The sequence below is a fragment of the Pseudoalteromonas sp. SWYJZ19 genome (assembly GCF_015864375.1).
GTDB classification, from domain to species: domain Bacteria; phylum Pseudomonadota; class Gammaproteobacteria; order Enterobacterales; family Alteromonadaceae; genus Pseudoalteromonas; species Pseudoalteromonas arctica.
The window spans coordinates 115,343-173,013 of record NZ_JADYXI010000007.1 but is presented as its reverse complement, the minus strand read 5'-3'; the positions used below and the strand labels follow the sequence as shown (position 1 = coordinate 173,013).

52 protein-coding genes (1 of these 52 cut by a window edge) are annotated in these 57,671 nt (G+C 39.6%); 30 read left to right on the top strand and 22 right to left on the bottom strand.

Going from position 1 to position 57,671, the window contains the following annotated elements; all coding sequences use genetic code 11:
- Positions 1-165 precede the first annotated feature (165 nt).
- On the top strand, positions 166-1,137 hold the full coding sequence (gene ispB / locus I6F45_RS09570; RefSeq protein WP_007586099.1) for an octaprenyl diphosphate synthase: 972 nt from the start codon (positions 166-168) through the stop codon (positions 1,135-1,137).
- Between the two features lie 86 nt (positions 1,138-1,223).
- Here the strand turns inward: ispB and mdh are convergent, their stop codons facing one another.
- Positions 1,224-2,156, bottom strand: coding sequence for a malate dehydrogenase (gene mdh, locus I6F45_RS09565; protein WP_007586102.1), 933 nt, complete (start codon positions 2,154-2,156; stop codon positions 1,224-1,226).
- 225 nt (positions 2,157-2,381) lie between these two features.
- On the opposite strand from mdh, the gene argR reads away from it, so the two are divergent.
- A complete protein-coding gene (gene argR, locus I6F45_RS09560; RefSeq protein WP_002957753.1) occupies positions 2,382-2,849 on the top strand; it encodes a transcriptional regulator ArgR in 468 nt (155 codons plus the stop codon).
- A gap of 7 nt (positions 2,850-2,856) precedes the next feature.
- On the opposite strand, the gene I6F45_RS09555 is transcribed toward argR, so the two are convergent.
- The 4 genes from I6F45_RS09555 to I6F45_RS09540 are packed head-to-tail and all read right to left on the bottom strand — an operon-like array spanning position 2,857 to position 7,490.
- Positions 2,857-3,756: a Dyp-type peroxidase gene (locus tag I6F45_RS09555; RefSeq protein WP_165741245.1), complete on the bottom strand. Its 900-nt coding sequence runs from the start codon at positions 3,754-3,756 to the stop codon at positions 2,857-2,859.
- A gap of 48 nt (positions 3,757-3,804) precedes the next feature.
- The gene (locus tag I6F45_RS09550; RefSeq protein ID WP_197160339.1) at positions 3,805-4,854 is read right to left on the bottom strand and encodes an ABC transporter ATP-binding protein; all 1,050 of its coding nucleotides are present in this window, start codon (positions 4,852-4,854) and stop codon (positions 3,805-3,807) included.
- The gene (locus I6F45_RS09545; RefSeq protein ID WP_165727150.1) at positions 4,855-6,486 is read right to left on the bottom strand and encodes an ABC transporter permease; all 1,632 of its coding nucleotides are present in this window, start codon (positions 6,484-6,486) and stop codon (positions 4,855-4,857) included. It lies immediately after the preceding gene.
- A complete protein-coding gene (locus tag I6F45_RS09540) occupies positions 6,486-7,490 on the bottom strand; it encodes a Fe(3+) ABC transporter substrate-binding protein (RefSeq protein ID WP_197160337.1) in 1,005 nt (334 codons plus the stop codon). Before I6F45_RS09540 ends, I6F45_RS09545 begins: the two co-directional genes overlap by 1 nt.
- Positions 7,491-8,423: 933 nt before the next feature.
- Here I6F45_RS09540 and I6F45_RS09535 point away from each other — a divergent pair.
- Entirely contained in the window at positions 8,424-8,939 is a 516-nt protein-coding gene (locus I6F45_RS09535; RefSeq protein WP_165727149.1) for a hypothetical protein, read from the top strand.
- A gap of 10 nt (positions 8,940-8,949) precedes the next feature.
- Here I6F45_RS09535 and I6F45_RS09530 read toward each other — a convergent pair whose 3' ends face one another.
- The 7 genes from I6F45_RS09530 to ampD all read right to left on the bottom strand — a co-directional run bounded on the left by I6F45_RS09530 (position 8,950) and on the right by ampD (position 18,763).
- Positions 8,950-9,630, bottom strand: coding sequence for a tRNA-uridine aminocarboxypropyltransferase (locus tag I6F45_RS09530; RefSeq protein WP_165742233.1), 681 nt, complete (start codon positions 9,628-9,630; stop codon positions 8,950-8,952).
- Between the two features lie 324 nt (positions 9,631-9,954).
- Positions 9,955-11,379 carry a dihydrolipoyl dehydrogenase gene (gene lpdA, locus I6F45_RS09525; RefSeq protein ID WP_007586124.1) on the bottom strand — a complete coding sequence of 475 codons (1,425 nt, stop codon included), beginning with the start codon at positions 11,377-11,379 and terminating at the stop codon, positions 9,955-9,957.
- A 175-nt stretch (positions 11,380-11,554) separates the two neighbouring features.
- Entirely contained in the window at positions 11,555-13,474 is a 1,920-nt protein-coding gene (gene aceF, locus I6F45_RS09520) for a pyruvate dehydrogenase complex dihydrolipoyllysine-residue acetyltransferase (RefSeq protein ID WP_197160335.1), read from the bottom strand.
- A 10-nt stretch (positions 13,475-13,484) separates the two neighbouring features.
- Positions 13,485-16,151, bottom strand: a complete 2,667-nt coding sequence (aceE, locus tag I6F45_RS09515; protein ID WP_010553346.1) for a pyruvate dehydrogenase (acetyl-transferring), homodimeric type — start codon at positions 16,149-16,151, stop codon at positions 13,485-13,487.
- Positions 16,152-16,241: 90 nt separating this feature from the next.
- Positions 16,242-16,991: a pyruvate dehydrogenase complex transcriptional repressor PdhR gene (gene pdhR / locus I6F45_RS09510; protein WP_007586129.1), complete on the bottom strand. Its 750-nt coding sequence runs from the start codon at positions 16,989-16,991 to the stop codon at positions 16,242-16,244.
- A 352-nt stretch (positions 16,992-17,343) separates the two neighbouring features.
- Entirely contained in the window at positions 17,344-18,195 is an 852-nt protein-coding gene (ampE, locus tag I6F45_RS09505; protein WP_197160333.1) for a beta-lactamase regulator AmpE, read from the bottom strand.
- 13 nt (positions 18,196-18,208) lie between these two features.
- Entirely contained in the window at positions 18,209-18,763 is a 555-nt protein-coding gene (gene ampD / locus I6F45_RS09500; RefSeq protein ID WP_197160332.1) for a 1,6-anhydro-N-acetylmuramyl-L-alanine amidase AmpD, read from the bottom strand.
- Positions 18,764-19,000: 237 nt separating this feature from the next.
- Between ampD and nadC the strand changes: the two genes are divergently transcribed.
- From nadC to yacG, 8 genes are all read left to right on the top strand, one after another.
- Entirely contained in the window at positions 19,001-19,852 is an 852-nt protein-coding gene (gene nadC, locus I6F45_RS09495; protein WP_197160331.1) for a carboxylating nicotinate-nucleotide diphosphorylase, read from the top strand.
- A 483-nt stretch (positions 19,853-20,335) separates the two neighbouring features.
- Positions 20,336-20,752 (top strand): pilin, encoded by a 417-nt coding sequence (locus I6F45_RS09490; protein ID WP_165722163.1) that lies wholly within the window; start codon positions 20,336-20,338, stop codon positions 20,750-20,752.
- Positions 20,753-20,815: 63 nt separating this feature from the next.
- Positions 20,816-22,159, top strand: a complete 1,344-nt coding sequence (locus I6F45_RS09485) for an O-antigen ligase family protein (protein WP_197160328.1) — start codon at positions 20,816-20,818, stop codon at positions 22,157-22,159.
- Between the two features lie 87 nt (positions 22,160-22,246).
- Positions 22,247-23,476, top strand: coding sequence for a type II secretion system F family protein (locus I6F45_RS09480; protein WP_165722165.1), 1,230 nt, complete (start codon positions 22,247-22,249; stop codon positions 23,474-23,476).
- 163 nt (positions 23,477-23,639) lie between these two features.
- Positions 23,640-24,533, top strand: coding sequence for a prepilin peptidase (locus I6F45_RS09475; protein ID WP_197160358.1), 894 nt, complete (start codon positions 23,640-23,642; stop codon positions 24,531-24,533).
- 1 nt (position 24,534) lies between these two features.
- Entirely contained in the window at positions 24,535-25,176 is a 642-nt protein-coding gene (gene coaE / locus I6F45_RS09470; protein WP_197160326.1) for a dephospho-CoA kinase, read from the top strand.
- A 126-nt stretch (positions 25,177-25,302) separates the two neighbouring features.
- Positions 25,303-26,979 (top strand): type IV-A pilus assembly ATPase PilB, encoded by a 1,677-nt coding sequence (gene pilB, locus I6F45_RS09465; protein WP_197160317.1) that lies wholly within the window; start codon positions 25,303-25,305, stop codon positions 26,977-26,979.
- A gap of 114 nt (positions 26,980-27,093) precedes the next feature.
- Positions 27,094-27,324, top strand: a complete 231-nt coding sequence (gene yacG, locus I6F45_RS09460) for a DNA gyrase inhibitor YacG (RefSeq protein WP_007586146.1) — start codon at positions 27,094-27,096, stop codon at positions 27,322-27,324.
- Positions 27,325-27,558: 234 nt separating this feature from the next.
- Here yacG and I6F45_RS09455 read toward each other — a convergent pair whose 3' ends face one another.
- A complete protein-coding gene (locus I6F45_RS09455; RefSeq protein ID WP_165727139.1) occupies positions 27,559-28,047 on the bottom strand; it encodes a periplasmic heavy metal sensor in 489 nt (162 codons plus the stop codon).
- Positions 28,048-28,212: 165 nt separating this feature from the next.
- Here I6F45_RS09455 and I6F45_RS09450 point away from each other — a divergent pair, with 165 nt between their 5' ends.
- Genes I6F45_RS09450 through I6F45_RS09440 form a run of 3 tightly spaced genes read left to right on the top strand, consistent with a single transcriptional unit; the run spans position 28,213 to position 31,246 of the window.
- Entirely contained in the window at positions 28,213-28,902 is a 690-nt protein-coding gene (locus I6F45_RS09450) for a response regulator (protein WP_007586150.1), read from the top strand.
- Positions 28,880-30,295 (top strand): ATP-binding protein, encoded by a 1,416-nt coding sequence (locus tag I6F45_RS09445; protein WP_024590618.1) that lies wholly within the window; start codon positions 28,880-28,882, stop codon positions 30,293-30,295. Before I6F45_RS09450 ends, I6F45_RS09445 begins: the two co-directional genes overlap by 23 nt.
- A gap of 3 nt (positions 30,296-30,298) precedes the next feature.
- Complete coding sequence (locus I6F45_RS09440) at positions 30,299-31,246, top strand: alpha/beta fold hydrolase (protein ID WP_197160315.1); 948 nt, start codon at positions 30,299-30,301, stop codon at positions 31,244-31,246.
- Here I6F45_RS09440 and I6F45_RS09435 read toward each other — a convergent pair.
- The gene (locus tag I6F45_RS09435) at positions 31,206-32,072 is read right to left on the bottom strand and encodes a cation diffusion facilitator family transporter (RefSeq protein ID WP_197160357.1); all 867 of its coding nucleotides are present in this window, start codon (positions 32,070-32,072) and stop codon (positions 31,206-31,208) included. The two genes, I6F45_RS09440 and I6F45_RS09435, sit on opposite strands and share 41 nt — an antisense overlap.
- Before the next feature lie 160 nt (positions 32,073-32,232).
- Here I6F45_RS09435 and trmL point away from each other — a divergent pair, with 160 nt between their 5' ends.
- Entirely contained in the window at positions 32,233-32,697 is a 465-nt protein-coding gene (gene trmL / locus I6F45_RS09430) for a tRNA (uridine(34)/cytosine(34)/5-carboxymethylaminomethyluridine(34)-2'-O)-methyltransferase TrmL (RefSeq protein ID WP_007582820.1), read from the top strand.
- 77 nt (positions 32,698-32,774) lie between these two features.
- Here the strand turns inward: trmL and gpsA are convergent, their stop codons facing one another.
- The 4 genes from gpsA to I6F45_RS09410 are packed head-to-tail and all read right to left on the bottom strand — an operon-like array spanning position 32,775 to position 35,026.
- A complete protein-coding gene (gpsA, locus tag I6F45_RS09425) occupies positions 32,775-33,782 on the bottom strand; it encodes an NAD(P)H-dependent glycerol-3-phosphate dehydrogenase (RefSeq protein ID WP_197140909.1) in 1,008 nt (335 codons plus the stop codon).
- Positions 33,783-33,785: 3 nt separating this feature from the next.
- Positions 33,786-34,271: a protein-export chaperone SecB gene (gene secB, locus I6F45_RS09420; RefSeq protein WP_166420933.1), complete on the bottom strand. Its 486-nt coding sequence runs from the start codon at positions 34,269-34,271 to the stop codon at positions 33,786-33,788.
- A 34-nt stretch (positions 34,272-34,305) separates the two neighbouring features.
- On the bottom strand, positions 34,306-34,563 hold the full coding sequence (gene grxC, locus I6F45_RS09415) for a glutaredoxin 3 (protein WP_165740928.1): 258 nt from the start codon (positions 34,561-34,563) through the stop codon (positions 34,306-34,308).
- 31 nt (positions 34,564-34,594) lie between these two features.
- Positions 34,595-35,026 carry a rhodanese-like domain-containing protein gene (locus tag I6F45_RS09410; protein WP_002957784.1) on the bottom strand — a complete coding sequence of 144 codons (432 nt, stop codon included), beginning with the start codon at positions 35,024-35,026 and terminating at the stop codon, positions 34,595-34,597.
- Between the two features lie 338 nt (positions 35,027-35,364).
- Between I6F45_RS09410 and gpmM the strand changes: the two genes are divergently transcribed.
- From gpmM to I6F45_RS09390, 4 genes are read left to right on the top strand one after another with little or no spacing between them, the layout of a single operon-like run.
- Positions 35,365-36,909, top strand: coding sequence for a 2,3-bisphosphoglycerate-independent phosphoglycerate mutase (gpmM, locus tag I6F45_RS09405; RefSeq protein WP_197140912.1), 1,545 nt, complete (start codon positions 35,365-35,367; stop codon positions 36,907-36,909).
- A gap of 3 nt (positions 36,910-36,912) precedes the next feature.
- Positions 36,913-38,052 (top strand): murein hydrolase activator EnvC family protein, encoded by a 1,140-nt coding sequence (locus I6F45_RS09400; RefSeq protein ID WP_197160312.1) that lies wholly within the window; start codon positions 36,913-36,915, stop codon positions 38,050-38,052.
- Positions 38,053-38,087: 35 nt separating this feature from the next.
- Complete coding sequence (locus tag I6F45_RS09395) at positions 38,088-39,353, top strand: S41 family peptidase (protein ID WP_197160310.1); 1,266 nt, start codon at positions 38,088-38,090, stop codon at positions 39,351-39,353.
- Between the two features lie 50 nt (positions 39,354-39,403).
- Entirely contained in the window at positions 39,404-40,165 is a 762-nt protein-coding gene (locus I6F45_RS09390; protein ID WP_165722450.1) for a divergent polysaccharide deacetylase family protein, read from the top strand.
- 608 nt (positions 40,166-40,773) lie between these two features.
- Here I6F45_RS09390 and rpoH read toward each other — a convergent pair.
- The 4 genes from rpoH to ftsY form a co-directional block, all read right to left on the bottom strand.
- Positions 40,774-41,637, bottom strand: a complete 864-nt coding sequence (gene rpoH / locus I6F45_RS09385) for an RNA polymerase sigma factor RpoH (protein ID WP_007582838.1) — start codon at positions 41,635-41,637, stop codon at positions 40,774-40,776.
- Between the two features lie 314 nt (positions 41,638-41,951).
- On the bottom strand, positions 41,952-42,938 hold the full coding sequence (ftsX, locus tag I6F45_RS09380) for a permease-like cell division protein FtsX (protein ID WP_165727133.1): 987 nt from the start codon (positions 42,936-42,938) through the stop codon (positions 41,952-41,954).
- Complete coding sequence (gene ftsE / locus I6F45_RS09375) at positions 42,935-43,612, bottom strand: cell division ATP-binding protein FtsE (protein ID WP_007582842.1); 678 nt, start codon at positions 43,610-43,612, stop codon at positions 42,935-42,937. Before ftsE ends, ftsX begins: the two co-directional genes overlap by 4 nt.
- A gap of 87 nt (positions 43,613-43,699) precedes the next feature.
- Entirely contained in the window at positions 43,700-45,631 is a 1,932-nt protein-coding gene (gene ftsY / locus I6F45_RS09370) for a signal recognition particle-docking protein FtsY (protein WP_197160308.1), read from the bottom strand.
- 207 nt (positions 45,632-45,838) lie between these two features.
- Here ftsY and rsmD point away from each other — a divergent pair, with 207 nt between their 5' ends.
- The 11 genes from rsmD to purD form a co-directional block, all read left to right on the top strand.
- Complete coding sequence (gene rsmD / locus I6F45_RS09365; RefSeq protein WP_166376409.1) at positions 45,839-46,444, top strand: 16S rRNA (guanine(966)-N(2))-methyltransferase RsmD; 606 nt, start codon at positions 45,839-45,841, stop codon at positions 46,442-46,444.
- 145 nt (positions 46,445-46,589) lie between these two features.
- On the top strand, positions 46,590-46,805 hold the full coding sequence (gene rpsU, locus I6F45_RS09360; protein ID WP_002957797.1) for a 30S ribosomal protein S21: 216 nt from the start codon (positions 46,590-46,592) through the stop codon (positions 46,803-46,805).
- Between the two features lie 19 nt (positions 46,806-46,824).
- Positions 46,825-47,271 (top strand): GatB/YqeY domain-containing protein, encoded by a 447-nt coding sequence (locus I6F45_RS09355; RefSeq protein ID WP_024590610.1) that lies wholly within the window; start codon positions 46,825-46,827, stop codon positions 47,269-47,271.
- A 244-nt stretch (positions 47,272-47,515) separates the two neighbouring features.
- Entirely contained in the window at positions 47,516-49,267 is a 1,752-nt protein-coding gene (gene dnaG, locus I6F45_RS09350) for a DNA primase (protein WP_007586534.1), read from the top strand.
- A gap of 390 nt (positions 49,268-49,657) precedes the next feature.
- Positions 49,658-51,505: an RNA polymerase sigma factor RpoD gene (gene rpoD, locus I6F45_RS09345; protein WP_007586533.1), complete on the top strand. Its 1,848-nt coding sequence runs from the start codon at positions 49,658-49,660 to the stop codon at positions 51,503-51,505.
- A 67-nt stretch (positions 51,506-51,572) separates the two neighbouring features.
- Positions 51,573-52,454, top strand: coding sequence for a 50S ribosomal protein L11 methyltransferase (gene prmA, locus I6F45_RS09340; RefSeq protein ID WP_024590609.1), 882 nt, complete (start codon positions 51,573-51,575; stop codon positions 52,452-52,454).
- Positions 52,455-52,735: 281 nt separating this feature from the next.
- Positions 52,736-53,707: a tRNA dihydrouridine synthase DusB gene (gene dusB, locus I6F45_RS09335; RefSeq protein WP_010553368.1), complete on the top strand. Its 972-nt coding sequence runs from the start codon at positions 52,736-52,738 to the stop codon at positions 53,705-53,707.
- Between the two features lie 19 nt (positions 53,708-53,726).
- Positions 53,727-54,017 (top strand): DNA-binding transcriptional regulator Fis, encoded by a 291-nt coding sequence (fis, locus tag I6F45_RS09330; protein ID WP_002957804.1) that lies wholly within the window; start codon positions 53,727-53,729, stop codon positions 54,015-54,017.
- A 191-nt stretch (positions 54,018-54,208) separates the two neighbouring features.
- Positions 54,209-55,795: a bifunctional phosphoribosylaminoimidazolecarboxamide formyltransferase/IMP cyclohydrolase gene (gene purH / locus I6F45_RS09325; protein ID WP_007586526.1), complete on the top strand. Its 1,587-nt coding sequence runs from the start codon at positions 54,209-54,211 to the stop codon at positions 55,793-55,795.
- Between the two features lie 106 nt (positions 55,796-55,901).
- Positions 55,902-56,723, top strand: a complete 822-nt coding sequence (locus tag I6F45_RS09320) for a class I SAM-dependent methyltransferase (RefSeq protein WP_007586523.1) — start codon at positions 55,902-55,904, stop codon at positions 56,721-56,723.
- A 15-nt stretch (positions 56,724-56,738) separates the two neighbouring features.
- Positions 56,739-57,671, top strand: partial view of a phosphoribosylamine--glycine ligase gene (gene purD, locus I6F45_RS09315; protein WP_197111581.1) — the 5' portion only. Its footprint extends 351 nt past the window's final position; 933 of the gene's 1,284 nt are visible here — the first part of the coding sequence; it begins with the start codon at positions 56,739-56,741; its stop codon lies off the right edge, out of view.

The following is a 57,671-nucleotide window of genomic DNA, read 5'->3' as shown; positions in this document are numbered from 1 at the left end:
ATAAACTGTATATTGATTATCAATTAATCAGTTATCTTGGCTAATTCAGTCTAAATTAAGTACTTTAATAGTGTTTTTTCAATCAATCGTCACAAAATATCGAGCTAGTGCATTTTTTGTTGTACAATCTGCGCCGTTCACACATAAAAATTGGCTCGGAGATCAATGGATATAAAAGCTATCCAGGCGTTAATCGAAAGCGATATGAATGACGTCAATCAACTTATACATGCGCAAATGCGCTCAGATGTGGCGTTAGTTAATCAGCTTGGTTTATATATAGTTAGCAGTGGCGGCAAACGCGTTCGTCCAATGCTCGCGATTTTAGCAGCCAAAGCGCTCGGTTATCAGGGTAAAGATCACATAACACTTGCAACAATTGTTGAGTTTATTCATACAGCAACGCTATTGCATGATGATGTTGTAGATGAATCAAACTTACGACGTGGCACACCTACAGCAAATGCTGAATTTGGTAATGCTGCTAGCGTATTGGTTGGTGACTTTATTTACACTCGTTCATTTCAGCTTATGGTTGGCCTTGGAAAAATGCAGGTTATGCAAGTACTTGCCGATGCAACAAACATTATTGCTGAAGGTGAAGTATTGCAGTTAATGAACTGCAACGACCCAGATACGACCGAAGCCAGTTATATGCAGGTTATTTACTCTAAAACAGCTAAGTTGTTTGAAGCAGCGACAGGCCTTGCTGCCATTATTACTGAGCAAGACCAAACTACTCTCGATGCACTAAACCTATATGGTATGCATTTAGGTACTGCGTTTCAGCTAGTAGATGATGTACTCGATTACAATGCAGATGCTGAGCAGTTGGGTAAAAACATTGGTGATGATTTAGCTGAAGGCAAACCAACGCTTCCACTTATTTATGCTATGCAACATGGTAGTGAGCAGCAAACGCAGCTTATTCGTGATGCGATAGAGCACAGTAATGGTATGGAGCATTTAGAAGACATTCTATCGGCACTAAAGCAAACTAATGCGCTTGAATTTACAATGCAAAAAGCAGAGCTTGAAGCTGACAAAGCTATTGCGTGTTTAGACTTTTTAGCTGAGTCTGACTATAAGCAAGCACTCATAAGCCTTGCTCGTATTGCGGTTGACCGCGACCACTAGTTTTAACTAGTTACACAGTGTGAAATTAATTCTGAGCAATAAAAAAGCCTGCAAATGCAGGCTTTTTTATTATTCTACTTTGGCTATTACGCCATGAAATCAACACCTTCTTTGATGTCTTTTTTCAGTGTTTCAAGCATGTCATTTTTTGCTTTTGTTTCAAATGCGCTTAGTTCGCCGTAAGAAAGAATTTCTTCTACGCCGTTTTTACCTAAACGTACTGGATGTGCAAAGTACTCTGCATCGCCATTTTCAACAGCAACGTAAGCGTAATCTACAACTTCTTCACCCTGTAGGCCTTTAACTAAAGACATACAAAAACGAGCTGCAGCAGCACCCATAGATAGCGTAGCTGAACCACCGCCTGCTTTAGCATTTACAACTTCAGTACCCGCATTTTGGATACGTGGAGTAAGTGCAGCAACTTCTTCATCTGTGAAAGAAACACCTTCAACTTGAGAAAGTAGAGGCAGAATAGTTGTGCCTGAGTGACCACCAATTACTGGTACTTTAACAGTTGCTACGTCTACGCCTTTAAGTTCAGCAACAAATGCTTCTGAACGAATAACGTCAAGCGTAGTAATACCGAATACGCGTTTAGCGTCGTAAGTACCTGCTTTTTTGAATACTTCAGCAACGATTGGAACTGTGCCATTTACTGGGTTAGTAATAATACCTACTAACGCTTTAGGACAGCTAGCAACAATGCCTTCTGCTAAAGTTTTGATGATACCAGCATTTACATTAAATAAATCAGCACGATCCATACCTGGTTTACGTGGCATACCCGCAGGGATAAGAACGATGTCAGAGCCTTCAAGCGCTTTGTTTAATTCGTCTGCGCCAAAGCCTGCTACTTTAACATCTGTTGGGATGTGAGAAAGGTCAACCGCAACACCTGGTACTACTGGTGCAACATCATAAAGTGATAATTCAGAGCCAGCTGGTAAGCCTGTTTTTAATAGTAAAGACAACGCTTGGCCGATACCGCCTGCAGCACCTAATACAGCAACTTTCATTGGAATTCTCCGTAATTTGAGGTAGGAAACATTTGTGGCTCTTAAGATAATGAAATTAGCGACTAAAAACAAATTTATCCTGTCTATTTCAAGTATATTTTCGACCATAGTCGTAAACTTTTGTGATTTAACGCATCAAACTGGCAAGTTAACTAAACAACTGCTGCATAATTATTCATTTTTGTGTAGAATTTGCGGCATAAATAACAAAAACGAATAAAGACTATGCAACCACAAGATAAACAAGAAGCACTGGTAAAAGCATTTAAATCACTATTAAAAGAAGAAAATTTTGGCTCTCAAGGCGAAATAGTTGATGCATTAAAAGATCAAGGCTTTGACAATATAAGCCAAAGTAAAGTATCGCGCATGCTAAGTAAATTTGGTGCTGTACGCACACGTAACGCCAAACAAGAAATGGTTTACTGCTTACCAGCTGAAATGGGTGTACCTACGGCTAAAAGCCCATTACGCCAATTAGTAATCGACATTATGCACAACGAAATGATGATCATTATTCGTACCAGTCCAGGTGCTGCTCAGCTTATTGCGCGTTTATTAGATTCATTAGGTAAAGCAGATGGCGTACTAGGAACAATTGCAGGCGACGATACTATTTTTATCGCTCCTGCTAAAATATCTGAAATAGATGTAACACTTGAACGTGTTCGCATTTTATTTGATACGGTTTAATAGCAAACTAAATTTGTTTTAAAAACCCGACTGAAGGCGCAAAGAAAGCAGAACCCATATCGGCTTGAGTAAAATCAAGCCAGTGGTCGTAACACTCCCCTTCCCCTAAACGACTATTAAGTACTTTTTCAAATGCGGTGCCCGTACAAGCGCATGTAATTGATAACATTCCCTGCTCATACACATCGCCATAAGGCATGCTCTGATTTAATAGTAGCGGTTGTCCGTCTTCGTCTTTTAGCTCGCTACGTGACGCATGGCTGGTTTCAATCGCGGGGGTAATTAGCGTGTTATCAAGGCGCGTACGCCCCATTATTTGTTCTTGCTCACTCAATGATAAGTGCTGCCACATAGTTAAGTCATGCTTATAACGCTGTACATGAATATAACTCCCCTGATCTTCAAAATTGCCAGGGTTACTAATTAAAGCCGTAGCGCGCTTTTTTCTTCCATGTGCGGTGTCGCCACCATAAATAAAACCATTAAAATCACGACCATCTAAAAAGCGAAAATTACGAATTTGCTCCACCAGCTCAACATCGGGAGCAAATAGTTTTAAAATTTGCAGCGCAAATAAATGGTTAACGTCTTCACGGTCAGAGCGAATTTGCACAAATAAATCGCACGGTTGTACGCTCATTTGATGATCGCTATGGTTTATATTAGGAAAGCTCTGTAATTCGCTTGGGATGTATTCAGGGAGGATATGCGGCCAATATTGCGCACCAATAGCAACCATGCAAGAGAGCATTGATTCTGAAAATTGATCGCTAAATTCTTCTTCAATAGCGCTTACTTGTTTTAACTTTGCGCGAAGTGATTCATCTTGACCATCAAACACATTAAAAAATAAGTGCAAACCGTGTAAGTTTGCTTCAGCACAAATCCCTGATTGCGCTTGCGCCATTGTTATTCCTTAGTTTTACAGATAAAAACACAGCGAATAACAAATTAATTACGATTCGAAAAAATTCACCGTGTGAGGTTTTATTTTTATTATAACCTGTTCATTATTTTCAAATGACTGGCCATATTGTGCAGCAACTTCAATTTCTTGTTTATCAATAACAAGTGAATAAACATACGCCGAACCAATAAAGCGACGACTTATGATTGTAGCTCGCTTGCTGAATTTGTCACTTTGGTTATCTGCCACTAATTCTATTTGATGGGGACGTACATATATAAGCCCTACGCTTACGTCATGCTTACTCTCAACATAAGATTCGACTAAACCAAATGGTGTTTTGTATTCAGTTGCTGTTAATACTTCTGCGCTCAAGTATATGCCTTGACCCAGAAACTCTGCAACCTCCTTTGAACATGGATCTGCAAAAAGCTGCTCAGGCGTGCCTTGTTGCTCAATTTTACCGCGATGCATAATGGCAAGTGTATCTGAAAAGGCAAACGCCTCTTCTTTTGAGTGTGTAACAAACACAGCAGATACTTGAGTTGCTTTAATAATTCGACGTATATCGGCAATTAATTCAAAGCGTACTTGTGTATCAATATTTGAAAAAGGCTCATCAAGTAGCAATAAACTAGGCTTATAAGCTAATGCACGAGCAATAGCTACACGCTGCTGTTGGCCACCCGATAACTGATGCGGGAACCTGTCGGCACAGCCAATTAAATGTACCAGCTTAAGCATTTCATCTACGCGTTGCTGCTTTTGAGCTTTACTCATTTTACTAAGCCCAAATGCGATATTATTTGCCACCGTCAAATGCGGAAACAACGCATAGTCTTGAAACATCATGCCGATGTTACGGTGCTCAGGCGAGACAAACGATTGCTCATCACTCACTAATTTACCGTCTATAAAAATAGACCCTTGCTTAGCTTCAATTAAACCTGCAATCGCTTTTAACGTGGTTGTTTTACCGCAGCCGCTTGCACCAAGTAAGCATACTATTTCATCTTTACCCACTGTTAAATCTAAATCGTGAATAACCTGTGTACCGTTATAGTGATAGCTCACGCCTTGTAAAATTAAACTACTCATTTAACTACGCTGCTCCATAGAACGATTAATAAAATACAAAGGAATAAACCCAACAATAACAATAAATAATGCCGATATAGAAGCAAGCTCTAACTGCTCGTCACTCACATACTGAAATACATGAGTAGCTAAGCTTTCAAAATTAAACGGCCTGAGCAATAGCGCAGCCGGCAGTTCTTTCATGCACTCAATAAATACCAATAAAGCAGCAGTAAGCAATCCTCTTCGCAGTAAAGGTAGGTGCACTAAACGCAGTGTTTGTCCTTGGCTTTTACCCATTGATTGGCTTGCCATATCAAGTGATGGGCTAATACGTAAAAAACTCGACTCAATTGCTCCGTGTGCAATGGCGTAAAACCTAACAATATAAGCAATAATAATAGTAAGAATGCTACCTGTAAGCAGTAAGCCAATATCTAAATTATACGGCTCGAGCGCTGTGTTAATGGTGTTCTCTAATAATGTAAGTGGTAACAAAACCGCAATAGCGAGTACTGTGCCAGGCAACGCATATCCTGTGCTTGCTAAACGCCCAGGAATAAGCGGATACGTTTGCTTTGCCACACGCTGATAAAAAACGACAAAAATACTCAACGTAATCGTTATTAGGCTCACAACCCCAGCCACTTTTAAACTTTGCCAAGCGTAACTAAAAAACTCTACATTCCATGCTTTATCAAAGTAGGTAATGGCGTAATTTATAAGTACTGCAATAGGGATTACAAACGCGATAAATAAAATAAAGCTGCAAAATGCCGTTGCGAGCCAAGCTGACTTTCCTTTTAATACATAGAGAGATTCACTATTTACACTTGATTGGCGCTCAAATACCGCTTGGTTACGACGACTAAAGCGCTCTGCCATTAATGCTAAAAATAACAGTAATAACATCACACCCGATATTTTAGCTGCCGCTGTAAGTGAGTAATAACCAAACCACGTATCGTATACGGCAGTCGTTAATGTACTTACGGCAAAATAACTCACTGTTGCAAAGTCAGCCATGGTTTCCATACTTATAAGCGCAAGAGCCGCCACAATAGCCCCGCGAGAGAGTACTAAGCTTACTTTAAAGAAACTTTGCCAAGGAGATAATCCCATTAACTGGCTAGCTTGTACTAATTTGAATGACTGCTCGCGAAGAGCCGTTTTAAAAATCAAAAATAAATACGGATAAAGCACCAAGGCAATCATAACGATGGCCCCGGGTAATGTACGTATATCAAAAAACCAATAGTCATTAGGCGATTGCCAGCCAAACCATTCTCTCAGCGCTATTTGCACCGGGCCCGCATAATCTAATAAATCAGTGTATACATAGGCAATAATATAGGTGGGCATAGCAAGGGGCAGCATAAGTGCCCATTCAAACTGTTTTTTACCCGGGAAACTACAGTAAGCCGTTAGCCACCCAAGTGGCAAAGCTATGGCGCAGCTAAGGACGCAAACACCTAAAACAAGCAATACGGTATTGGTTATGTAATCCCAAAGCACGGTATCCCACAGGTGGGAAAACACCTCAGAGCTACCTTGTAGAGATTCAAAAAGAAGAAAAAACAACGGGGCCGATAGAATTAAGCCAGTCGACCACGCAAAGAGCTGCCATTTAGACAGCTTAAATTTATTAGTCATTAAAGATCGAACTTCACCTCATCAATTAGCTTAAGCGCTAACGGACGATATTTACTAATCTCATCAAGTGGCAAGCTGTCTTCTTTAAAACTCCCCCAAGAGGCAACCAAACTTGATAGTTCAACACCCGACTTAACTGGATACTCCATATTTAATGAGGCATACATGTTTTGTGCTTTGCTGTCGGTCATATATTCTATGAGCTTTAATGCATTTTCAGGGTTTTTAGCATATTTGGTAATAACCGCACCCGAAACATTTATGTGTGAGCCACGATTAGTTTGATTTGGAAAGTTAATATTTACGGCCTCTGCCCAACCTTTTTGCTCTTTATCTTCTAGCATTTTACCAAGATAGTAACTATTACCTAATGCCAAGTTACATAAACCTTCTTTAACTGCTTTAACTTGAGCACGATCGTTACCTTGAGGTTTACGTGCTAAATTAGCCTTAACACCTTCAAGCCACTCTTTGGTTTGCGCTTCACCATGGTGTGCAATCATAGAAGCCACTAAACCTAAGTTATATGGATGTTTGCCTGATCGCGTACAAATTTGTCCTTTGTATTTAGGATCTGCTAAATCTTCATAAGTGAGCTTAGGTAACTCACCAACTCGCTCTTTTGATGAATACACATTACGCACTCGCTTAGTGAGCGCGACCCATTGGCCATCACCGTCACGAAAAGCTGCAGGCACGTTATTATTTACACTGTCACTTTTTATAGTTTGTGTTAATTTTAAATCTTCTAATTGAATAAGCGCACTAAAATTAGAGGTTAATACTAAATCGGCTTTACTGTGTTTACCTTCGCGTTTAACACGCTCAATTAACCCTTTTTTAGCAAAAACAACATTGGTTTTTATTCCCGTTTGTTTTGTAAAATCTTCTAAAATTGGCTGAATCAAAAACGGCTGACGAAAAGAATAGATATTAACAACGTCACTTGCAAAGGCTGGTGCCGATGCTGCTAATCCTAAAAAAAGTGTAAATACTGTCTTCATTATTTCACCTAAATAATTGTTATTATCATCGAATTCTACCGCGCTCATTCAAAAAGTGCACACTTTAAATAAATGTAAATATGTAAATAACGCCCAAAAAGGAAATGCAGTGTAAGAGATGTCTCACGGATGTGACAGCTAATGAGTAAAAATCAAGATAAAAAACACACAAAAACCTCCTAAGCAACTGTATTTATTGAACATTTACATTATTGCTATTGCATAAATACTAATTGAATGTAGTTTTATCCCTATTTTAGTTGCTCTATTGCACTATAATTTACGCATCAACCAAGCAATGACGCTTATTGAGTAAAAGGAAATGGACTGCTTACTCAACCAATGATTAGGTTACCAGGACAACACGGATTTTAGGACAGGCTCAGGATGAGTATCACAACGCGATGTTGTAAAAAGGACAGCGTCAGGAAGATGCGAAAAGGATAACAACACGGCTAAGTTGTTTAACAGGATGTTTAAGGAATAAATGGACAGGCCTTTAAGGCAACACAATGGATTGGTTAAAATAGGGATACACTAGGAAGTGTAATTAAGGATTTGGTAATAGTATTTACCCTACAGGATGTTTAGGAATTTAAGGATACAGGCCCGGATGGTCTACATTACATAGAACTAAAAAGTAATATAGTAATAAACATGGATTAGTAAAAATTGGAGTTGATTAAGTTCAATTGCAGGATGCAGAAAATTAGAAGATTCCGCAAGCGCGCCTAGAGATAGAGCGCGCTTTTCTTTGCCTAAAATTTGGGTTTAGTAAAGCTCTAAGCAACTACCACTAACTTTTGCAGGGTAATACTGCATCCCAGCTAATCAATATTAATACCTTCAAATACTTTATTAATATTTTAAATTTCGCTAAGTTTTTCATTAATTGCGCCGATAACTAAGTAACGCAAGGATCATAAATACTCAATGGATATGAATTTTAAAACGCCGCAAAGCAATACCTTTTTATGTAAAGTATCAGACGCAAGTACAGCAAAACCAATTGGCGTTTTTAGTGCCCAAACTCCCAACGAAAATCCGTATAAAGCTTTATTTAGCCCCAAAGGTTATAACTTTTTAAATATGCCAATGAGTGAGTTTAAAAACATACTTAACGTAATTATCCAGTTAGAAAGCGATATTTCTATTAGTAAATGGGGTGAGGGTTCTCGACCTGATGAATTTAGTTATCAGCTTAATAGAATATCTAACGCTATTGCGACTACTCACTTTAAAGGAAAAACCGATATTAGCTGTTACTTTTTAAAGCGAGTCGAAGAGGCTAAGGATATGATTGGTGAGGACTGCACCTCGTTTATTCAGGCTCACAATAGCGTAAGCCAATTATATAATACGGTTTTACAATTAACATCTGAAGAAGGCTTCAGAGCAATTCAAAATAAAGCACTTGCTCACTTAAAAGAGCAGCAAGCTTTCGCTTAACTGCGTAAAACTACTCTTCTAGCGGTCGGCCTTTATTGCGCTTACCAAGCAAATACGCATCACGAAACTTAATAAAATGCTGTTCTAATTTAGAAGATGCATCCATTTCTCCCGCAAGCGCTAGCACCATAATAGCCACTTCAGCAGTGCCTAGTTGATGCGCATGAGGGGCAACACGTAATCGGTAATCAGATAGTTTATCAGCAGTAACAGAAAGTACAGGCAAGTTATCTAAGTATGGGCTTTTGCGAATCATTTTTTTAGCTTCACGCCAGGTACCATCTAAAAATATAAATAGCGGTTTTTTACCCTCTTCAATACTTATTTCGGTAATGGCCCTGCCCTCTTCTACATCTTCAGCAGGGAATACTACCATTGGCTGATATTGTGAATCATTTATTAAAGCTAAAAGAGCGGGGTTAGGGTCTGTTCTATCCCATCTAAATGCGTGGTTATCTGGCACTATTTCAGCAATTAAGCGCCCAGTATTAGAAGGTTTAAAACTTTCATTGTGATACATTAATAAGCACACAGCTGCTTTACAATCTGCATGCTCAACACCTTTACAAATACAGTAGTGCTTAGCTATTAAGCATTGCTCACAGCGATCTAATTTACCGCCTCGAGCATTAAACTCTCGACGGGATTCACTTATTTGTTGAGCGCGTAATGCTAAAACTGAGTTTTTCACTGTATTTACCTTCAATTAATTAAGCGCGCATTGTAACGACTTATCGCTATTTAATCTTATATTTATAGTCATACCAACCTGCATAAATCTTTGATCAATTTAACGAATTAAATTGCACTATAACGTCGTTAAAAATTTTTTATTTAGAACAACTAGATACAAAAACTTTTGCCTAGTTCTAGCGTAATTTTCTTAACGTTAAATAGACCCCATATATAAGCAGATTGGTATCATTGAATTAATTCAACATCTCTTAAATTAAAAACCAGGCATAAAAAAACCCAACCAAAGTTGGGTTTTTCAAACAAATGCTAAAAAGTTAAATTACTTCTTTTTAACTGCTTTTTTGTTTGGTAAGTCAGTGATCGAACCTTCAAAAATTTCAGCTGCAAGGCCGATTGATTCATTCAATGTAGGGTGAGCATGAATAGTAAGCGCTAAGTCTTCACCATCAGCACCCATTTCAATACCTAAACCGATTTCGCCAAGCATTTCGCCCGCGTTAATACCGATCATAGCACCACCGATTATACGGCCACTTTCTTTATCAAAAATAAGTTTAGTAGAACCTTCAGTACGAGATGATGCAATAGCACGACCAGAAGCTGCCCACGGGAATACCGCAGTTTCAATTTTTAGGCCTTGCTCTTTTGCTTCTTTCTCAGTAACACCTACCCAAGCGATTTCTGGGTCAGTATACGCAATCGAAGGAATACATTTAGGGTCGAAGAAATGCTTCTGACCAGAAATAACTTCTGCAGCAACATGACCTTCATGAACCGCTTTATGCGCAAGCATAGGCTGGCCAACTAAGTCACCAATTGCAAAAATATGGCTTACGTTAGTACGTAATTGCTTATCAACATTAATAAAGCCACGCTCATCAACGTTTACGCCCGCTTTTTCAGCATCAAGTAAGTTACCGTTTGGAGTACGGCCAACTGCAACAAGCACTTTGTCGTAACGTACAGGTTCTGCTGGTGCGTTTTTACCTTCAAACGTTACGTATAAGCCATCTTTTTTAGCTTCAACACCAACAACTTTAGTTGAAAGCATTACGTTGAATTTTTTGCTTACGTATTTTTGGTAAATTTTGATAATGTCTTTATCAGCTGCTGGAACTAATTGGTCAGCAAATTCTACAACATCAATTGCAGAACCTAGTGCACGGTAAACCGTACCCATTTCAAGACCGATAATACCACCACCAAGTACAAGTAGTTTTTCTGGTACATCTTTAAGCTCTAGCGCGCCAGTTGAATCAATTACACGGTCATCTTGTGGGATGAAAGGTAAGTTAACTGGTTTAGAACCTGCTGCAATAATCGCGTTATCAAACGTGATAGTTGTAGAGTCTTTCTCGCCTTCAACTACTAAAGTATTGCTGCCAGTGAATTTACCGTAACCAGATACAACTTTCACTTTACGCATTTTAGCCATGCCCTCTAGTCCACCAGTTAACTGGCCAACTACAGAATCTTTCCAAGTACGAACTTGGTCAAGATCGATCTTTGGTGCGCCAAAAGTAACACCATGAGATGACATTTCAGCTGCATCATCAATCACTTTAGCTACGTGTAAAAGTGCTTTTGAAGGAATACAACCAACATTAAGACATACGCCGCCTAATGTTTCACGAGATTCTACCAATGTAACTTCTAAGCCCAAGTCAGCAGCGCGGAATGCCGCAGAGTAACCACCAGGACCACCGCCTAGTACAACAACTTGAGTTTTTAATTCGTTGCTCATGCTATTACCTTAATTGTTTGAACGGGACACTGCCCTAAAGTTTAACTGCCATGTTTCTGCAAGGCAGAAAGTGAGAGCAGATCACAAATTTGTGCAAAGATTGTATCATTGCAAATGGTAAAAATCCCAGCTAAAAACAACTGGCTGGGATTTGATTCTATTCATTGTCCAGCGATTACATCACCAATTGGCGAATATCGCTCATGTAACTTGCAAGAGTCACAGTAAAGCGTGCAGCTAAGGCTCCGTCAATAACCCTATGGTCGTATGACATAGACAGCGGAACCATTAGTTTTGGTTCAAACTCTTTGCCATTCCATTTAGGTTTCATTTCAGATTTAGACACACCTAAAATAGCCACTTCTGGTGCATTAACAATCGGCGTAAATGCCGTACCGCCAATACCGCCAAGGCTAGAAATAGTAAAACAACCACCTTGCATATCAGACGATGTAAGCTTCCCGTCACGTGCTTTAACAGATACTTCCATTAATTCGCGTGATAGTTCAATAATGCCTTTTTTATCAACATCTTTAAACACTGGTACAACTAAACCGTTTGGCGTATCAACTGCAACACCAATGTTAATGTACTTTTTAAGGATTAAGCTTTCGCCGTCCTCAGAAAGCGATGAGTTGAATTTTGGAAATTCAGCAAGTGCTTTTGCAGCTGCTTTCATTACAAACACAAGCGGCGTAATTTTAACACCCAGCTTTTTCTTCTCGCTAAGCACATTTTGCTCTTTACGGAATACTTCAAGGCTTGTGATATCAGCTTCGTCAAACTGTGTAACATGTGGGATTTGCACCCAGTTACGGTGTAAGTTTTTGCCTGATAGCTTTTGAATACGAGACAGCTTTTGCTCTTCAATTTCGCCAAACTTAGCAAAATCAACTTTAGGCCATGGAATAAGACCAAGCTCGCTACCACCAGCGCTACTACCTGCTGACAATTGACCAGACTCAACTTGCTTAACTAAGTTTTTAACGTAGTTTTGCACGTCTTCTTTAACTATACGGGCTTTGCGACCAGTGCCTTTAACATTAGCTAGGTTAATACCAAACTCACGCGCTAAACGGCGAACAACAGGTGATGCATGAGCATACGCGCTGTTTTCTGTGAAGCTTTCATTACTTGCTTTTGCTGGTGCCGCTTGAGCCGGTGCCGACTCGGTTTTAGCCGCAGCTGCAGGTGCTGATTTTTCAGCTGGTGCAGATACTGCTACTGGCGCGCTGCCTGCAACTTCAAATACAAAAATTAATGAGCCAGTCGATACTTTATCGCCAGCGGCTACTTTAATTTCTTTAACTGTACCGGCAAATGGAGCTGGTACTTCCATTGCAGCTTTGTCGCCTTCAACGTTTAAGATTGATTGATCTTCTTCAACCGTATCGCCAACTGCAACCATAATTTCAGTTACTTCAACTTCATCGCCACCAATATCAGGTACATTTACTTCTTTAGTACTTGGTGCTGCGTTTGCTGTTGAGCTAGCTGCTGGCGCTTCTACAGGAGCCGACTCTTTAGCCGGTGCTGCAGATTCACTTCCTGCTACTTCAAAAACAAACACTAATGAGCCTGTTTTAACTGTATCGCCAGCGGCGACTTTAATTTCTTTAACTATACCGGCAAATGGAGCGGGAACTTCCATTGCTGCCTTGTCGCCTTCCACGTTTAAGATAGATTGCTCTTCTGAAACGGTGTCGCCAACAGCAACCATGATTTCAGTTACTTCAACTTCATCATCGCCAATATCTGGTACGGTTACTTCTTTAGTTGAAGAACCTGTAGAAGCAGCAGGTGCTGCCTCTTCAGATTTAGCTGGAGCAGCGGCTGATGCTTTTTCTTCACCAGTGCTTTCACTCTCGCCTTCAAACAAAAATACTAAAGAGCCTGTTGTAACGGTGTCGCCAACATTTACTTTAATTTCTTTAACTGTACCCGCTTGCGAAGCAGGTATTTCCATTGATGCTTTGTCGCCTTCAACATTTAATAATGATTGGTCCACATCTACTTTGTCGCCAACGCTTACTAATATTTCGGTTACTTCTACTTCATCGTCACCAATATCTGGTACTTTAATTTCAATACTCATTGCAAACCTCTTATGCGTACAGTGGGTTAAGTTTGTTAGTGTCGATGTTGAACTTTTTAAGTGCTTCAACAACTACTGACTTCTCAACTTCACCGCGTTTAGCAAGTTCAGATAACGTAGCAACAACAACGTAGCCCGCGTTAACTTCAAAGTGACGACGTAGGTTTTCACGGCTATCAGAACGACCGTAACCATCTGTACCTAACACTTTGTAGTTGCTGCTTGGAATGAATGAACGCGCTTGTTCTGCGTAGTTTTTCATGTAATCCGTTGCTGCAACAGTCACAGAGTCGTTTAATACGCTTGTGATGAATGCTGTTTTTTGCTCGCCTTCAGGGTTAAGCATATTGAAACGTTCAACATCTTGACCTTCACGCGTTAATTCGTTGAAAGACGTTACAGAGAACACGTCAGACGCAATGCCATACTCTTCGCTTAGAATCGTAGCGGCTTTACGCACTTCAGTCATAATAGTACCTGAGCTTAATAGCTGTACGTTGGCTTTTTTACCTTCGTAACTTTCAAGCTTGTAAATACCTTTACGGATACCTTCTTCAGCGCCTTCTGGCATAGCTGGCTGATGGTAGTTTTCGTTCATAAGCGTTAGGTAGTAGTAAATATTTTCTTGGTCATCACCGTACATACGACGAATACCGTCTTGTACAATAACAGCAACTTCAAACGCGTAAGTTGGGTCATATGAAATACAGTTAGGAACCGTATTAGCAAGAATATGACTGTGACCATCTTCGTGTTGCAAGCCTTCACCATTTAGCGTTGTACGACCCGCAGTAGCACCTAATAAGAAACCACGTGCTTGTTGATCGCCCGCCATCCATGCCATGTCGCCAACGCGTTGGAAACCAAACATAGAGTAGTAAATGTAGAACGGGATCATTGGTAAATCGTTAGTGCTATATGAAGTTGCAGCAGCAACCCATGACGACATTGCACCTAACTCATTAATACCTTCTTGAAGCACTTGCCCTGATACAGTTTCTTTGTAGTAAGAAACAATATCACGATCCTGTGGCGTATAGTTTTGGCCATGCGGATTGTAAATACCGATTTGACGGAATAAACCTTCCATACCAAATGTACGCGCTTCATCGGCAATAATTGGTACGATGTTTTTACCAATGCCTTTATCTTTTAATAAGATATTAAGTGCACGAACAAAACCCATAGTCGTAGAAATATCACGTTTTTGTTCTTCAAGTAGCGGCTTAAACGCGTCTACTTCTGGCAACGTAAGTTTTTCACTAAAACGTGGAATACGCTTAGGTGTGTAACCTTTAAGTTCATCACGACGAGCATGTAGGTATTTATACTCAGGTGAACCTTCTTCAAGTTCTAAATAAGGTAGTTCTGCAAGTTGCTCTTCAGATACTAAATCGTCAAGACCAAGGCGTGAACGTAAATGCGCAACATGCGACATGTCCATTTTTTTCACTTGGTGCGCAATGTTTTTACCTTCAGCTGCTTCACCCATGCCGTAACCTTTTACAGTTTTAGCAAGAATTACAGTTGGACGGCCTTTAGTGTCTTCTGCTTTTTTAAATGCAGCAAATAATTTTGATGACTCATGACCACCACGCTTAAGCGCGAAAATTTCGTCATCTGTCATGTCAGCAACAAGTGCAGCTGTTTCTGGGTAACGACCAAAGAAGTTTTCGCGTACGTACGCGCCATCTTTAGCTTTATATGTTTGGTAATCGCCATCAACAGTTTCGTTCATTAACTGTAGTAATTTACCCGTTGTGTCTTTAGCTAGAAGAATATCCCAACCGCTGCCCCACACTAGTTTAATTACGTTCCAGCCAGCGCCTTTAAACAAGCCTTCTAGCTCTTGAATAATTTTACCGTTACCCATAACTGGGCCGTCTAAACGCTGTAAGTTACAGTTAACTAAGTAACAAAGGTTATCTAATTTTTCACGTGCAGCAAAAGAGATTGCACCGCGTGATTCTGGCTCATCCATTTCACCGTCACCTAAAAACGCGTATACACGTTGGTTTTTAGTATCTTTTAAGCCACGACCATCTAAGTATTTTAAGAAGCGTGCTTGGTAAATAGACGAAATAGGACCTAAGCCCATTGATACCGTAGGGAACTGCCAAAATTCAGGCATTAACTTAGGGTGAGGGTACGATGGTAAGCCTTCGCCATCAACTTCTTGGCGGAAGTTATCTAGTTGTGCAGCCGATAAACGACCTTCAACAAATGCACGTGCGTAAATACCTGGAGAAATATGACCTTGGTAATAAACTAAGTCACCACCGTCTACATCATTTGGTGCTTTAAAAAAGTGGTTAAAACACACTTCATAAAATGCAGCAGATGATTGGTAAGACGCCATATGGCCGCCTAAGTCGAGATCTTTTTTAGATGCACGTAGAACGATCATAATCGCGTTCCAACGTATAATTGAACGAATACGACGCTCAAGATTTACATCACCCGGGTAAGCAGGTTCTTGATCTACAGGAATAGTATTAACGTAGTTCGTGGTAATACCCGTTGGCATATCAACGCCGTCTAAACGGGCTTGCTCTAATACTTGCTCAAGTAAAAACTGAGCTCGTTCAACACCTTCTTCGCGCACAACTGATTCAAGAGCTTGTAACCACTCTTGTGTTTCTAGCGCGTCTACGTCAATTTTATTGACTTCAGACATATGGAGGTTTCCTTATGTTTAAAATACGAATATTGTTAATTTAATATCACAGCTACTTAATTTATGTGTTCAAAGTAGTTATGTACTAACTTAATTTTGTTTAGTGCGTCTTAAACTACGTTCAATTCGCGAATGTTCTTTGCCTGCTTCAAGTAGTGCTTCTTCTATAAATGCTAAGTGCGCATTACTTGCTAAACGGGCTTGTTCTGGATTACCGTCAATAACGGCATCCATTAATAAACGCCTGTGTTGGGCTAATTGACTGCTAATATCTGACTTTTTTAATAAAACAGTTAAATTTTGCAATACATTTTGCTCAAGCAGCGCTTTCATGCCTCTTACTAAATGCAGTAACACCACATTATGCGAGGCTTCTGCCACGCTAAAGTGAAATGCATTAATTGCTTTTGCTTTTTGCTGTAAATCATCATTAACTAGGGCAATTTTATCAAAGCTTTCTTTCACTTTGCTAAAATCGTTGCTGGTCCCGCGCAGTGCCGCGTAGTAAGCAGCAATCCCTTCTAATGCATGACGAAATTCAAGTAAATCAAACTGCGACTCAGGGTGTTTACTAATCAAATCAAAAAGTGGATCAGTAAGCCCTTCTTCGAGCTGATTTTTTACAAACGTGCCGCCACCCTGGCGACGCGTAACTAAACCTTTCGCTTCTAATTTTTGAATTGCCTCACGCAGTGACGGGCGAGACACTTCAAATTGCTTTGCTAGTTCACGCTCTGGTGGCAACTTTTCACCTGGTGCTAACGAGCCCTCAAGAATCATGTTCTCGAGTTGCTGTAAAATAACATCAGATAACTTTGCTGCTTTGATCTTTAAAGACATGAATCAACGTCCGCGTTGTATAAATACCAAGAGCCCATAAAGCGGGGCTTTGAGTAGTATGATTTACCCAAAAGGTAAATTGGTCATACCAAAAATTTTCAATACGGTATCAAAAACCTTATTAGCTGTCAATTTACAGGTAACTTGAGCAATTAAAGTAGCGTAACGCATTTTGAACGAAGATTAAACAATGCGCAATTTACAAAAATTGTTATAACGTTAATAGGATGAAAACAATTGGTCTGACCAGAACAAATTAGAATATTAGCTCTATTTTATTGTGTTTAAAAATTGCAGGAGGAGATTAAAGCACCTTACATTGCATAAGGTACTTTATTAAAAAGGTATTAACTTAAGACAGTCCACCAAATAATGTAAGTAGTGCTATAAGTACTAAGTAAAATAATACATTGCGCTTAACAAGCTTAATCATACAAGTGGCCTCGTAGGTACAGCCGTAATAACGCTTTTCAACTTGCTCTGCAGCCAGCGCAGTACATGTTACTACTTCTCGGTTTGGAGATTTAAAGTTAAGTACGTAACGTAGCCAACAGCTTGTGCCTTTATTAAAGTTACCTATTACTAAATAACCAAAGCTGGTAATACGTGCAGGTAACCAGTCGAGCCAAAACAATAGTTTATGTATAAGTTTAAAACGCTTAGCAAATATTACTTTATGATCTTCTCGTACTAAGTCAGCTAAAGTACGTACCAGTGCATATAAAACTGCACCTGGCGCGCCTAAAACAACAAACCAAAAAATAACCGCGCAGTAAAATCTAAAGTTTACCCAAGCCAATGTTTGCCCAAAGGTTTCACCACCATCTTGATAATCAGTGCGCTTTTGGCCTATTTGCATTGCATATAAAGATGCTGCAGTACCATCATCTCGCGTTAACGCATTTAAGTACGACTTATATAAAGCACGCTGCTTAGCACAACCAAAGCACACTAAAAGCACCGCGATATTAATGCCCAACTGCCACAAAACAAAATCAGATAAACAATAAATTAGTGCCATCGCAATCACTGGAAGCAAAAGCCAAATTAAAAAGCCCGGTGCTGAGCTAAATAAGCCCTTATCACCAAGTAATTTATTAGAGCGATTTAAATAACCATTTGCGTAATAACTTATCTGCCAGTAATTAGACCGAGCGCCTAAGCGCTCTAGTATTAATGCAATTATTATAGAAACTAAAATCATGGGAATAACTCTCTTAACTTAGTTGTTCAAGCATATTAAAAAACAATGGCCAATTAAAGCTACTGCCAGGATCGGTTTTACGCCCAGGGGCAATATCGCAATGCCCAACAATACGCGAAGGGGTAATTTTTGGATAGCGTTGCATTATAGATTTACTAATAATAGTTAATGTTTTGTACTGCGCTAAAGAATATGGCGTGGTGTCGGTACCTTCAAGCTCAATACCAATGCTAAAGTTATTACAAGCAGGTACCCCCTCAAACTCAGATTGCCCAGCATGCCAAGCACATTTTTCAAAAGGCACGTATTGTATAACCTCACCGGTGCGCTTTATAAAGCAATGGGCCGATACACGTAAATTATTTAAGTCACTAAAACTCGGATGAGCATTGAAATCAATGCTACCCATAAATAATTCATCAACGAAAGGTGTACCAAACTGCCCTGCTGGCAATGATATATTGTGAATCACCAATAAAGAAATATCAGCCTCATCAGGGCGCTCATCAAAATGCGAACAAGGCCGCTGCGCTACCGTACTTAAAACACCGTTTAAATCTATTTTCATGATACGTTTATTATATAAATATCAAGATATACATAGCACTGATGCTAATGGATTTATTAAAAAAATGATAGTAACAAGCGAGGTATAAAACCTCACCTACAAATAATTCAAACCCACACGTAGGTGCGAATTTACTACAAGCGCTTATCTTTATATTGGCGAAAAGGCAATCGCTTCTCTTTCTTTTATAAACATAGTAAAATTTGCTTAATTTATTAACGCTTATGAGCTTTTATTATGTCTATCCCGCACTCTTTAGTTAGCCAACTTGTCACTCTTGCACTCGACGAAGATCTAAATTATCAAACAGCTCAAGAAGGCGATATTACCGCGCAGCTTATCCCTCAGAGCGAGCAAGCCAACGCAAAAGTAATCACCCGCGAAGACTGCATTTTTTGCGGAAAAGACATCATCCTTGAAGTATTCAAACAAGTAGACCCAAGCGTTAAGGTTAATGTACTAATAAACGACGGCGACGCAGTTAAAGCAAACAGCACATTATTTACCGCTATTGGCTCGGCTCGTTCAATATTAACTGCCGAACGAACTGCCCTTAACTTTGTGCAAACCTTATCGGGTACAGCCACTACTACAGCGCATTACGTAAAAGAGTTAAGTGGTACAACTACGCAACTACTCGATACACGCAAAACCATACCTGGTCTGCGCGCTCTTCAAAAATACGCAGTAAAATGTGGCGGGGGTGCAAACCATCGTATTGGATTATTTGACGCTTTTTTAATTAAAGAAAATCATATAGCGGCTTGTGGCACAATAAACAAAGCCGTAGCTCAAGCTAAACAAAACCACTCAAACAAACCTGTCGAAGTCGAAGTAGAATCACTCCCTGAACTTAAGCAAGCAATTGAAGCTGGTGCCGACATAATTATGCTAGACAATTTTAGCGTAGAGCAAATTAAACAAGCTGTAATTTTGACCAACAAACGTGCGAAACTAGAGGTTTCAGGCAATATGACCCTAGAAACGCTCAAAACTTATTCACAAGCCGGCGTCGATTTTATATCAAGCGGAGCGTTAACAAAAAACTTACAATCAATCGATTTATCGATGCGTTTTGAACAATTTTAAAGCAACAACTGCCAATTAATACCGCTAATCGATTGACAAGTTAAGTAAAAAAGCATTAAATAACCCGAAAGGCTTACTTTGTAACATTTTGTTAAATAAAATCGCTTTTTTATAAGAAGATACGTGCTAAATACTAAAATAAAATGGTAGACTAATTCTGTTGTACTATTTTATTTTAAAAGGTAGTCATAAATAACTAGTACCTTTAGTTTTTAAAGACATAATTAAAAACTAAAGCAACTAAACTACTTACTTTATGCCTATACTATTTATTGCTACAACATGTAGTGCTCTTAGTAAACTTTTATAGTTAGTACTAAACATAATGAATTCACATACGGCTTTTGTGTTTCATACTCTAAAGCTAAAGTGTAATAAAATTAATTTTAAGTAAAACTGTAAAGTAAATCAGTTAAATTAAGTGAGGCATTTTGCCGCTTAAGTGATTTAAGTTACAAAAATCTATCCTTTAGGAGAGGAAACATGAAAACAATGACTCAAAAACAACAGGGTTTCACCCTAATTGAATTAATGATTGTAGTAGCAATCATCGGTATTTTGGCTGCGATCGCATTGCCGGCGTATTCGAACTATCAAGCAACATCTAAACTAACTGCTGGTTTAGCTGAAATATCAGCTGGTAGAACTGGTTTTGAAATTACTTCTAATAGCGGAACTACACCAACAAATGATCTTGTTGGTTTAGAAACTACTACTAAAAACTGCACTATAGAAACAACTTCTACAGGTATCCAGTGCACTGTATTAAATGCACCAACCCAAGTACAAGGTGCTATAATTAAATGGACTCGAACTGATGCTGGTGGTTGGTCATGTGCAACTACAGGTTTAAGTGGTGATGCTACTGAACTAGCCCCTAAAAGCTGCCCTCATTCTTAATCATTTATTGATTACTAAAAGCGCCTAGTTTGGCGCTTTTTTAATGCGTAAGAATCAACACTTATGAATGCGGTAAATATAATAAAACCATTGCTCATCAGCTTTTTTTTTCTGTGTACGCTAATACCTTTAATACCAATAGCTTCCTACGATTACCATAACCACCAACGCATCATTCAAATGGCTTTCTTACTTAGCCTAAGCTTTATGACACTTACTGCTTTTTTAGGTAATAAAAAACCTACTTTTAAGCTTTCATTAAATAAAAAAAGCAGTGTGTTGTACTTAATTTTTATTTTCAGTGGTTGCTTATCTGCGTTGATGAGTAAGGAGCAAAGTTTTAGTCTGCTGTACACGTTTCATATAAGCTTACTTATTTTAACTATGTATTACGTAAGTACCATAAATGACAAAAGGTCTATTTTATTTATTATTTATGCATTACTGATAACCCATACAAGCCTCATTTTAATATGTCTACTTAATATAATTTTTACGCTATCTGAACAACAACCCTTAAACCCCTACATAATCTACTCAGGTTTTATTAACATTCGCTTTTTTAACCAAGTACAGGTGTTTATTCTTCCCTTTTTGGTGCTACTCCTAAAGTTTAAAAGCATTCAGCGCATTGTATTTATTATTTTGTTTTTAAACCTATTATTAATATTTATTGGCCAAGCTCGTGGGGCCTTACTCTCATTTTTAGCTTTTTCTATTTTTGCCCTTGCTTTAAAAACTACATTAAAAAAACAAGTACTTATCGGATTAGTCTGCTTTGTTTTCAGTTGTATTACTTTTTATGTTTTGGATTCATTAAATAGAGGAGGTGCTGAAATACTACGCACATCCTCCTCAGGCCGTATCGACCTGTGGTTTAATACTCTTTCTAACCTATCTTTAAAGCATTTATTTATCGGCAATGGTCCTGGAGTATTTGAAATGTCACTTGGAAGTTCAGCTCCTTACAGTCACCCTCATAATTCATTAATTGAAATTTTAAATGAGTGGGGCCTTATAGCTCTTATATGTATTTTAACTGCTGTTTGTACAACCTTTAAAAAAGCCATAACACATTTGAAATGTCATAAAAAAGATATCATTACTGAAAGCCTCTTTTACTCTTTTGCTATAGGTATTACATACTCACTATTTTCTGGCGTGCATGTAATGCCAGTATCGCAAACACTCTTATTTATAATGTGGGGGTTGCTACTTGGTAGAATCAATAAAAAAAGTATCCAAAGCATTTCCATAAATAAATACTTAAAAGCTTTAGTAACCATTTTATTTGTTTTTGCATGGTACCTTTACTTACAAAAAGCGATAAGTATTTATAATAATATTGATCCTGATAAGGGCTACATTTACGGGCCTAGATTTTGGTCCGTTGGGCAACGATTTTAAAGCGCTCAACTTTTCTACCAAGAATCATTAGTTTAAGTTATGCTTATAATAATGAAGTTTTAAACCAAAGTCAGCTGGGTACTCTTAATGGCAAAAAAACAACAAGATAAAGGCCTCGATACCTTTCAGTGGGTCGGTGTAAGTGCACGAGGGAAAAAACTTGAGGGTGAGCTTACAGGCAATAGTATTGCATTAGTAAAGGCTCAGCTTCGCAAGCAAGGTATCACTCCCTCAAAAGTGAAGCGTAAAGCAAAACCGTTGTTCGGTATTCAAAGTGTTCAAAAAATAACGCCAAAGGATATCGCACTAGTTACTCGCCAAATTGCAACAATGTTATTAGCCGGCGTACCATTAATACAGTCTATAGAAATGATTGGCACTGGTTCGACTAATAAAAGCATCAGGAAACTAATGGAGACTATTGCCGATGAAGTAAAAGCGGGCCAGCCATTATCTACAGCGCTTAGAAAACACCCCCGCTACTTTGATGATTTATATTGTGACCTAGTAGCCTCAGGTGAGCAGTCAGGTGCGCTTGATAGAATATTTGATCGTGTCGCTATTTATAAAGAAAAGTCTGAAGCATTGAAGTCAAAAATTAAAAAAGCAATGTTTTACCCTATTTCGGTATTAGTAATTGCCGGTATTGTTACCTCAATATTACTAATATTTGTAGTGCCCCAGTTTCAAGATATTTTTGCAGGTTTTGGTGCAGAGCTTCCTGCATTTACTTTATTTGTAATTGGTATATCTGACTTTATGCAAGCATACTGGTGGATGATTCTTATTGGAATGTTTGCTTTTGGATACGCTTTTAAAGAAGCCAAGCTCAGAAGTTTAAAACTCAGAGATGCTACAGACAGAGCCATACTTAAACTCCCTGTTATAGGTATGATTTTAAATAAAGCAGCTGTTGCACGCTATGCACGAACTCTTTCGACCACTTTTGCTGCTGGTGTGCCGCTGGTTGATGCGCTTGACTCTGCTGCAGGGGCTTCAGGCAATGCTGTTTATCGTTATGCTATTTTAGATATAAAAGTTGAAGTAAGCTCTGGTAATCAGATGAACTGGGCAATGCGTAACTCAAAAATATTCCCTGATATGGTAATACAAATGGTCGCTATTGGTGAGGAGTCTGGCTCACTAGATGGCATGCTCGCGAAAGTGGCTACTATTTACGAACAAGAAGTTGATGATGCAGTAGATGGCCTTTCAAGCCTGCTTGAGCCACTTATTATGGCCGTACTAGGTGTACTTGTTGGTGGCTTGATTGTTGCTATGTACTTACCTATTTTCCAACTTGGCTCTGTTATTTAATTACCAAAAATAACAATTCACAGGAAATAAAAGAGAAGGCTTACTTTTTGATAAGGTATAGCTATTAATGTCTTCTCATTTACTCTCTTTCACTTCTCTTTGTGATAAATACTTCACTTAATTTTTAAACGCTTAATTTTTAAAATAATTTTCAGGTAATATGATGCAAAGTATTATAGAAGTAATGCAAAGCCAGTTGTGGTTTTATTTAACCACTATTGGCTTAATTAGTTTATGTATTGGTAGTTTTTTAAATGTGGTTATTTATCGCTTACCATTGATGATGCAGCGTGAGTGGCAAAGCGAATGCAGACTACTGTTAGAAGATGAACTTACAGGGAATAAATCTAAACAAGCCAATATCAATGAGCCTTTTAACTTAGTCAAACCTAACTCTACCTGCCCTAAATGTAAAACAGCCATAAAGCCTTGGCAGAATATTCCTATTATTAGTTGGTTAGCACTCAAAGGTAAATGCGCAAGTTGCAGTAACCCTATTTCGGCCCGTTATCCTGCTGTAGAGCTAATTACTGCCCTATTAAGTTTAATTGTTGCCTATAGCTTTGGTGCGACCGAGCAAGCTTTATTATATATTTTTGTAACGTGGATTTTAGTAGCACTGACCTTTATTGATATTGACCACATGCTGCTGCCAGATCAACTTACACTTCCGCTGTTATGGCTTGCACTTATTGCCTCTGTAATGGGTTACACAATTACGCCTACTGATGCCATTATTGGTGCTGCTTGCGGTTATTTAAGCTTATGGAGTGTGTTTTGGCTATTTAAGTTATTAACCGGTAAAGAAGGCATGGGTTATGGCGACTTTAAACTACTCGCTGTATTTGGTGCTTTACTTGGCTGGCAGTCATTACTTACTATTATTCTGCTTTCGAGCGTAGTGGGTGCCATTATAGGTATTGCGCTGTTGAGCATACAAGGTAAAGACAAAGCGACCCCTATCCCTTTTGGGCCTTATCTAGCTATAGCTGGCTGGATCACAATGCTTTGGGGCAACCAAATTCAAGGCGCTTATTTTAATTTAATTGGTTATTAAAATGAGTGAACAAATAACTAAAGTAAATAGCTGGGTATTAGGTTTAACAGGTGGTATTGGCTGTGGTAAAACAGCCGTAAGCAATATGTTTGAAGAACTTGGTATTACAATAGTTGATGCCGATATAATTGCGCGTGAAGTAGTACTCCCTAATAGCAAAGGGCTAAAAGCGATTACAGCCCACTTTGGTGAACATATTTTATTGCCTGATGGCACATTAAATAGAGCAAAGCTTCGCGCAAAAATATTTACTAACAACAATGATAAAGAATGGCTTAATGCGTTGATACATCCTCTTATACGGATAAAAATACTAAACGATTTAAATAATGCAACTAGCCCTTATGTTGTTTTAGTAGCGCCTTTATTGTTTGAAAATAACCTTGATAAATATTGCGACCATACCTTACTTATTGACGTACCAACCTCAGTACAAATAGCGCGTACAGTAAAACGTGACAACACAAGTAGTGAGCAAGTTAAAAGTATTATTGCCTCGCAAATGTCACGTGCCGATAAACAACAAAAAGCAGATGATATTTTAAATAACGACCGTAGTTTAAACCTAGTGCATATAGAACTTGTTGATCTTCATAAAAAGTACCTACAATATGCATTACACAACAAAACTAACTCACATTAACACTGTCCTAACTCACACAAACTCGTATTTTAGTTAGTAAAATCACAACAAAGAATGAAAGGTGATGTAATCACCTTCTTTTTTCTGATAAATTGCTTACTATTGAAGGAATAAAACAGGTGCGCAATGAATATTAACTCACCGTTATTGAGAAAATTTATAACCCTTGGCCGCATTGATGCCGACACGGTTAAAAACAAACAAAATGAATTTGCCTCAACAGCTGAGCTTATTTCTAAATGTGGAAAAATCGATAGTAAAGATTTAGCTGAACAATGTATTGATTTGTTTCGCGTACCTTATTTTGATTTAAAAGACTTTGATCCTACTAAAATCCCGGCCGATCTTGTAAAAGAAAAACTCATACGTAAACATCACATTTTGCCGCTTGTTCAAAAAGATCGAAAAGTTTATATAGCAGCATCAGACCCAACAGATTACGGCGCATTCGAAAACTTTGAGTTTAGTACCGGTCTTTCATGCGAAATTGTTGTTGTTGATTATATTCAACTCGATACCAAAATTGAGCAATTACTAGATGCAACTGGCAGCCTAAATTTAACTGATGACGAGTTTCAGGAATTTGCTGATTTAGACTCAGAAAGCCAAAGAGATACAGCACCACAAGATGACGATAAAGATGATGCGCCTATCATCGTATACATCAACAAAATTTTAATGGATGCCATTAAAAAAGGCGCCTCTGATTTACACTTTGAACCGTATGAGCACAAGTACCGTATTCGCTTTCGTATTGATGGCATTTTGCATGAAGTGGCAAGCCCACCTAATACATTAGCAACCAAGCTTTCTGCGCGTATTAAAGTAATGTCGCGACTCGATATTGCCGAAAAACGCAAACCACAAGATGGTCGTATAAAACTAAAAATCACTGAACGCAAAAGTATCGACTTTCGTGTAAGTACCATGCCTACCTTGTGGGGCGAAAAAATAGTAATGCGTATCCTTGATTCATCAAGCGCTATGTTAGGCATTGATGTATTAGGCTATGAGCCTGAGCAGAAAAAGCTCTATATGGATGCACTTGCCCAGCCTCAAGGGATGATACTTGTAACAGGGCCAACGGGTTCTGGTAAAACAGTATCGCTATACACAGGTTTAAATATATTAAACCAGCCAGAGCGCAATATTAGTACTGCGGAGGATCCGGTTGAGATTAACCTTGAAGGTGTAAACCAAGTACAAATTAATATTAAAGCCGATATGACTTTTGCCAACGCACTGCGTGCATTTTTACGTCAAGATCCTGATGTAGTTATGGTAGGTGAAATACGTGACCTAGAAACCGCAGAAATATCAATAAAAGCGGCGCAAACAGGTCACTTGGTTTTATCAACATTGCATACAAACTCAGCACCGGAAACAATCACCCGTTTATTAAATATGGGTGTGCCGGCTTATAACGTAGCAAGTTCTATCAGCTTAATTATAGCCCAGCGTTTAGCACGTCGTTTATGCCCTAAATGTAAAGCGCCAGAACAACTTCCGAGTGAAGAACTGGCTCGCCAAGGATTTAGCGCCAAGCAAATTGAAGAAATGACGTTATATACGCCTAAAGGGTGTGATAGTTGTACCGATGGTTATAAAGGCCGAGTGGGTATTTACGAAGTAATGCAAATTACCCCTGAAATTGCCCAAATTATTATGCGCGGTGGTAACTCGCTTGAAATAGCTGACGTTTCACTTAAAGCCGGATTTAATAATTTACGTTTATCGGGTTTACGCAAAGCAGCCGATGGTCTTACATCCCTTGGTGAAATTAACCGCGTGACTAATTTTTAAAGGTCCATAGTAAAAGTGACAAGGTTCTGAACACTAAATTCAGAGCCTTACTTATACCTAGAGACTCATATCTAAGTAATGTAAAATGCAGAAAAAGATTGTAAAGAGTAAATTATGCCTACTATTGTAAACTGCCCAACCTGCAAAACTAAAGTTGAATGGTCAGAGCAAAGCCCATTTCGTCCTTTTTGCTCAAAACGCTGTCAGCTAATTGATTTAGGTGAATGGTCGTTTGAAAATAACAGAATTTCTGCACCAATCACGTCCGCAGAAGAGTTTAGCCAAGACATGATTGAAGATATTGAAGCTATGCTGGCTAAAAATGAAGATGACTTTTTTAAGTAATTTATCTTCATTATGCCCTAATACCAATCCGCAATAATACTTAATCAATTTGAGGGGTTAAATCTGACGTTAACTGCGTTAAAAATTTCTGATATAGAACAACTAAATAACGAAATTTTTGCCTTGTTATCGACACGATTTTCTTCCCTCAAAATAGATCACTTAATTAAGCGAATTGGTATAAAAGCAAAAACCAGCATTAAGCTGGTTTTTTAGTATTTACAAAAAGTATAATTAACTTTTTTGTTTACGGTGCTTTTTATTCATACGCTTTTGCATTTTAGCAAATTTCTCTTTTTGCTCAGCGTTAAGTACCTGCATTACTTGGTGTTGCGTTTTTAGTTTAATTAAACCAAATTGCTCACCTTTTTCGCGGCGTTCATTTAATAGCTCTTTTGCTGCATTTTCGTCAAATGTTGCAGCCGAAAGTAACGCATCCATTTTAGCTTTGTGCGCTTCACGCATCGCTTTACGGGCTTCTTTATCGTCGCCACGCAACGCTTTCATTTGTGTTTTTTGCGCTTCAAAAATAGCCTTTAGCTTAGTTTGCTGCTCATCTGTTAAGCTTAATTTTTCAACGCCGCGATCAGAAAGTAAAAAACGAGCTTGAGAATGGCCTTGTTTATGTCCGTCGCCTTTAGCTAATACGCTACCAGCACCAAGCGTTGCTGTTGCTAAGCCACAGATAAGTACTAATTTTGAAAGTGTGTTTAATTTAGTCATAATCATTACCTTAATATTGGGTTGGTTGTGGCTGCTAAGCCAGTGAGTTAACTATACCTAACTCAATGCAAAGTAACGCAAAGCAGTGTAAAGGTTGTGTAAAGATTCACCTTTGCACTATTTAGCGGGTAAAATAACGCTATAAACAACTCTAAGGGTTTGTAAATGAAACTATTAATGATTGATGACGATACTGGTCTTTGCGAGCTATTAAGTGAGTATTTAACTGCCCAAGGGTTTGAAATACAAAGCGTACACGACGGTGAGCAGGGCCTTAAACTAGCACAAGCAAATGACTACGCCCTTATATTGCTAGATGTAATGTTACCAACGCTTGATGGTTTTGAAGTACTTAAACAACTTAGGCAAACAAAACTCACACCGGTCATAATGCTTACTGCAAAAGGTGAAGACTTTGACCGTATTTTTGGCCTAGAGCTAGGCGCTGATGATTATATTCCAAAGCCTTTTAATCATCGTGAATTACTAGCCCGCGTAAAAGCGATAACACGCCGTATAGAGCACATTAATAGCTTAAATGCAGCTACAACGAGTAAGTTACTCGTTAATGGTATTACTGTTAACCTTGCAGCGCGAGAGGCCTCAATCGACGGCTCTACACTAACCCTTACCGGTACAGAGTACGAAATACTCACGCTATTGTGTAAAAATGCAGGCGAAGTTGTTAGTAAAGAGCAAATTAGCGAAGAAGTGCTAGGCAGGCGCTTAGCTTCTTTTGATCGCTCTATCGATATGCATGTAAGTAATATCCGTAAAAAAATAGCTGAGCATATTCCAGGTGAGCGAATTAAAACAATGCGAGGTACGGGTTATGTCTTTATCCAAGGCGAATAAAAGCACTTACTTTGCTTGGTTAAAACATCCTGGGCACTACCTGTTTTTTAAAGTATTTATTTGGTTTTGGTTAACTATAATCGGCACCGTAGCAGCGCTTATATTTTTAAGTAATATAACCGCTATTAATGCGGTATCTAACGAGCCACTTTATGGCCCGATGAAAAAAAACCTAATATACACCGCCAAAAGTATTGAGCGCACTGCTATTAAACATAAGCGCAGCCTAAGCGAAGTATTAGTACACCCTCGCCTATCAAAGCGTAAACTTTTATACTTAAGCGCAGCTCAAAGCGAGGACTCTCTTAGTAGTAAAGAGGTGCCAGAGAGCATCGATTTAAGTTTATTAAACTTCACTCAAAATATGTCACCGCAAATTATTTTCACTGAGAAATATCAAGCCTTCGGCCCTGTTAATATAAACGTGCCTGAAGGGAGTTTTTATCTTTATGAAATAGATATTAATCATCAACCACCGCTAATAATGCGCTTTAAGCTTATGCCTAATTGGATGAAAATAGTCATCGCAATTGTTGCCTCTCTTATTTTAAGCTTTGTATTTAGCCGTAACTTAATAGCCCCTATAAATAGCCTTAAAAAAGCGGCAATTAAACTATCAGCGGGTAACCTAAGCGCAAGAGCCGACATTTCTGTAAACCGAAAAGATGAGCTAGGAATACTAGGGCGAGATTTTAACAGCATGGCTAATCAGTTAGAGCTTTTAATTAGTTCACAAAAACGCTTATTAGCCGACATATCACATGAATTACGATCGCCTCTTACACGTTTAAAAATGGCTACCGGACTTGCACAAATGCAAGCTAACGACGCTAGCCAATCGTATTTATTACGCATAGAAAAAGAAGCTAACCAACTCGATAAAATGATTGCCGACGTGCTGCAAGTTTCTCGCTTAGAAGCAAAAAGCCAAGCGCTTTCACTGCAAAAACAATCATTACAAATAATTGTAGATCACGTTATTAACGATGCGCAGTTTGAAGCAAAACAAAATAATAAGCAGCTAAATATAGTGGGCGCTGTAGACGTAAACATTAATTGCGACGAAGGCCTTATTGCCAGTGCGCTTGAAAACCTATTACGCAACGCTATTAAATACGCAAATAATACAATTAGCATTACTCTAAAGCATGCTGATGCCATTTATATAGAAATATGTGACGATGGCTCTGGTGTGCCAGATGATCAACTGAGCAAGCTTTGCGAGCCCTTTTTTAGACAGTCAGATGCGCGGGATCGCGTAAGTGGTGGCACGGGTTTAGGTCTTGCGATTGCTAAAAATGCTATTACTGCGCATGGCGGCAGTTTAGTATTATCAAATAAAGAACTAGGTGGCTTGTGTGCTAATATAACCTTGCCATTAATAAAAGAGTAAACCATGTTTTATAGTAGTGAGCGTGAGCTTAAAAGTAATCAAATAACAATTAATAACTTTTATAAAAACACGCTAATTAAAGCTTATTTAGATACGCCTAACGGGCAATTATTTTATGCTTATGCCATACCTGAAAAAGCTCAAATTGCCATTGTTATCAGTTCGGGGCGCCTTGAGGGGTTAGATAAATATAAAGAATTGTTGTGGGAGCTTTGTAATAATAATTTTGCCGTGTTCATAGTCGACCACCAAGGACAAGGCCGCTCTTATCGCCACTTAATAAATAAGCATAAAGGCCACGTTAATCAATTTAACGATTACAGTGCCGATCTAAACTTATTTAATAAACACGTTGTGGATACTTATTGGCAGGGCAAAAAAGTGTTAGTGAGTCATTCAATGGGCGGCGCTATTGCTTTTGATTACCTTGCGCATTTTGAACACAATTTTAGTGGCGCGTTTTTATCAGCCCCGATGCTTGATATTTACACAAAAAACACACCAAAACCTTTAGCTAAATTAATAGCCAGTACCGCTACCCTTTTGGGTCAAAAAGACAACTACGCGCTAGGGCAAACCGATTATATACCCGATGAGTTTGCTACAAATGTATTAACCAGCAGTCCAGTGCGTTACGAGCTATTTAGGCAAACATATAAAGAAGAGCCATTACTACAGCTCGGCGGTGTTACTTACGGCTGGCTAAATGCGACATTTGCATTTATAACTTCTGTGGATAACTTAAGCGTGACTATTCCACTTTATATTGCCAGTGCGCAAAACGACGAAGTGGTTGATAACAATGCCCAATATAAATTAGCAAACAGGCACGTAAACACTGTACTTAAAAGCTTTGAAGGCGCTAAACACGAGCTGTTTTTTGAACGTGATGAAATACGCCAGCCATTGCTTAAAAGCTTGTATCAGTTTTGTGAGTCGGTGACGGCTTAACAAGTACCGACAAAGGGTCGAGGTGGATCAGTATATCTACCTCAGACTCAAAGCGATCTTTAAGCATTGCCTCTACTTCATCAGCTACGTTATGTGCGCGAATCAAACTTAAATGATCATCAAGCTCTAAGTGCATTTGGATAAACTTAACTTTTCCGCCTTGGCGCGTACGAATATCATGTACACCATGTACGTCAACATGGGCTCTGGCTATATCAAATATGCTTTGCTTTTCATCATCTGGCAGTTCTTTATCCATTAAATGATCGGCACTATCGCGAGCAATATCCCAACTGTTATAAAGTAAGTAACCCGCTACACCTATCGCAAAAACAGGATCGGCATACAACACACCATAATAAGCTAACAAAATAGCCAATAGCACAGCGGCATTTAATATTAAGTCGCCTTTGTAATGTACTGAGTCTGCTTTAATAGCAATTGAATCGGTGTATTTAACTACTTTATTTTGCACAAATACAATGACCAGCGTACACGCAATAGCAAAAATACTTACCCATACACCCAATAATGAATGGCTTAACTGGATAGGATTAAATAAACGCTCAATACCATGAAAAGCAAGTAGGCAACCTGAGCCAGCAATAAACGCAGCTTGTCCAAGTCCTGCAAGTGCTTCGGCTTTACCGTGTCCAAACCGATGATCGTCATCTGCTGGACGCAGTGCGTAACCCAAAACTAAAAAGCTCATCGCGGTAGCTGTTATATCCATTAACGAATCCGTTAACGAGCCAAGCATTGAGGCCGAGCCCGAAGCAAGCCACGCCCATGTTTTTGCGCCAATCATTAAACTAACCATTACCATGGTAACAATGCTGGAAGTTTTAACCCAAAATTCGTAGCTACGGTTATGCACGTTTTAATCCGATAATTAGGAGTACTCAATAGTATGAGTATATCATTTTTTTGAAGGGTTTCGTGTATACTGAAAATCGTTAAACTACAGATTATTTAAAAGGCTCACTATGCTGGATATTGTTTTATACCAACCTGAAATTCCACCTAATACAGGTAATATTATTCGTCTGTGCGCAAATACGGGCTATGCACTGCATTTAATTGAGCCGTTAGGTTTTGAATGGGACGACAAACGAGTAAAGCGTGCTGGCCTTGATTACCACGAATTTAGCCATGTTCAACGCCATGCCTCATTTGAAGATTATCTTGAGAAGTGTAAGCCTAAAAAAATATATGCATGTACAACCAAAGGTAGCCAATTTCACCACGAAGCTAGCTACGAAGCCGGCGATTGCCTAGTTTTTGGACCTGAAACCCGCGGCCTGCCTGATGATATGATCCAAGCACTGCCAAAAGAGCAGCGTGTACGTATTCCTATGCAAGCCAATAGCCGCAGCATGAACTTATCAAACGCAGTAGCCGTGTTTGTTTACGAGTCGTGGCGCCAGTTGGGCTTTCCTAACGCGCAATAAGCACCTTATACCAAGCAACAAAGAACAAAAAACCGACATAACGTCGGTTTTTTAGTTTTAGTATACTTTGTATAAATTTATTCAGAACGCTGCTCTCGGCCTAATAGCGCCATTGCTGCTTCTTTCATGTCTTTATTTTCATAAAGCACTTTATAAATTTGCTCAGTAATCGGCATTTCAACACCGCTGCGCTGCGCGAGTAAATATACTTCTTTGGTATTTCTAAAGCCTTCAACTACTTGGCCAATAGACTCAATAGCAGCATCTACACTTTCGCCTTTACCTAGTGCTAAACCAAATCGACGATTACGAGATTGATTGTCGGTACAGGTGAGTATTAAATCACCAAGACCCGCCATTCCCATAAAAGTTTCTGGTTTTGCGCCCAAAGCACAGCCTAATCGCGTTAATTCAGCAAGACCTCGAGTGATCAGCGCAGTACGCGCATTAGCACCAAAACCAACACCGTCCGAAATACCGGCACCAATGGCAATTACATTCTTAACCGCACCACCGAGCTGTATACCAATAAAATCATCATTGTTATACACGCGGAATGAGCGGCCACAATGAAGTAAATCAGCTAGCTGCTGAGCAAATTCAGGCGACGTAGAAGACACTGAAATAGCTGTAGGTGAGCCCATCGCCATTTCTTTTGCAAATGTAGGGCCCGAAAGTACGGCAAGTGGAATATCATCACCCAATTCTTGCAAAGCCACTTCTTGCAACAAGCGCCCAGTATTTGGCTCGAGCCCTTTCGTTGCCCACGCAACTTTAGCACCCTTTTGCAATGCCGGTTTAATTTGCGCAAGTGTGTCGCCAAAAGCATGGCTTGGTACAACAACAAGTACAATAGCGCTGCTAGCAACGGCATTTAGTAAGTTAGCTTCAAGAGTAAGAGTGTCTGGGAAAGGAGCATCAGGTAAGTAACGTTGATTTTTCCGCTCAGCTGCAAGCGTGGCAACGTCGTCGCTATTTCTTCCCCAAAGTGTCACGTGGTGACCATTTCGGGCTAAACAAATAGCAAGGGCGGTGCCGTAAGACCCCGCCCCTAATACAGTAACAGCTGTAGTTGCTGTACTCATAGGTTATGCGTCTGCTGTAACCTGGTCAGCTTGCGCAGTACGTTGTTGCATGTATTGTGCAAACAGTGCGTCAAAGTTAACTGGCGCAAGGTTAAGCTGTGGAAAAGTACCACGGTTAACAAGATTTGAAACAGCTTCACGTGCATATGGGAACAACACGTTAGGACAAAATGCACCAAGCATGTGCGCAAGTTGCACTTCTTCAACTTCAGCAATAGTAAAAATACCTGCTTGTTGAATTTCACATAAGAACGCAGTTTCTTCACCAAGAGAAGCAGTTACAGTTAGTGCTAAAACAACTTCAAATACACCTTCGTCTAGTTTGTTAGAGCGTGTATCTAGGTCTAGCTTAACTTCTGGCGTCCATTCTTTTTGAAAAATGGCCGGAGAGTTTGGCGTTTCAAACGATACATCTTTAGTGTAAATACGTTGAATAGTAAATTGTGCACCGGCTTCTGCAGCTGCTACGTTTTGATTTTCTTCGTTCATTGTTATTCCTAACTTGTTCGTTATTATAATTAAATTAAGCGTTTAACTTAGCGTCAAGTTTACCTTGCGCTTCAATAGCCATCATGTCGTCGCAGCCACCGATATGTTCATCATTAATAAATATTTGCGGTACTGTGCTTGCGCCACCAGCTTTAGTAATCATTTCAGCACGTAGCTCTGGTTGTACACCAATATCATAATTAGTGTATTCAACGCCTTTGCTATTTAAAAGCGAAAGAGCACGCTGACAAAATGGACAATACGCCTTGGTGTATAAAACAACATTACTCATAATAAATCCTCTATCGGCCTAGCTAAACTGATTAGCGACCTGTTGTAGTTGGTAAGCTGGCAGATTGCCACGCACCCATGCCACCTGCTAATAAGTAAACTCGTTCAAAACCAGCTTTACTCATAGCGGCTGCAGTACCTTGGGCAGTCATACCTGTAGTACATACAACTATAATGGGTTTAGTCTTGTACTTTTCAAGGCTTGAAAAGTCAGATTTTTTCGCATTCTCTGGGCTTAAGTGCTCAGCACCAGAAATACGCCCTGCGTTAAACTCTTTTTGCGCACGTATATCGATTACTTGACCGTCATCACGGTTAATAAGTAACGTAAGCTGCTGAGGATTTATTTGACGAACAGCTGAAAGCTTACTCTTTATCCAGCCACTAACAATAAGGAAAACAATACCAACCCAAGCAAGGCTTAAAATGGGATGATTTGTAATAAATTCAATATATTGATCCATTCTACTTCCACTATGAAATTATGTTTTAAAACGTGATGTTTTAAGGATTTTGTACTTTAGCCACGCAAGTATACCCAAACCAACCTAAAATGCGAGTTTAGGAGCACTTAGAGACGTTTAAAAAACGATAAAGCCCCCCATATATAGTTAACAAGAACTCTGGATAATAAATCTATCTCAAGCAGAGTTCAGGTTAGTCAATGAGGTATAAGTGAAAAAATTTAATATCTTGTTTTCAATGCTGATCCTAGCTTAAAAACACGGTATGCTAAAACCACGCTAATAAACCTTTTAGGTGCACAGTATCCATCAACAGATACTAATTTTCAGGAGCTATTATGACAGAGCATAAAAAACCACTGGTATTAATGATTTTAGACGGTTGGGGATACCGCGAAGATACGCAAAGTAATGCTATTCTTGCAGCTAACACACCGGTATTAGACAATTTATGGGCCACACGGCCACACACATTAATATCAGCTTCGGGTTTAGATGTTGGTCTTCCTGATGGTCAAATGGGTAACTCAGAAGTTGGCCATGTGAACTTAGGTGCTGGTCGCATTGTTTATCAAGATTTTACTCGTATCACCAAAGCAATTAACGATGGCGAATTTGATTCAACACCAGCCTTAGTTGAAAACATAGATAAAGCAGTAAAAGCAGGCAAAGCCGTTCATATTATGGGACTTTTAAGCCCAGGTGGCGTACATAGTCACGAAGATCACATTGTTGCTAGTATAAAACTGGCTGCAAAACGTGGCGCTAAAGAAGTTTACTTTCATGGCTTTTTAGATGGCCGCGACACACCTCCACGTAGCGCTAAAGCATCAATCGAACGTATTGAAGCATTGTTTAGCGAACTTAAATGTGGTCGTTTAGCGTCACTTATTGGCCGTTACTACGCAATGGACAGAGACAACCGTTGGAACCGAGTAGAAAAAGCTTACAATGTAATAGCTCTAGCCGAAGGCGACTTTAATTTTGATAACGGCGTAGAGGCACTTAATGCAGCCTACGAGCGCGACGAAAACGATGAGTTTGTAGCTGCTACAACTATTACACCAACAGGTGCAGAGCCAGCCGAAATTAACGATGGCGACACTCTAATTTTTGCCAACTTTAGAGCAGACAGAGCCCGCGAAATTACTCGCGCTTTTGTTGAGCCTGACTTTGATGGATTCGCAAGAAAAAGAACACCAAAACTTAGCGCATTTGTAATGATGACAGAGTACGCAGCTGATATAGATGCCCCTGTTGCCTTTGGTTCAACACCGTTAGTAAATGTACTTGGTGAGTGGTTTGAAAAAAATAACAAAACACAGCTTCGTATTTCAGAAACCGAAAAGTACGCACACGTTACATTTTTCTTTAGTGGCGGGCGCGAAAGCGAATTTGAAGGCGAAACACGCGAACTAATTCCTTCGCCGCAAGTAGCAACTTACGACTTACAACCTGAAATGAACTCAGAAATGTTAACCGACAAGTTAGTAGCAGCAATTAAAAGTGGAAAATACGATGCTATTATTTGTAACTATCCTAATGGCGACATGGTAGGTCACTCTGGCGTGTTTGACGCTGCAGTTAAGGCCTGTGAAGCGGTAGATAGCTGTATTGGACGTGTTGTTGATGCACTTGAAGAGTTTGGTGGTGAAGCACTAATAACAGCTGATCATGGTAATGCTGAGCAGATGGCAGACCTTAAAACAGGCCAAGCCCATACAGCTCACACTAGCGAACCGGTACATTTTATTTATGTGGGTCGCGATGCAGAGCCAATGCAAGGTAAAGCATTAAGCGATGTAGCCCCTACCATGCTTCACTTAATGGGCATGGAGCAGCCAAACGAAATGACTGGTACGCCTATCATGATGTTGAAATAACGCATGAATAGACGTATTAACCGGTTAATTAAGTGCGGTTTAATACTCACTTCATTAGTGACTGCATCTGCAGTTGCTAATGAAGATCGTACTAAAAAAGACTTATCAGAAGTTCAAAATGCACTTGAGCAAAGCCAAGCTGAGTATAACGCCCAAAGAAAAAAAATAGCGTCACTACAAAAAAACCTCAAAAGCCATGAACTCGATATAGCTAAAAATGCTAAAGCACTTAACATGGCAGAACAATCAGTAAGAGAAACAAAAACACAGCAAAAAGAGCTACAAAATAAAGCCGATGAGCTCGATAAAAAGCATACTCAGTTTCAAAAAGTCTTAGCCGCGCAGCTCAAAAGTGCCTACATGGCGGGTGGCGACGACTATTCTAAAATGCTGTTAAACCAAGAAGACACCGCAAAATTTGAGCGCACACTAAGTTATTACAACTACTTAAATAAAGCCCGTATTGAACAAATTGAAGATCTAAAAAACCTTCAACAACAAATAGCACAAAACCAAGAAGAACTTGTTAAAACTCAAGAAAAGCTAGAGCTTTTGTATGATGAGCAAAAAAGGCGCCAAACTGCATTGCTTAATGCGCAAAGTGAACGCCAAGCTAATCTTAAAAATTTACAAGCTCAGCTCAACAGCACCAAAAGCTCAATAAATTATTTAAAAGAAAACCAACAAACGTTAGTAACAACAATTGAAGAACTCGAAAAAGAAAAAACACAAAAAATTGAATTACTCGGCCTAAATAAAAGCAAGGGCAAATTAGATTGGCCGAGCAAAGGCAAGTTAGAGCACACATTCGGTCAACGTAAACATGGTGGTATTGATTGGAAAGGCGTATTAATTGGTGCAAAAGAAGGCACTAATATTAATAGTGTACATAATGGTCAAGTTGTATTCGCCGATTGGCTTAAGGGCTATGGCTGGGTAATTGTTGTAGATCATGGTGAAGGTTTTATGAGCCTATATGGTCATGCCCAAACACTGCTAAGAGATGTAGGCGACATGGTACGTGAAGGTGAAACATTAGCCCTAGTTGGCCAAAGCGGCGGACAAGCTACTTCTGGTCTATACTTTGAAATACGCCACAAAGGACGCGCAGTAAATCCTGTAAAATGGTGCAGACGCATTTAATTGAATAAACCGCTGCACCGCATTAGGAGCAGCTGATGACAACTAAGAAAAACGTAATAAATACCATCAATCAAAAAAATGCAGGCTTATATATAAGCCTGTATTTACTTGTATTACTAATCTTAATCACCTTTACTAGCAGTGTATTAGCAAGCTCGATTAAAGATCTTAAAAGACAACAAATCGACGAAATACTCTTTAACATCCATGCCTACTACGTTGAAGATCTCACCTTACAAAATAGCCACCACATTAAATATAATAGCCAACAGTTTGAGCGCTTATATTCAAAGCTCGACTCTTACTCTAAGTACTTAAATGAGCACGAACTAACCTCATTATTTGATAACACAAACGGGCGCTATACAGGTATTGGTATTGAGGTTAAAAATATCGATAAATATATGACTATTGTTAATGTGGTTGATAATTCCCCCGCAAAAGTAGCGGGTATTCTGCCAGGCGATATTATTGTAAGTGTAAACAACCACACAGCTCAAAACCGTACAATCGATGAAGTAGCAACACTAATAAGAGACAGTAAATTTTCAAATATAGAGCTAATTATAAGTCGTGATAACAATAAAAACCCACTCACGTTTCATGTAGCACGCCGCCAAATAAACCTCGAAAGCGTAACAAGCGAACTTCTAGATTTTGGTACTGGTTATATAGCTATCAATAATTTTTCTAACCACACATTGCATGAGGTTGCTCTGCAAGTTGCTGCCCTGCAAAGCCACTTTGGTTACCCACTTAAAGGCTTAGTAATTGATTTACGTGATAACCCAGGGGGTACATTACAAAGCGCAGTAGCGGTATCAGACCTATTTTTACAAAGTGGCACTATAGTGACTACTAAAGGACGTTTTTACGATGCCAACCAAGCATTTTATGCAAAGCGTGGAGACATTCTAAAAAATGCCCCCATTGTTGTACTTATAAACGAAAACTCAGCCTCTGCAGCCGAAATACTTGCAGCAGCGCTAAAAGATAATAAACGAGCAACCGTTGTTGGCAGTCAATCTTTTGGGAAGGGTTCTGTACAATCGCTCATTCCGCTAGGTGATGGCAATACCGCATTAAAGCTCACCACAGCGAAATACTTCACACCGTTAGGTAAATCGATTGATGGTATAGGAATAACCCCAGATGTGGCGGTTAATCAAACAAACCTTTCACAAAGTAATAAAGCCGTTATAATAAAAAATGAACATACTAACAGTAACGCGCAATTACTTACTGGTAACTTAGCAGATTTACAATTAGTTAAAGCGAAACAATTACTCAGCATGCAATAGCTTGTATAAGCTGTTAAACAAAGCTAAAAAAGATAATAAAAACTATAAACGTGAAAATAATAAAATGGCTAATATTAGCTATTTGTTTTAGCTCAGCAACAATTAGCGCTAAACAAATAGCAATAGTGATAGACGATATAGGCTATCATCAACGGGACTTAGAGTTCCTTTCCTTACCAGGGCAATTGTCGTATTCAATTTTGCCCCATACTCCTTATTCGCAAATTTTTGCAACGCTTGCTAGTCAATCAAATAAAGAGTTATTACTTCATGTACCTATGCAGGCACTTAACGGTAAAGAACTCGGACCTGGCGCGCTTACTTTAAATATGAATAAAGAGCAGCTTCAGCAAACTCTAGGAACCGCTCTCGCTAGTTTACCGCAAGTTAAAGGCGTTAATAACCACATGGGCTCAGCGCTTACGCAGCAAAGCCAAGCTATGAAGTGGACAATGGAAGTGCTTAAAAAGCGCCATTTATATTTTTTAGATAGCCGTACAACAGATTTAAGCCAAGCACAAAATGCTGCTAACTTTTTAGGTGTTGCCAATATTAGTCGCCAAGTGTTCTTAGACAATATAACTACACCAGAACAACTGCAGCTAAGGCTTGAAGAATTAAAACAACTAGCCATCACTCATAATTCCGCTATTGCAATTGCTCATCCCTATCCAGAAACAATCGAATTTTTACGTCATGCCTTACCCGAGCTAACTAAGCAAGGTTTTGAGCTCGTGCCGGTTTCGCAGCTGGTTGAGCGTAAATACATTCAGTTAGCGCAAGCTGAGGGAAAAGAGATTAGTGCTCGGTGATATAAGCTTTAAATAAAGCTATATCCAAATGATAAACTAACCATTCGATAATGCAGAGTATTAGGGCGTGTTGATCTTTGATGGTTGAATTTGCAGCAGTATGTTTGGTTTTTAGGCAAGGCAGAGCCTATGAAGTGTGGTTATTCCCCATAAATAGGCGATAACGCAGCATAAATGCCAAACATGCGCTGCCCTTCGGGTTCAGCCTAGGGACGATAAACTCTTTGTTACTCGGTTTTTACTTAGCCCACTAGGTTACAAACCTCGCGCCGCGATTTAATCGCCCCTAGATTGAACAAATTTCAATCCGCAAAGATCAACACGCCCTAGTATTATACCAATTCGCTTAATTAAGTGATCTATTTTGAGGGCGGAAAAACGAGTTGATAGCCAGGCAAAAAAATCGCTATTTAGTTGTTCTAATTGAGAATTTTTTAACGCAGGTAGCGACACGTTTAGCCCCGCAAAATGATTAAGTATTATTGCGGATTGGTACTACTTAATTAGATATTTTATCGTTGGGTTTCGCTTCTCTCAAACCAATCTACGCGAAAGCAAAAAGCCCCGCATTTTCATGCAGGGCTTTTAAATTTGCTGCTTGAACAATATTAGCTCATAGCGCTTTGTAACTTTTTCATCGCTGTTTTTTCAAGCTGGCGAACACGTTCAGCAGATACACTGTACTTTTGTGCAAGCTCTTGAAGAGTCGCTTTATCATCCGACAACCAACGTGCGCTAACAATATCTTGTGAACGTTCGTCTAGTGTTTTAAGTGCGCTAAATAAACGAGTATGCGCTTGCTCTTTCCACTGTTCTTGTTCAACGTCGTCAGCTAAATCAGCTGCGCCATCTGTTAAATATTGTACTGGAGAGTACGTGCTTGTTGGTGCGTCGTCGTTATCGTCGCCCGTTAGGTCAAAGCCCATGTCTTGGCCGCTCATGCGCGATTCCATTTCACGTACTTCTTTTTCACTCACACCTAGCTCGCTAGCAACGGTACTAACCTCAGCTTGATTAAACCAACCTAAACGCTTTTTGTTTTTACGAAGATTAAAAAACAATTTACGTTGCGCTTTAGTGGTTGCAACTTTAACTATGCGCCAATTTTTAAGCACAAACTCGTGAATTTCGGCTTTAATCCAATGCACTGCAAACGATACTAAACGTACACCCACTGTAGGGTCAAAACGTTTAACCGCTTTCATCAGGCCTATATTACCTTCTTGAATAAGGTCAGCTTGTGGTAAGCCGTATCCCGAGTAGCCTTTAGCAATATGTGCTACAAAGCGTAAATGCGACATAATGAGTTGCTTGGCAGCACTAAGATCACCTTCTTCCTGAAGCTTTTTAGCAAGTTCTTGCTCTTGTTCAACTTTAAGCATAGGAATAGTGCTTACCGCTTGAAGGTAACCGTCCATGCTTGCGCTTTGTTGTCCGACTGTAAGTGCCATTGCGTATAAATCTTTACTCATTTTTCACCTCGGTGATAAACATTTGAAACTATCTTAGCACTCTTTCTTTAAGAGTGCTAACCCCAATTTAAAACTTTTTTAAAGTATAAATCAAGCAGTTTTTAGTATGTGTTTAGTCTACTACAAGCGACTGAATAAGTGATGAATTGAGGGGCTGTAGCAGGTTAACCTCGCTGCATCACCTTATTTACAACTCATTACTTCATGGGAGGATAGTACATAAATATGACAGTTTTAATAACAGGAGGTACAACCCAGTTCGGTACGATACGCATATCAAGCTGGGTTGGTTCACTTATAGTTTGCAGGATTGTTTATACTTTATCGGGTTCTATTTCTTTAATATATCGATTTACAGAAAGGTACGAGCCTACAAATCCTAAGCTTGTTGCAAGTAACACTAAAAAGCCGAGCTCATTAAGCGATAATCCAATTAACGAGAAGCTTGTTTGATACACCCCCGCTACACTACTCACAGCGCTTGAAAGCCACCACATCATTAATCCTACGCATATAAAGGCGAATAAACCACCTATTACACCATACCAAATACCGGTCCACAAAAATGGGGCATGTATAAAGGTGTTAGTTGCGCCGACTAGCTTCATTACTTGTATTTCTTCTTTTTTATCCATGATCGACAAACGGATGGTGTTACCAATAATAAGCGTCACTGAGGTAAGCAGTAATAATGCGATGGTTATTACACTTTCTTTCAGTAAATCTAGTAATGCATTTAAACGCTCTAGCCACGCTATATCGAGCTTACCAAAATCAACTTCACGTTCACTTTCTAATTTAGTTAGCAGTACTTTAGCGGCATTTGGGTGTCTGTGACGTTTTGTAGGAGTAACAAGTACCACATCAGGTAATGGGTTTTTATCTAAGTACTCTAAAGCTTGCCCAAAGCCAGATACGTCTTTAAATTCTGTTAGTGCTTTTTGCTTTGATATAAATTCAACGCTTTCCACTTCTGGATAAAGTGCTAAACGCTTTACTAATGTTTGCGTTTCTTGCTCGTTCATACTTTCTTTTACAAACAACGATATTTCACTCGCTTCTTCAAAACCACTACTTACTTGCTGTACGTTTTTAACAACGAGATAAAGTGTTGCAGGTAACGTTAGGCTCAAACCAAGTACAGCAATAGTCATCATAGATGCAAGCGGCGTACGCCACATTTCACCTAAGCTATGAACACCTTGGCGAAAAATATTAATAATGAAAAAATAGCTGCCAGCTAATACTGATTTTTTTTGCTTGTCGTTACTATTTTGACGACTTTTAAAAAGTAAACTCATAGTGCTCCCTCAGCGAGCGGATCTTGAAGCATGCGGCCATCTTTTAAGGTTAGACTGCGGTACTTCATACGTGCAACCAAACCTAAGTCATGCGTCGCTATAAGAACAGTGGTGCCGTGTTTATTAAAGTCCTCAAACAGCTTTAGGATTTCCATTGAAAGCTCAGGGTCTAGGTTACCTGTAGGCTCATCGGCTAACAGAATTGGCGGGGAATTTACGATTGCTCTGGCAATACCAACACGTTGCTGCTCGCCTCCAGAGAGCATAGACGGATGACATTTTATTTTGTCTATCAGGCCTACTTTATCAAGCGCACCATGAACACGTTTAGCTATTTGCTTATGGTGAGTACCCTCAATAATAAGAGGCAGTGCCACGTTATCAAAAATAGTATAGCGCTCTAGTAAACGGTGGTTTTGAAAAATAATACCTATATCACGGCGAGCATAAGGAATTTGACGCGAGTTTACTTTATTTAAATCAACACCGTTGATAAATACACTGCCTGCCGATGGACGTTCCATTAAGCTAATTAACTTAAGCAACGTACTTTTACCCGCACCACTGTGGCCGGTTAAAAAGGCAAGTTCACCCGGTTTAACATGAAAATTAACTTTTTCGAGGGCGCGGTGCCCTCCAGGATAAGTCTTACTTACTTGCTGAAAATTTATCATTTTTTTATTATGCCAATTCAATTAGTTTACTAATAAAATTGGTATTCCTCGCAATTAAAAAGGGAGCAAGCTCCCTCTTTTGGTAAATTAAACGTCGTCCTCATCTTGGCTAAATAACGCATCAATAAAGTCATCGCTTTTAAAAGCGCGTAAATCATCAATACCTTCACCAACACCAATGTAACGAATTGGAATATTAAACTTATCTGCAACCGCAAAAATAACACCACCCTTTGCAGTTCCATCAAGTTTTGAAAGCGTAATACCAGTTAAGCCAACGCATTGATTAAATAAGTTCACTTGGCTAATTGCATTTTGACCTGTGCCAGCATCAATGGTTAGCATCACTTCGTGCGGCGCATCAGGATCAATTTTTTTCATAACACGAGCTATTTTTTCAAGCTCCTGCATTAAGTTATCTTTATTTTGCAAGCGACCCGCTGTATCTGCAATTAACACATCTATATTACGTGCTTTTGCAGCTTGGAATGCATCAAAAACAACCGATGCACTATCTGCACCCGTATGCTGTGCAATAACAGGAATGCTGTTACGTTCACCCCAAACCTGAAGTTGCTCAACAGCAGCCGCTCTAAACGTATCGCCAGCAGCCAGCATAACCGACTTACCTTCGCTTTGAAATTGCTTAGCCATCTTACCAATAGTCGTTGTTTTACCAACGCCATTTACGCCCACCATTAAAATAACAAATGGCTTTTTATCTTTGGTAATTACTAAAGGCTGTTCAGCCGTTTTTAGCATCGCCGCCATTTCTTGTTTCATTAACTCATAAAGCGCATCACCATCTTTTAACTGCTTACGGTTTGCAGCATCAGTTAAGCTATCAATCAACTTCATGGTGGTATCAACGCCTAAATCGGCGGTGAGCAGCTGTGTTTCAAGATCTTCAAATAATTCGTCATCTATTTTTTTACCACTAAAAATAGATGCAAAACCAGAACCTATATTAACGCGAGTTTTTAACAAGCCCTTTTTAAGACGAGAGAAAAACCCTTCTTTTTTCGGCTTTTCTACTTTTTCAGCAGTAATGCGTTCTTGCTCTAAACGCTCACTCTGAGTTTTTTCAGCCGCAATACGTTCTTGTTCTAAACGCTCGTTCTGAGCTTTCTCAGCAGTAATACGTTCTTGTTCTAAGCGCTCGCTTTCTGCTTTATCAGCAGCAATGCGTTCTTGCTCTAAACGCATTTGCGCTTCTTGTTCTGCTAAACGTTTTGCTTGATCTTGTCTTTGTGCTTCAGCATCTGCTTGTTCTTTTGCTAATAACTCAGCATTCGCTTGCTCTATTGCAAGCTTTTCAGCCTTTACAGCTTCATCCTTTTTTTCAAGGCGTATTTGCTCTAGTCGCTCAGCCTCTATTTTTTCTGCAGCCAATCGCTCTTGCTCTAACAGCATCTGCGTTTCTTGATCGGCTAAACGTTGTGCGTGTTCTTGTCTTTGCGCTTCTGCATCAGCTTGTTGTTTTGCAAGTAATTCAGCATTGGCCTGCTCAATGGCAATCTTTTCTGCGTTTTCAGCACGCTCTTGCTCTAAACGTTTTGCTTCAATTTGTTCAGAAGCAATACGCTCCAGCTCTAAGCGCTCTGTTTCGGCTTCTGCTTTTAAACGTTCAGCTTCAGCTTGCTCCTGTGCTAGCTTTTCTTGCTCTGAACGTTTAGCTTCAATTTTTTCAGCAGCAATACGCTCCTGCTCTAAGCGCTCTGTTTCGGCCTCTGCTTTTAAACGTTCAGCTTCAGCTTGCTCCTGTGCTAGCTTTTCTTGCTCTAAACGTTTAGCTTCAATTTGTTCAGCAGCAATACGCTCCTGCTCTAAGCGCTCTGCTTCGGCTTCTGCTTGTAAGCGTTCAGTTTCAGCCTGCTGCGCAAGCTTTTCTTGCTCTAGCTTCTGCGCTTCTTCTTGCGCTAATGCTTGTTGTTTATCAGCGGCTGCTTTTTGCTCTGCTTCTTTTTTATCTGACTTGCCAAAACCGAGCCACGACATGAATTTACTTTTTTTTGTCATACTTGCTAATAACCACTTATAAAAATCTGATAAACTAAAATTTGAAATAGCTTGGCAATGCCCAGCAATAGTTGCTAATAAATACAACCATTCAAAACGTAAGTGTTCAATAGTAACACTTTTAATACGGTTGAAAAATGAAGCTACACGTAATCACCCATAATATTATCTGAGCTAGATACCATATACCATTTTTTAGTGAGCTAAATGAGAAAAAAAACAACGCAAAATAAAGCTACTAACAAGCCCAGTGATGGCTTTATTAGAGTGATTAGTGGCCAATTTCGAGGCCGAAAACTCCCTGTTAAAAATGTAGAAGGCTTAAGACCTACTACCGATCGAATTAAAGAAACTGTATTTAATTGGCTAATGCAAGATACGCGTGACACAAATGTACTTGATTGTTTTGCAGGTTCTGGTGGGTTAGGATTTGAAGCGCTATCTCGATTTGCTAAAAACGCCACATTTATCGAGCTCGACTCGTCAGCTGCCAAGCAATTAGAACAAAACATTAGCACTTTAAAGCTCGACAACGCATACGTTAAACATACTAATTCACTCTCCTTTTTAGAGCAAAAAAACACAAACGAAGCGTTTAATCTTGTATTTGTTGACCCACCATTTCGTAAAGATTTAGCGCAAACAACCTGCGATTTATTAGAAAAAAACCAATGGTTAAGCGATGATGCATTAATTTATGTTGAAGTAGAAACAGAGTTAACCACCTTCAAGAACCCGAGCAACTGGTTGTTAATTAAAGAAAAAAAGGCAGGCCAAGTGTTTTGCAAACTCTACCAGCGCCAATCAAATTAATACTGTTTTACATGATGCGTTTCTGTTAATATTGTCCTTTACATGTGGTGTTGCTTCGGATTACAATACCGCACCATTTTTGAACCACTTGATCAATGTTTGATCAACTTGAGCAACGCTCATAATTTAGGTAGGTGAATTTTTAATGCCAGTAATTAAAGTAAGAGAGAACGAACCGTTTGACGTAGCACTTCGTCGCTTCAAGCGTTCATGTGAAAAAGCAGGAATCCTTTCAGAAGTTCGTCGTCGCGAGCACTATGAAAAACCAACAGCTGAGCGTAAGCGTAAAAAAGCTGCTGCAGTAAAACGTCACATGAAAAAACTTTCTCGTGATAACGCACGTCGCGTTAAATTATACTAATATATTAGGTCTTGTATAAATGAGCCTTTTAATAACGCTAAAAGATGCGCAAAAAGATGCGATGAGAGCTAAAGACAAATTACGTCTTAACCCTATTCGTATGGTACTTGCTGCAATCAAGCAACGTGAAATTGACGAGCGTATAGAACTAGACGACGCAGGTATTACCTCCGTTATAGTGAAGCTTGTTAAACAACGTCGTGACTCTTACACTCAGTACAAAGATGCTGGGCGTGATGATTTAGCTGATATTGAAGCCAATGAAATAGTGGCACTTGAAACTTTCTTACCTCAAAAATTGAGTGAAGAAGAAATCATTGCTCTCATTGATGCGGCTATTGCTGATACTAACGCAGCAGGTATGCAAGACATGGGTAAAGTAATGGGTATAATCAAAAGCAAAGCCGAAGGTCGTGCCGATATGGGCAAAATCTCTGGTTTAATTAAGCAACGATTAACTGCCTAATACTCCCACATACATTAAAGTATGATTGAAGTGAACCGAGCCTTGCGCTCGGTTTCTTTGTTTTTAACTTTGATAAAAAGTACACCTACTAGGTTACTTTAAAATGAAATTTTTTATAGCTTCCCTATTTATTTTGCTATCATTTTGGTAAGTTAAAGCACGCTATACTTTGCATCAAGCAAGTATAAAAAAGTAAATTTCATATTCGTTATTCTTCTTATTATTTCAGGACTGTATTTTACTAATGGCTGGAAAGATCCCACGTAACTTTATAGACGATTTACTTGCCAGAACCGATATTGTCGACCTGATAGACTCAAAAGTAGGTCTAAAAAAAGCAGGTAAGGATTATCAAGCTTGCTGCCCATTTCATAACGAAAAATCGCCCTCATTTACCGTATCGCAAGACAAACAGTTTTATCATTGCTTTGGTTGTGGTGCTAATGGTAATGCTATTTCGTTTGTAATGGAGTATGAAAAGCTTGAGTTTGTAGATGCTATTGAAGAAATAGCAAGCATGCTTAACTTAGAAGTACCTCGAGAACAGGGCACAAACTCAGCACCAGAACGTACTGCTGCGCAAAAGCGCTCTGATTACGATTTAATGCTTCATACTGCGCGCTTTTATCAGCACCAATTAAAACACCACAGTAATTCTGCCGCCGTTATTGAATATGTAAAAGGCCGTGGTTTAAGTGGTGAAACAGTTAAAAAGTTTATGATTGGCTACGCTCCCAGCGAATGGGATGGATTATGTCTTCAGCTTGGCCGTAATAAAGAACAAAAAGAGCAATTAGTTGAATTAAAGCTAGCTTCAGAAAAAACACCAGGCAGACAATTTGATTTTTTCCGCGACCGATTAATGTTCCCTATTCGCGATAAACGCGGACGCGTTATTGCATTTGGTGGGCGTGTAATGCAAGCCGACCAAGGGCCAAAATATTTAAACTCGCCGGAGACCCGAATTTTTCATAAAGGCTTTGAGCTTTACGGACTTTATGAAGCAAAGCAAGCCCATAAAAAACTTGAGCATGTAATGGTTGTGGAAGGTTACATGGATGTTGTTGCCTTAGCCGAGCAAGGGATTGAATATGCCGTTGCATCACTAGGTACCGCAACAACAAGCGAGCACATGCATACGCTGTTTAGAACAACAGATAAAGTAATCTGTTGTTACGATGGCGACAGAGCTGGCCGTGATGCAGCTTGGAGGGCGCTTGAAAACGCACTTCCTTATTTAAATGACGGTAAAGCACTGCAATTTACTTTTTTACCCGATGGCGAAGACCCTGACTCTCTTGTACAAAAAGAAGGTAAGGAGCAATTCGAATTGCGCCTAAGCCAAGCAGATGACTTTACCAAAGTATTGTTTAATAAATTAAGCCAAGAAGTTGATTTAACACTCGACTCAGGAAAAGCTAAATTACTCAGTGCAGCACTTCCACTCATTGAAAAAATCCCAAGTGAATTTTATCAAGAAAACATTCTTGAACAGTTAGGGCGTTTAATCGGAAGAACACGTGAGCAATTAAATAACCGTTTAAAAACGCCAAAGCAACAGCATTCGATTGAACGTAAGTTTAAAATAACACCAATGCGTCAAGCGATTGGTATTTTAATTCAACATCCTAATTTGGCTAAAAATGTGCCATATTTGCCTGAACTCGCACAAATGAATATTGCTGGTATAGGGCTATTATTACGCTTACAAGAGCAAGCTTTAGAAAAAGAAAGCATTACCACAGCGCAACTACTCGAATTTTTTAGAGGAACTGAAGATTACGAGCCCTTAATCAAGCTTGCAACGTGGCAACACGACATAAATGAAGAGCGTTTAGAGACGGTTTTTAAAAATACTTTCAAGTTTATTGAAGATCAGTGTTTAAATTATCGACTCGAGACCCTATTAATAAAGGACAAGACTCAAGGCCTTAGTAGCGACGAAAGACTTGAGTGTCATTTGTTAATGACAGCGTTAAAAGCCACTAACAGTTAGGGTCTGTTTATCTTTCGAGGTTAAGTTTACAGCAGTGTGTTTGGTATTTAGACAAGGCAGAGCCTATGTAGTGTGGTTATTCCACATAAATAGGCGATAACGCAGCATAAATGCCGAACACGAGCTGCCCTTTGGGTTCGTCCCAAGGGAGGTTTACTCTTTGTTGCCCGGTTTTGACTTAGCCCACTAGGTTACAAACCTGGCGCCGCGATTAAACCACCCTTGGATAGAACAAACTTTAATCCTGAAAGGCCAACAGACCCTAGTCAAAATTGATTTAAACTGTTATACTGTGCTATTCACTGCGTCACATTATTCTAGTTGGCTTTAATGCAAACTACATGATGGCGCCTGTTGTATCAACTTATCAGAGTGGAAGAAACAATCTCTATGGATCCAACTCCTCAGTCACAATTAAAACTTCTGATTCAAAAAGGTAAAGAGCAAGGCTACTTAACTTTTGCAGAAGTAAATGATCACCTTCCACAAGACATTATAGACTCAGATCAAGTAGAAGATATCATAAGCATGATTAATGATATGGGTATCAAGGTTAGCGAAAACGCGCCTGATGCTGATGAATTAATGATGCAAGAAACAACGACAGACGAAGACGCAGCTGAAGCTGCCGCTGCAGCCCTTGCGACTGTAGAAAAAGAAATCGGCCGTACAACGGATCCGGTTCGCATGTACATGCGTGAAATGGGTACTGTTGAACTTCTTACACGTGAAGGCGAAATTGTAATCGCTAAACGTATCGAAGAAGGCATTAACCAAGTACAGATTTCTGTTGCAGAGTACCCTGAAGCAATCACTTACCTGCTAGAGCAGTGGGATAAGTTTGAAGCTGAAGAAATGCGTTTAAGCGATATCATCGTTGGATTTATCGATCCTAATGAAGATACAGCGCCAATTTCAGCAACTAATATCGGTTCAGAATTAAGTGCTAAGCAACTTGATGACGATAAAGATGACAAAGATGATGCTGATAGCGATGACGAAGATGAAGAAGAAGTAGACACAGGGCCAGATCCTGAAGAAGCGCGCATTCATTTTGAAAATTTACGTGATTTATACAATAAAGCACGTGATACGTTTGAAGCTAAAGGTCGTTCGCATCCTGAATCACAAGCCGCCATTTTTGAAATTGGTGAGCTTTTCAGAACCTTTAAATTAATACCTAAACAGTTTGACCGCATGGTAAATAACATGCGTGAAATGATGGATCGTGTTCGCGTTCAAGAACGTCTAATCATGAAACAAGCTGTACAAATTGCTAAATTACCGAAGAAAACGTTCGTTAAGCATTTTGCTAATAACGAAACTGACGCTTCATGGGTAGATTTAGAAATTTCGGGTAACGAAAAGTATTCAGCTAAACTTGAAGAAGTTAAGCCAGAAATCATTCGTAGCATTAATAAATTATCTGTTATTGAACAAACAACAGGTTTAAGCATTGAGCGTATTAAAGACATTAACCGTCGAATGAGCATTGGTGAAGCGAAAGCACGCCGTGCGAAAAAAGAAATGGTTGAAGCTAACTTACGTCTTGTAATCTCAATTGCTAAAAAATATACAAACCGTGGCTTACAATTCTTGGATTTAATTCAAGAAGGTAACATTGGTCTGATGAAAGCAGTTGATAAGTTTGAATATCGCCGTGGTTATAAGTTCTCTACTTATGCTACGTGGTGGATACGTCAAGCAATCACTCGCTCTATTGCTGACCAAGCAAGAACAATCCGTATTCCAGTACATATGATTGAAACGATTAATAAACTTAACCGTATTTCTCGTCAAATGTTACAAGAAATGGGTCGTGAGCCAAATCCAGAAGAATTAGCAGAACGCATGATGATGCCTGAGGATAAAATCCGTAAGGTACTTAAGATTGCTAAAGAGCCAATTTCAATGGAAACACCAATCGGTGATGATGAAGATTCTCACTTAGGTGACTTTATCGAAGATACAACTATTGATTCGCCAATCGATTCGGCAACAATGGAGTCTCTTCGTGGCGCAACTAACGATGTACTTGCAGGCCTAACAGCCCGTGAAGCTAAAGTACTACGTATGCGTTTTGGTATTGATATGAATACCGACCACACCTTAGAAGAAGTAGGTAAACAGTTTGACGTAACACGTGAACGTATTCGTCAAATAGAAGCGAAAGCGCTGCGTAAATTACGCCACCCTTCTCGCTCAGATTTACTGAAAAGCTTTTTAGACGCTAAATAATTTAGCGCTACTATATAAACTAAAAAGGCCGCTATAGCGGCCTTTTTTCTATTTGAAGGAAATAATCATGGCTTGGATCCAAATTCGTATTAACGCCAATGCTGCAACAGCAGATGCAGTAAGTGACCTATTAATGGAAGCGGGTAGTGCTTCAGTAACCTTTATTGACGCAAAAGACACCCCTATTTACGAACCTAAAATTGGCACCGTTGTATTTTGGGCTGATACAACAGTAATTGGCTTGTTTGAAGCTAATCACGATATGAATGCAGTCGTTGCGTTATTGAAACGCCATGATGAACTAAAAGACAATTTAGTATACAAAATAGAGCAGCTTGAGGATAAAGACTGGGAACGTGAATGGATGGATAACTTCCACCCTATTCAATTTGGTGAAAGGCTATGGATTTGTCCAAGCTGGCGCGACATTCCAGATCCTGATGCAGTAAATGTACTGCTTGACCCTGGCCTTGCTTTTGGCACGGGCACACATGCAACAACGGCCTTATGCCTTAAGTGGTTAGAAAGCCAAGATCTAACAGGTAAAACGGTTGTTGATTTTGGTTGTGGCTCAGGCATTTTAGGTATTGCAGCTATAAAACTAGGCGCAGAGCGCATGATTGGGATTGATATTGATCCTCAAGCGCTTGAGGCAAGCTTAGATAATGCTAACCGTAATGGCGTTGCAGACAAACTTGAAGTATACCTTCCAGAAAACCAACCTGAGTTTACCGCCGACATAGTAGTGGCAAATATATTAGCCCAGCCACTTCGCGAATTGCACAGTGTAATTTTAGGTTTATTAAAGCCTGGTGGCAAGATTGCAATGTCGGGTATTTTAGAAGAACAAGCACAATCAGTTGCTGATATTTATGCACCGTTTATTGAACTAGATGACATTGCCGTTGAAGGTGATTGGACTCGAGTAAGTGGCACTAAAAAAGCGTAATAAACTGCATAACCAAATTTAGAGCATTAACTCAAAACCTGCATGTAAAGCCTGTATTTAACAGGCTTTACTATTTTTTTACATATTAAAAGTTTTCTGATTATTGTGTAAAAAATAAAACTTGTATAAATTTCAAACAAATCAACCTACTTGTCATGTGGTTATCAAATGTCAATACGAAAAGGGCAAAAAAAAGTTACTTTTGTTCAATTTATAGCCTTTGATTTTTGTGAAAAAAACCGTAAACTTAGCGCCCCTTGAAAAGAGGCCTATTGAATATAGTGCGTATCGGTAAATACCAACTTGAGAATAATGTAATTGTCGCGCCAATGGCTGGCATTACAGACAGACCATTTAGACAACTTTGCCGTCGTTTAGGCGCAGGGCTAGCTGTTTCTGAAATGCTATCGTCTAATCCTAAGGTTTGGAAAACGGAAAAGTCGATGAACCGTATGGATCACAGCGGTGAGTCGGGTATACGCGCTGTGCAAATTGCAGGAGCAGATCCTGAGCTTATGGCGCAGGCCGCACAATTCAATGTTGCTAACGGTGCACAGATCATAGATATCAATATGGGGTGCCCAGCAAAAAAAGTGAACAAGAAACTCGCAGGCTCTGCCTTATTACAGTTTCCTGAACTTGTGGAAGAGATTATTGATGCAGTCGTTAATGCTGTTGATATACCTGTGACACTTAAAATCCGTACAGGATGGGATCCGGATAACCGTAATGGTGTAGAGATTGCGAGAATAGCTGAACGTTATGGCATTGCATCACTTGCTGTACATGGGCGTACGCGCGCATGTATGTACAAAGGTGATGCTGAGTACGCCACGATTAGGGATATAAAACGTTCAGTGTCGATTCCTGTTGTTGCCAATGGTGATATTACATCACCAGAAAAAGCAAAACAGGTTTTAGACTATACGGGTGCAGATGCCATTATGATTGGCCGAGCCGCCCAAGGTCGCCCTTGGATATTTAGGGAGATAGACCACTATTTGCGAACTGGGGAACACTTACAGCCGCCTGCTATTGCAGAGGTGCGCAGTATTTTAATGGAGCATTTAACAAACCTCCATCTGTTTTACGGTGAGCCAATGGGAGCGCGAATTGCTCGCAAACATGTATCTTGGTATTTGCAAACCCATGACAGTGATGGTCAGTTTAGGCGAGTATTTAATGCGCTCGACAACCCACAAGCACAGGTCGTCGCATTAGAGCAATACTTTAAAACACTAGCAGCTAACTAAGAAAGAAAGAGACTTAATAATGTTCGAACAAAACGTGACTTCTCCATTTATCACTAACCCTCATGTTCAGTCACACGAGAAACCGCAGCCATTGCGTGATGCAGTAAAAAAAGCTGTTCACCACTATTTAAAGCAGCTTAACGGTCAAGATGTGCAAGACGTTTACGACCTTGTTCTTTCAGAGCTAGAAGCGCCATTACTTGAAGAAGTAATGACATATACACGTGGTAACCAAACTCGTGCAGCAATTTTACTAGGTATCAACCGTGGTACTTTACGTAAAAAGCTTAAAAAATACGGCATGAACTAATATGCTGGCTGTGATTTATCACAGCTAATTATTAAAAAAGCACCCTAGGGTGCTTTTTTTATGCCCGTAGTTTAATAGCCGAGTTGCAAAATGCTCACCCTCATCGGCGCTTTATAAGTCGTTTTTTGAGTTGTAATCAGTTAAAATGCCCGCTTCTAAGCTAGCTCATTAACTGAGGAAATCAAACTACAATGGATACTCATCGTCCCATTCGTCGCGCACTATTAAGTGTGTCTGATAAAACCGGTATTGTTGAATTTGCCCGCGCACTAGAAGCGCAAGGCGTTGATATATTATCAACTGGCGGTACATGTAAACTACTTGCTGATAACGGCATAAAAGTGACTGAAGTATCAGATCACACAGGCCACCCTGAAATCATGGATGGTCGCGTAAAAACTCTTCACCCAAAAATTCACGGCGGCATATTAGCCCGTCGCGGACAAGATGAAAGCGTAATGGCAGATAACAACATTTCTGCTATCGACATAGTTGTAGTTAACTTATACCCCTTTGCGAATACAGTCGCTCAAGAAAACTGCAGCCTTGAAGATGCTATTGAAAATATTGATATTGGCGGCCCTACAATGGTTCGTGCAGCCGCTAAAAACCACAAAGACGTAACAATCGTGGTAAACGCGAGTGACTACGACCGTGTTATTAGTGAAATGCAAAACAATAATGGCTCTACTACATATAAAACACGTTTTGACTTAGCGATTGCAGCTTACGAGCATACTGCCGCATACGATGGCATGATTGCTAACTACTTCGGTAAAATGGTTCCTGATTACACCGAGGAAGCTGCTGTAGAGACTAAATTCCCACGTACTATCAATATGCAGTTCACTAAAAAGCAAGATATGCGTTACGGTGAAAACTCACATCAAGATGCTGCTTTTTATGTTGAAAGTGACATTGCTGAAGCATCAGTTGCAACAGCAACTCAATTGCAAGGTAAGGCCCTTTCGTTTAACAACATTGCAGATACCGATGCAGCACTTGAATGTGTTAAAGAATTTGACGTACCTGCGTGCGTAATTGTAAAACATGCTAACCCGTGTGGTGTTTCAATTGGGGACAATATTCTACAAGCATACGAGCGCGCTTTTAAAACAGACCCTACATCAGCATTTGGTGGCATTATTGCCTTTAACCGAGAGCTAGATGCCGCAACTGCACAAGCAATTGTTGATCGTCAGTTTGTTGAAGTAATTATCGCACCTAGTATTTCGAGCGACGCTGCAAAAATTGTTGAAGCTAAAAAGAACGTTCGTTTATTAGAATGTGGACAGTGGACAGGTAAAGCAGCTGGCCAAGATATTAAACGCGTTAACGGCGGTATTTTAGTTCAAGACCGCGATTTAGGCATGGTAACGCAAGGCGACTTAAAAGTTGTTTCTAAGCGCCAACCTACAGAGCAAGAACTTAAAGATTTACTATTTTGTTGGAAAGTAGCTAAGTTTGTTAAATCAAACGCAATTGTTTATGCCCGTGACGGTATGACCATTGGTGTAGGCGCAGGCCAAATGAGCCGCGTATACTCAGCTAAAATTGCAGGCATAAAAGCTGCCGACGAAAACCTTGAAGTTAAAGGTTCAGTTATGGCGTCTGATGCATTCTTCCCATTCCGTGATGGAATTGACGCAGCAGCAGCCGCTGGTATTACTGCGGTAATTCAGCCAGGTGGCTCAATGCGTGATGAAGAAGTGATTGCAGCTGCTGATGAAGCTGGCATGGCAATGGTACTTACTGGTATGCGCCATTTCCGCCACTAATCACACAAAGGGTTAAACGTTGGTTTAACCCTTTTTGTTTGCTATAAATTCACGTATTCTGATTATTCAATAACCTATTTAAAATTATAATGTGAAGGAACAAACAATGAAATTTGCGCTAAAATCGCTACTTGTAGCCACACTAACGATGACATCGACTATGGCGCTTAGCCATAACCACGAATCGAGCCTTGAGCATGCACTTCAATCAAGCGAACGTAGCGCTAAAAACAGCGTTCGTGACGAATATCGTCACCCGGCTCAAACACTTGCATTTTTTGGCTTTAAACCCACTATGACAGTTGTTGAAATTGCGCCAGGCGGTGGTTGGTATAGTGAAATTTTAGCGCCAGCACTAAAAGAGCAAGGTACTTATTATGCCGCGCACTTTCCTGCTGATTCATCAGTTGGCTACTACCAACGCTCTCTTGCGGGCTTTAAACAAAAAGTAGCTGAAGATGAGCGCTTTAGTAGCGTTAAAATTACTGAGTTTGCACCTGTAACACATTTAGATATTGCGCCAGCTGGCAGTGCCGATATGGTTTTAACTTTCCGTAATGTGCATAACTGGTATATGGGCAAAGATAAAAGCGGTGCATTAAGTGCATTCCAAGCTTTTTATAAAGCCCTTAAACCAGGTGGTACATTAGGTTTAGTTGAACACCGTTTAGCTGAAGAGCGTGCTGACGAAGATCAAAAAACATCAGGTTATATGAAGCAGAGCTACGTAGTAGACCTTGCTAAACAAGCTGGGTTTGAATTAGTAGCAAGCAGTGAAATAAATGCAAATCCAAAAGATACAGCCGATCACCCTAAAGGTGTATGGACGCTACCACCAAGCTTAAGACTCGGCGAACAAGATGCTGACAAATATAAAGCCATTGGTGAAAGCGACCGCATGACGCTGAAATTTAAGAAACCGCTTTAAATAGGAATTTTCGCCATGAATGTTTTAGTCATTGGCAGCGGCGGCCGCGAACACGCACTTGCGTTTAAAGCCGCTCAAAACACCAAAGTAAATACTGTATTTGTAGCCCCTGGTAATGCAGGTACTGCACTTGAACCAAAACTTGAAAACGTAGCAATAAACGTTGACGACTTAGATGGTTTACTTAGTTTTGCACAGCAAAACAAGGTAGAGCTTACTATTGTAGGTCCAGAAATACCGTTAGTACTGGGTGTTGTTGATAAGTTTCGTGAACATAACATGGCTATTTTTGGCCCAACGGCAGGCGCAGCCCAGCTTGAAGGCTCTAAATCGTTTACTAAAGATTTTTTAGCGCGCCACAATATCCCATCAGGCGATTATCAAACGTTTGAACAAATTGACCCAGCCCTAGCTTATTTAAAAGAAAAAGGCGCGCCAATTGTTGTAAAAGCAGATGGTTTAGCTGCAGGTAAAGGCGTAATTGTAGCAATGACGGAAGCCGATGCCGAAGATGCTATTCGCGATATGCTTGCGGGTAATGCTTTTGGCGATGCGGGAAGCCGTGTTGTTATTGAAGAATTTTTAGAGGGTGAAGAAGCGTCTTTCATTGTAATGGTTGATGGCAAAAACGTATTACCATTTGCTACCAGTCAAGACCATAAACGCGCTTACAATGGCGATGCCGGTCCTAACACGGGTGGCATGGGTGCATACTCACCTGCGCCAGTTGTTACGGATGAAATCCACCAGCGTATTATGAACGAAGTGATCTACCCTACGGTAGAAGGCATGGCAAGCGAAGGCCATCCGTACACCGGCTTTTTATACGCAGGTTTGATGATTGACGAAACAGGTACCCCTAAAGTAATTGAGTACAACTGTCGCTTTGGCGACCCTGAAACTCAACCAATGATGCTACGTTTACAATCAGACTTAGTTGAATTGATT

Excerpts from the sequence above, each read along its gene's own strand:
- ispB (WP_007586099.1), top strand. The coding sequence starts at position 166 with ATGGATATAAAAGCTATCCAGGCGTTAATCGAAAGCGATATGAATGAC.
- mdh (WP_007586102.1), bottom strand. The coding sequence starts at position 2,156 with ATGAAAGTTGCTGTATTAGGTGCTGCAGGCGGTATCGGCCAAGCGTTG.
- argR (WP_002957753.1), top strand. The coding sequence starts at position 2,382 with ATGCAACCACAAGATAAACAAGAAGCACTGGTAAAAGCATTTAAATCA.
- I6F45_RS09555 (WP_165741245.1), bottom strand. The coding sequence starts at position 3,756 with ATGGCGCAAGCGCAATCAGGGATTTGTGCTGAAGCAAACTTACACGGT.
- I6F45_RS09550 (WP_197160339.1), bottom strand. The coding sequence starts at position 4,854 with ATGAGTAGTTTAATTTTACAAGGCGTGAGCTATCACTATAACGGTACA.
- I6F45_RS09545 (WP_165727150.1), bottom strand. The coding sequence starts at position 6,486 with ATGACTAATAAATTTAAGCTGTCTAAATGGCAGCTCTTTGCGTGGTCG.
- I6F45_RS09540 (WP_197160337.1), bottom strand. The coding sequence starts at position 7,490 with ATGAAGACAGTATTTACACTTTTTTTAGGATTAGCAGCATCGGCACCA.
- I6F45_RS09535 (WP_165727149.1), top strand. The coding sequence starts at position 8,424 with ATGGATATGAATTTTAAAACGCCGCAAAGCAATACCTTTTTATGTAAA.
- lpdA (WP_007586124.1), bottom strand. The coding sequence starts at position 11,379 with ATGAGCAACGAATTAAAAACTCAAGTTGTTGTACTAGGCGGTGGTCCT.
- aceF (WP_197160335.1), bottom strand. The coding sequence starts at position 13,474 with ATGAGTATTGAAATTAAAGTACCAGATATTGGTGACGATGAAGTAGAA.
- aceE (WP_010553346.1), bottom strand. The coding sequence starts at position 16,151 with ATGTCTGAAGTCAATAAAATTGACGTAGACGCGCTAGAAACACAAGAG.
- pdhR (WP_007586129.1), bottom strand. The coding sequence starts at position 16,991 with ATGTCTTTAAAGATCAAAGCAGCAAAGTTATCTGATGTTATTTTACAG.
- ampE (WP_197160333.1), bottom strand. The coding sequence starts at position 18,195 with ATGATTTTAGTTTCTATAATAATTGCATTAATACTAGAGCGCTTAGGC.
- ampD (WP_197160332.1), bottom strand. The coding sequence starts at position 18,763 with ATGAAAATAGATTTAAACGGTGTTTTAAGTACGGTAGCGCAGCGGCCT.
- nadC (WP_197160331.1), top strand. The coding sequence starts at position 19,001 with ATGTCTATCCCGCACTCTTTAGTTAGCCAACTTGTCACTCTTGCACTC.
- I6F45_RS09490 (WP_165722163.1), top strand. The coding sequence starts at position 20,336 with ATGAAAACAATGACTCAAAAACAACAGGGTTTCACCCTAATTGAATTA.
- I6F45_RS09485 (WP_197160328.1), top strand. The coding sequence starts at position 20,816 with ATGAATGCGGTAAATATAATAAAACCATTGCTCATCAGCTTTTTTTTT.
- I6F45_RS09480 (WP_165722165.1), top strand. The coding sequence starts at position 22,247 with ATGGCAAAAAAACAACAAGATAAAGGCCTCGATACCTTTCAGTGGGTC.
- I6F45_RS09475 (WP_197160358.1), top strand. The coding sequence starts at position 23,640 with ATGCAAAGTATTATAGAAGTAATGCAAAGCCAGTTGTGGTTTTATTTA.
- coaE (WP_197160326.1), top strand. The coding sequence starts at position 24,535 with ATGAGTGAACAAATAACTAAAGTAAATAGCTGGGTATTAGGTTTAACA.
- pilB (WP_197160317.1), top strand. The coding sequence starts at position 25,303 with ATGAATATTAACTCACCGTTATTGAGAAAATTTATAACCCTTGGCCGC.
- yacG (WP_007586146.1), top strand. The coding sequence starts at position 27,094 with ATGCCTACTATTGTAAACTGCCCAACCTGCAAAACTAAAGTTGAATGG.
- I6F45_RS09455 (WP_165727139.1), bottom strand. The coding sequence starts at position 28,047 with ATGACTAAATTAAACACACTTTCAAAATTAGTACTTATCTGTGGCTTA.
- I6F45_RS09450 (WP_007586150.1), top strand. The coding sequence starts at position 28,213 with ATGAAACTATTAATGATTGATGACGATACTGGTCTTTGCGAGCTATTA.
- I6F45_RS09445 (WP_024590618.1), top strand. The coding sequence starts at position 28,880 with ATGTCTTTATCCAAGGCGAATAAAAGCACTTACTTTGCTTGGTTAAAA.
- I6F45_RS09440 (WP_197160315.1), top strand. The coding sequence starts at position 30,299 with ATGTTTTATAGTAGTGAGCGTGAGCTTAAAAGTAATCAAATAACAATT.
- I6F45_RS09435 (WP_197160357.1), bottom strand. The coding sequence starts at position 32,072 with ATGGTAATGGTTAGTTTAATGATTGGCGCAAAAACATGGGCGTGGCTT.
- trmL (WP_007582820.1), top strand. The coding sequence starts at position 32,233 with ATGCTGGATATTGTTTTATACCAACCTGAAATTCCACCTAATACAGGT.
- gpsA (WP_197140909.1), bottom strand. The coding sequence starts at position 33,782 with ATGAGTACAGCAACTACAGCTGTTACTGTATTAGGGGCGGGGTCTTAC.
- secB (WP_166420933.1), bottom strand. The coding sequence starts at position 34,271 with ATGAACGAAGAAAATCAAAACGTAGCAGCTGCAGAAGCCGGTGCACAA.
- grxC (WP_165740928.1), bottom strand. The coding sequence starts at position 34,563 with ATGAGTAATGTTGTTTTATACACCAAGGCGTATTGTCCATTTTGTCAG.
- I6F45_RS09410 (WP_002957784.1), bottom strand. The coding sequence starts at position 35,026 with ATGGATCAATATATTGAATTTATTACAAATCATCCCATTTTAAGCCTT.
- gpmM (WP_197140912.1), top strand. The coding sequence starts at position 35,365 with ATGACAGAGCATAAAAAACCACTGGTATTAATGATTTTAGACGGTTGG.
- I6F45_RS09400 (WP_197160312.1), top strand. The coding sequence starts at position 36,913 with ATGAATAGACGTATTAACCGGTTAATTAAGTGCGGTTTAATACTCACT.
- I6F45_RS09395 (WP_197160310.1), top strand. The coding sequence starts at position 38,088 with ATGACAACTAAGAAAAACGTAATAAATACCATCAATCAAAAAAATGCA.
- rpoH (WP_007582838.1), bottom strand. The coding sequence starts at position 41,637 with ATGAGTAAAGATTTATACGCAATGGCACTTACAGTCGGACAACAAAGC.
- ftsX (WP_165727133.1), bottom strand. The coding sequence starts at position 42,938 with ATGAGTTTACTTTTTAAAAGTCGTCAAAATAGTAACGACAAGCAAAAA.
- ftsE (WP_007582842.1), bottom strand. The coding sequence starts at position 43,612 with ATGATAAATTTTCAGCAAGTAAGTAAGACTTATCCTGGAGGGCACCGC.
- ftsY (WP_197160308.1), bottom strand. The coding sequence starts at position 45,631 with ATGACAAAAAAAAGTAAATTCATGTCGTGGCTCGGTTTTGGCAAGTCA.
- rsmD (WP_166376409.1), top strand. The coding sequence starts at position 45,839 with ATGAGAAAAAAAACAACGCAAAATAAAGCTACTAACAAGCCCAGTGAT.
- rpsU (WP_002957797.1), top strand. The coding sequence starts at position 46,590 with ATGCCAGTAATTAAAGTAAGAGAGAACGAACCGTTTGACGTAGCACTT.
- I6F45_RS09355 (WP_024590610.1), top strand. The coding sequence starts at position 46,825 with ATGAGCCTTTTAATAACGCTAAAAGATGCGCAAAAAGATGCGATGAGA.
- dnaG (WP_007586534.1), top strand. The coding sequence starts at position 47,516 with ATGGCTGGAAAGATCCCACGTAACTTTATAGACGATTTACTTGCCAGA.
- rpoD (WP_007586533.1), top strand. The coding sequence starts at position 49,658 with ATGGATCCAACTCCTCAGTCACAATTAAAACTTCTGATTCAAAAAGGT.
- prmA (WP_024590609.1), top strand. The coding sequence starts at position 51,573 with ATGGCTTGGATCCAAATTCGTATTAACGCCAATGCTGCAACAGCAGAT.
- fis (WP_002957804.1), top strand. The coding sequence starts at position 53,727 with ATGTTCGAACAAAACGTGACTTCTCCATTTATCACTAACCCTCATGTT.
- purH (WP_007586526.1), top strand. The coding sequence starts at position 54,209 with ATGGATACTCATCGTCCCATTCGTCGCGCACTATTAAGTGTGTCTGAT.
- I6F45_RS09320 (WP_007586523.1), top strand. The coding sequence starts at position 55,902 with ATGAAATTTGCGCTAAAATCGCTACTTGTAGCCACACTAACGATGACA.